Below are 53,388 nucleotides of genomic sequence, written 5' to 3' on the forward strand. Positions count from 1 at the left end.
TATTACACACCCCCGGGGTTTGGGCCCCCGGGGGGGGGGGGCACGACACCGGTGATGAGGTAAAGGGCGCGCCTCACACTCCGCTGTCGTCCCTGCGAACGCAGGGACCCATACTCCGAGAATTCAATGAGGTGCGCGGAACGGGCCGCGCGCCTGTTTCGGGCATCACGCGGTATGGGTCCCGGCTCAAGGCCGGGACGACACCGGGTGTGGGGCTGGCTGATCGGCCTACAGCATGCTCGGCAGCACGCGATCCGGCGGCTTGTGGTTGTCGAGGAAGGTCTTGATGTTGATGATGACCTTCTCGCCCATCTCGACGCGGCCCTCGATCGTGGCCGAGCCCATATGCGGCAGCAGGGTCACCTTGCCGGCCTTGGCGAGCCGGACCAGCCGGGGATTGACCGCGGGCTCGTGCTCGAACACGTCGAGACCGGCGCCGGCGATGTCGCCGGCCTCGATCTGCCGCGTCAGCGTCTCCTCGTCGATCACCTCGCCGCGCGCGGTGTTGACGATGTAGGCGTCCTTGCGGATGAGTTTCAGCCGGCGCGCCGACAGCAGATGGAACGTCGCCGGCGTGTGCGGACAATTCACCGAGATGATGTCCATCCGCGCCAGCATCTGGTCGAGGCTCTCCCAATAGGTGGCGCCGAGCTCGTCGGCGATGACAGGGGCGACCGGGCGGCGATTGTGATAGTGGATCTGCAGGCCGAAGGCGCGGGCGCGGCGCGCCACCGCCTGGCCGATGCGGCCCATGCCGATGATGCCGAGACGCTTGCCGCCGATGCGGTGGCCGAGCATCCAGGTCGGCGACCAGCCCGCCCAGTTCTTGCCCTCGGTGAGGACAGAGGCGCCCTCGATCAGCCGCCGCGGCACGGCGAGGATCAGCGCCATGGTCATGTCGGCGGTGTCCTCGGTGAGGACCTTCGGCGTGTTGGTGACGGTGATGCCGCGCGCGACCGCCGCGGCGACGTCGATATTGTCGACGCCGTTGCCGAAGTTCGCGATCATGCGCAGCTTGCAGTCGGGCTGATTGAGGATGTCGGCCGTGATGTGGTCAGTGACCGTCGGAACCAGCACCTCGGCGGTGCGCACCGCATCTGCGAGCTGCTCCTGGCTCAACGGCTCGTCGTCGAGATTGAGCCTGGCGTCGAACAGCTCGCGCATGCGGGTCTCGACCGAGTCCGGCAGCTTGCGTGTCACCACGACGAGGGGCTTTTTCCTAGCTGACATGTGCTGCTCTCATGAGATCCTTCAGACCTCATTAACCGGGTTCGCCGAAACTACCGTCGTCGTCTGAGAAGGGGCGTTTCCCTGCACTGGTCGTGTCGGATCTCGCAGGTGGGCCGATCCGTCCCTGACAGGGTTTCGCGAGCGATTCTCAGGCGCTTCCTGGCCGCTTGTGTTCGGTCCTGTCTAGCAGAAGGCCGGGCCAAGACAAGAAGCCAACGGCAGGTCAGGACCTGTGCTGCTGCAAGCCCTCTCTGTGCACGAAGGGGGGCAGCCTGGCGGTTCGATGGGGATCGGGCGAAGGACCGTACGGCGAAGCCGACGGCGGTCCTTGCGAGGGAGAGTGAGTTGAGTTCGATGGCGTTGGGGCGTTTGGGTGTGGTCGTGGTGCTCGCGGCCGGTCTGTTCGACGGTGCGGTCGGCTGCGGGGCTTTGGCAAAGGATTCGGCTCTTCCGACCAGCGGCCTGCCGGTGCCGCGCTATGTCAGCCTCAAATCAGATCATGTGAACGTCCGCGCCGGTCCGACCAAGGACAACGACGTGGCCTGGGTCTATACGCGTTCGGGTCTGCCGGTCGAAATCACCGCCGAATATGAGAACTGGCGGCGGGTGCGGGATTCCGAGGGCTCCGAAGGCTGGGTCTACCACTCGCTGCTGTCCGGACGCCGCACCGCTGTCGTCACCATGAAGAACAAGGACGATCTCGCGCCGATCTTTGAGAGCGCGGACTCCACGAGTGCGGTCACGGCGCGGCTGCAGGCCGGCGTCGTCGCGCAGGTCAAGAGATGCGGGAACGGCTGGTGCAAGGTTCTCGGCACCGGGTTCGAAGGCTGGATCCAGCAGCAGCGGCTGTGGGGCGTCTACGCCGACGAGCAGGTCAATTGATACGATTCGAAAGGGCCGGCCGGGGCCGCCCTTCGCCCGACATCATGTCGACATGAAAATGCCCGCGAGCAACGCGGGCATGATGCCGATGTGCGATGTCGAAGGCCTGCTCAGCGCTTCTTGCGCAGCCGGACCACCATGTCGATCCGGGCGATCTCGTAACCTTCCGGGGCCTCCGGGAGCTTCGACAGCGCCAGATGCTGATCCGGAATGTCGACCAGCTCGTGGTTGTTCTCGAGATAGAAGTGGTGGTGGGCGGTGACGTTGGTATCGAAATAGGTCTTGGTGCCGTCCACGCTGACCTGACGCAGCAGGCCCGCATCGGTGAGCTGGTTGAGGGTATTGTAGACGGTCGCCAGCGACACCGGGACCTTGGCCAGCGTCGCTTCCTCGTACAGCATTTCGGCGGTCAGATGCCGCGCGCCCTTGCCGAACAGCAGCCAGCCCAAGGCCATGCGCTGCCGCGTCGGACGGAGGCCGGCGGTCTGCAGCATTTCGTTGACGTCGTGCCACGGGCAGCCATTGAGCGCAGGCTGCCGTCCCGTTCCCAGCCCATCCGGACCGGCGCGGTCGTGACCACTCATCGAAGCGTTGTTGCTGGCTTCCACTTCATGCACCAAAATATTCACACCACCAGTTTCGATATAGGAAGAAACCCGCTCAGATGCAAGCTTATCGCAACTAACGTATCTAGAACGCTCCTAAACTGCAAGCGCGGCCTGCTGCGGCTGCCGGTCCGGCCAGGGCGTCGATTTAGCTGGATACGCGCATTGACGCCGCAATCCCCTATGTTAGAGACGCGCGGACCCGATTTGACCTGCCATGGCGGGCGCGGCCGGCCATGATGGTCGTCCCGCCGTTCCGATCGCCCTGGGCTAGGGCGCTGGCCACCGACGGCATGGCCCGAAGGCGAGACGGCGCATGAACGGGTCGACGCGCGAAGGGCCACGTCGCGCGCCACATTTTCCACCGGGGATCGTTGAGAAAGGCTCATCAAGCATGTCGGACCGCCGCGGCAGTTATGAATATGAAGACCTGCTGGCCTGCGGCCGCGGGGAGCTGTTCGGTCCCGGCAACGCGCAGCTGCCGCTGCCGCCGATGCTGATGTTCGATCGCATCGTCGAGATCTCGGAAACCGGCGGCGAGTTCGGCAAGGGCGTCGTGCGCGCCGAGCTCGACGTCAAGCCGGACCTCTGGTTCTTCGCCTGCCATTTCAAGAATGATCCGGTCATGCCGGGCTGCCTCGGCCTCGATGCGATGTGGCAGATGGTCGGCTTCTTCCTCGGCTGGACCGGCGGCGCCGGCCGCGGCCGTGCGCTCGGCCTCGGCGACCTGAAATTCTCCGGCCAGGTTCTGCCGACCGCGCGCAAGGTTGTGTACAACGTCGATATCAAACGCGTGATGCGCTCAAAGCTGGTGCTCGGCATTGCCGACGGGTGGCTTTCGATGGATGGCGAGATTATCTATCGCGCCAAGGACCTGAAGGTCGGCCTGTTCAAGCAGGACTCCGCGCCGGCGTGAACCGGCTGGCCCCGAGCAGAGACAGTGCAGCAGGCGTGATCGCAACAGAACACACGAGCAAGGCGAGGCGAACATCATGAGGCGGGTCGTCATCACGGGCATGGGCATCGTCTCGTCGATCGGCAACAACACCCAGGAGGTGCTGGCGAGCCTGTACGAGGCGAAATCCGGCATTTCCCGTGCTGAGAAATACGCCGAGCTCGGTTTCCGGTCCCAGGTGCAGGGTGCGCCGACGCTGAACCCCGCTGACGTGGTCGACCGCCGCGCGATGCGCTTCCTCGGCGAGGGCGCGGCGTGGAATCACGTCGCGATGGAGCAGGCGATCCTCGATTCCGGGCTCGAGCCGTCGGACGTCTCCAATGTTCGCACCGGCATCATCATGGGCTCCGGTGGACCGTCGACGCGGACGCTGGTCGAGGCTGCCGACATCACCCGCACCAAGGGCCCCAAGCGGGTCGGACCTTTTGCGGTGCCGAAGGCGATGTCGTCGACGGCCTCCGCCACGCTCGCGACCTGGTTCAAGATCAAGGGCGTCAACTACTCGATCTCCTCGGCCTGTGCGACCTCCAATCATTGCATCGGCAACTCCTATGAGATGATCCAGTACGGCAAGCAGGACGTGATGTTCGCCGGCGGCTGCGAGGAGCTCGACTGGACGCTGTCGGTGCTGTTCGACGCGATGGGCGCGATGTCGTCCAAGCACAACGCCACGCCCGCGACCGCGTCGCGGCCCTACGATGTGACGCGTGACGGCTTCGTGATCGCCGGCGGCGCCGGCGTCCTGGTTCTCGAGGAGCTCGAGCGCGCCAAGGCACGCGGCGCCAAGATCTACGGCGAGATCGTCGGCTATGGCGCCACCTCGGACGGCTATGACATGGTCGCGCCGTCGGGCGAGGGCGCCGAGCGCTGCATGCAGATGGCGCTGTCGACGGTGAAGACGAAGATCGACTACATCAATCCGCATGCGACCTCGACGCCGGCCGGTGATCCGCCGGAGATCGAGGCGATCCGGAAAGTGTTCGGCCGTGGCGAGAAGTGTCCGCCGATCGCGGCGACCAAGGCGCTCACGGGACATTCGCTCGGCGCCACCGGCGTCCAGGAGGCGATCTATTCGCTGCTGATGATGAAGAACGGTTTCATCTGCGAGAGCGCCAACATCACCGAGCTCGATCCTGCCTTTGCGGACATGCCGATCGTGCGCAAGCGCGTCGACAACGCGAAGCTCGGCACCGTGCTGTCGAACTCGTTCGGCTTCGGCGGCACCAACGCGACGCTGGTCTTCAAGCACCTCGACGCCTAAGATTTCCAACAGCACGGGTTTCCTCGGCACGCGGCCGGACAACAGCGAAAGGCTTTTCGCACCGATGTCCGGCTATCGGCGTTTTTGGAGCCTGACGATCATCCTGGCTGGGTCGGTCCCGGCATGACGAAGGAGAGTAAGCATGCAGGGTCTGATGGCAGGCAAGCGCGGCCTGGTCATGGGCATCGCCAATGACCATTCGATCGCCTGGGGCATCGCCAAGACGCTGGCTGCGCACGGGGCCGAGATGGCCTTCACCTATCAGGGTGATGCGCTCGGCAAGCGCGTGCGCCCGCTCGCCGACGAGCTCGGCGTCAAGCACGTGCTGTCCTGCGACGTCGAGGACATCGCCAGCGTCGACAGCGTGTTCACGGCGCTGCGCGAGGCCTGGGGTGGCCTCGACTTCATCGTCCATGCCGTGGCCTTCTCCGACAAGAACGAGCTCAAGGGCCGCTACGCCGACACCTCGCGCGAGAACTTTTCGCGCACGATGCTGATCTCGTGCTTCTCCTTCACGGAGATCGCCAAGCGCGCCGCCGAGCTGATGCCCGAGAGCGGCGGCAGCATGATCACGCTGACCTTCGACGGCTCCAACCGCGTGATGCCGAACTACAACGTGATGGGCGTCGCCAAGGCCGCGCTCGAAGCCTCGGTGCGCTATCTCGCCGCCGACTACGGCCGCCGCGCTATCCGCGTCAACGCGATCTCCGCCGGCCCGGTGCGCACGCTGGCCGGCTCCGGGATCGGCGACGCCCGCTTCATGTTCGCATTCCAGCAGAAGCATTCGCCGCTCGGCCGCGGCGTGACGCTGGAGGAGCTCGGCGGCTCCGCGCTCTATCTGCTGTCGGAGCTGTCGGGCGGCGTCACCGGCGAGATCCACTACGTGGATTCCGGCTACAACGTCATCTCGATGCCGCGGCCCGAGGATCTCAAGGCCGAATAGGGCGCCGAAGGTCTCGCCAGACGAGGACATTCCGGCTTCGCGCGGACGATCCTCGCGATCCACCCAATTTGTCCCAATTGAAGCCGATCTTCCGGCGCGGTAGTCAGAGAGGCTGGCGCAACTCTGGGGGCTCTTCGGTGACGGCGCGAAGGCATGCGTCGGTCACGATGGTCGAGGCAGCCGGTCGCGTCGGCAGCAGGACAATCGTGGGGGCGATCGGCGATGCTGCGGTCAGGGATCCGGGTCATCGTTCTCCGAGCGATGATCGGCATGGCATGTGGGGCGGGGTGCTCCGCCACGGCGCGCGCGCAGTCCAGCGTCTGGGATTCCACGATCTCCAACACGAACTGGTATGTGCCAGCGGCTCAGCTGCTGGCCTACATGGCGCCGAAGACGGGCTTCGCCAATCCGATCCCCATCGGTGACCAGACGCTGTGGACCTTGGGCACGGCGACCAACGGCTCTTTCACCGGGACCAGCGTCGCTCAGCTCAGGATCGGCGCGGCGGTGCTGACCGACAGCTCGACCATTCAGGGCTTCGTCACCACCAGCGGCCAGATCACGATGCTGTTCACGCCGACGGGGGGCGGCACGGCGACCGTCGGGCTGGGCTACATGCGCACGCTCAACGGCGTGACCAGCATGGAAATGCAGATGATCACCGGCGGCAGCCTGCTGGTGACGCACTGGGCCTACATGCTGCCCTACGACCCCGCGACGTTCACGCCGCCGCCATCGGCGCCGGTGCCTGCCAATTCGGTGCCGCAATGGGCATGGACAGAGGGCACGCCGTGGCGAATCGTCAGCCCGGCCTTGTTCGGCACGGCGGCGCCCGGGCGCTTCGTCATCACCAGCTACCAGAACGGCTATTTCTGGGGCGCCGGCATCGCGCCGCGTGGCAGCACTGCCGGCGGCTTCACGCTGCTGGGCTCGGTCACGCCGGAGGGCAGCGTCTTGTTCAACACGCTGTCGCGCGGCAGTCTGACCAGCCTGTACGGCGCGGTGAGCGGCAATGCGTCGGGCGCGCAGATGGTGACCTCGACATACGACCTCACGGGAGCCATGACCGGAGATCTGGCGACGATGTCGCTGGTAAAGCCCTACGGCGAGACGTTGCGGTCGGCCGGCGGCCGGGTCGGCCTGGAAGCCGCAGATGTGCTGTACCGGCTGTCGACGACGCCGGCGGGCTGGAGCGGATCGATGGCGTCGGGGTTTGCCGCGCTCGACAATCTCAGTGGTCCATCGCTCGCCAGTGCCGTGAAGCAGACGTTGCCCGTGCTGACCGGCGCGGCCTCGCAGGCGACCTATGTCGCGCAGCGCGACGTCCGGCAGACGATGACCAGCCGGCTCGATGACGTCAGCGGCCTCGGCGGCGCGGCCGGCCGCAATGTCTGGATGCAGCCGCTCGGCGGCGCCGCACGGCAGGCGGGACGTGACGGTGTCCCGGGCTACAACGCCTCCGGCGGCGGCCTCGCCTTCGGCGCCGATGCCGCGCTCTCGCCGCGCGCACTCATTGGCGGCATGTTCGCCTATTCACGGCAGACGATCACCGGGAGCGACGACGCGGTGCCGAACCGTCTTGGCCTGTCGTCCTATCAGCTCGGACTGTACGGCGCCTACGCGATCAGCCGCGACCTGATGCTGGACTATCAGCTCGACGGCGGATGGAGCGACAACGGCGAGAGCCGATCGTTGAGCTTCATCGACATGTCCGCCGGTGGAAGCTACCGCTCCACCACCGGTCATGCCGGCGCAGGTCTCAAGACGCGCATTCCGCTGACGGATGATTTCGCGCTGGTCCCGTCACTGCGGCTGGACTACGGCACCGTGCGCAGCAACTCCTACCGCGAGAGCGGCGCCGGCGGCTTCAGTCTCAACGTCGATCCGCAGAGCTATCAGGAGCTGACGACGACGGCTGGGCTGAAAGCTGTCTATGCGCTCTCCAGACAGGTTCGCCTGAGCAGCGATATCGCCGTCGGCTACAATGCTTTGAACCAGCCGCTGCAGATCGGCGCGGCCTTCTCCGGCGGCGGAGATGGCTTCACCACCAACGGCCTGGCCCTTTCGCCCTGGATCTATTCGGCCGGTCTCGGGTTGATCGCCGCCGGCAGCGACCGGTTCGATGTCAGCATCCGCTATGGCGTCAACGCGACATCGTCCGGCCTCATCCAGCATTCCGGACATGCGGTGCTGAAGGTCAGGCTGTGAGTGCCCCCGGCCTACTCGTTGGAAAAATAGTCCGGCAGCGTCTGATCGAGCCGGAATCGCAGCATGGATCGTGCCATATCGCGCAGCACGGTGTTGTTGGCGGCATCCTCGGGCTTGGCCGGAAAGGCGGAGTTGTCGACGTCGCCAGCATGTGAGGGTGGGCCCATTCCCGAGGTCAGCCGCGACATGAAGCTCTTCGAGCTCGGCGGAGGCGGAAGCTTCTCGAAGGTCGTGCCATCGAACAATCCAGCGCCGAGCATGACAAACACATGGGTGTAGCGCACCAGCCCTGCGATACGGCTGACGACTCCGATGCCGGAGACCGTGTCGTAGGTCGATGGTTCGCGACCGGATGCGCGTACGATCACGAGATAGCGGGCGCACCCCGCGGAGCCGGCGACCTTCTTGACGATGGCCGGTAAAACAGCATTCGCTTCCGCAGCCGAGGTCGACTGATACAGCGGATCGAACGCGCCCGCTGGGACAGCGATGCGACGAACTTTGTCGCCGCCCAACGCTTTGGCCCGGGCGTAGATCAGGTCATCGAAGCCCCAGGAGACGGGCACTCGCTTGAAGCTGCCGCCAAGTTGCACGATCCCATTGTCCTGCACCGTGAAGACGTCGCCGACAGCGGCGATCAGACCGGTGCCGCAAGGGCCACTTTCCCGCGTCGCCGTCGGTCTTGCGGGTTTGGCATTGGCAGCGGCCGTCTTGGGCGCGGCTTTGACGGTTGGCGCTGCTGTTGACGGTACGGATTGCGCCAGCACGTGGCTCGGTGTGAAGGCCAGTGCGAGCAGCAGCGGCGCGAGCCGGCGCCAGGCTGGCGTCGCGAACGCGCGAGAATTCGAGCAGGTCATGGGAGTTTTCATGTCGGTTCCCTGCGCCGCTGTCAGCGCTCTTCCACCTTGAAATACGCCGGCATGTCACGGTCGAGCTGCTCGGTGACGAGCCGCCGGATGGCGTCGCGCAGCCTTGCATTGTTGGCGGCATCCGCGGCGACGGTGGGATACAGCGAGTCGTCGGCGTCATGCATGCCCGGGATCTTGACCAGGCCCTCGCCCAGGCTTTCGACGACGCGTTGGACGGTGAAGTTGGGGTTGCGCAGCGTTTCGAAGGTCTCGCCGTCGAGCAGCTTGATGTCGAGATAGGCAAAAATGAACGTGTGGGTGAAGATGGCGCTCATCTGCAGGATGCCAAATCCGGTGACGTTCTGATTGGTGTTGCCGACGCGGCTGGTCTGCCGCTGGATCACCAGATAGCGGCGGCATCCGGCCGACGCCACGATCTGCTTGACGACCCCGGTCAGCGTCTCGCTCTCCTCGCGCAGGAAGAACAGCTTCGGCTTCTCGAAATTGTCGAACAGCTGCTTGTCGTAGGTGATGCGGCGAACGCCCGCGCCGCCGGCGGCCTTGACGCGCGCATAGATCAGATCGTCGAGCCCCCAGTTCACTGGCATCTCGGCGAACTCGTTGTTGAAGACGGTCAGGCCGATCTTCTGGACGGTGAACAGATCGTGCGTCGCGGTGATCACGCCCATGTCGCAGGGCCCGCTGTCGACAGCGGCGGCCGGCTTCGCTGCCGCCTTCTTGGCGGCGGGCTTCGCCGCGGCCTTCTTGGCGACGGCCGGCGGCTTTGCAGCTGGCGCAGGTGCTGACGGCGCCTGCGCCCATGACGGTTTTAAGAGCGACGGTTGGACGAGCGCGAGAACCAGGGCGGCGACGGCGAGGCGGCGGATCAGCATGGGCAATACGGACATCGGTGCGGTTCGAGAACGGCGAGGGCCGTCGGGAACCCGAAATTAGTTGGCACAGCAATGCACACGCAATCATTTCTCGCGCGGACGCGAGATGCGTCGCCGCTGCACGTCAGGCGTTCAGCTGGCTGTGGGCTGTCGTTGGCGCTTCCAGCGATAATATTTCATCATCCGGCCATGGAGTGGGTCGGCTTGTGTCTTCTCCACGACAAAGCCTTCGCGCTCATACCAGCGCCATGCCTTCCCGTTGCCTTCGGCGCAGCGCAGCCAGACCTCGTCGGGCAGCAGCTCACGGGTGAAGGCGAGCAGGCGCCGGCCGAGCGAGCGGCCCTGATGGGACGGCGCGATCATCAGCTGGTCGAGATAGAGCTCGTCGAGATTGATCGCGAGCATCGCGGCGAGCTGACCGCCGTCGTCGGCGACGTAGAGGCTCCAGCCATTCTCGACTTCGCGCGGCACACGCTCCTTCAAGAACGTGAGCAGCCGGTCGCTCGGGCTCTCCAGCCCGGTCGAGCACCAGCTCTCCATCCAGAGCTTGGCGATGGCGTCATATTCGTCCGGGCGAGCGGGGCGGATGATCGGCTGGTCCATGGCGAGTGACCTCCGGCGAAATGTGAGAGTGACGTAAGCCCTCTCATCCGTCATTGCGAGGCGCGCAAGCGACGAACCAATCCAGAATTCCCGAGAAGCCCTGGATGGCTTCGCTGGCGCTCGCAATGACGCGGATGCGCTGACGACTGCCAACGAAAAAGGGCGGCCCGAAAGCCGCCCTCCGTATCTCATTCGACGTTCAGCGCGGCCTACTCGCCGGCAGCTTCGCGCGGTGCGTCGCCGCCGTCAGTCTTCTGCTTGGCTTCGAGGTCCTCGCCGGTGGTCTGGTCGACGGCCTTCATCGACAGCCGGGTCTTGCCGCGGTCGTCGAAGCCGAGCAGCTTGACCTTGACCTTGTCGCCTTCCTTGACGACGTCGGTGGTCTTCTGCACGCGCTTGTCGGCGAGCTGCGAGATGTGCACGAGGCCGTCGCGGGTGCCGAAGAAGTTCACGAAGGCACCGAACTCCATCACCTTGACGACGGTGCCGTCATAGATCTGGCCGACCTCCGGATCGGAGGCGATCGACTTGATCCACTTGATCGCGGCCTTCATCGCTTCGCCGTCGCTGGAGGCGACCTTCACGGTGCCGTCGTCCTCGATGTTGACCTTGGCGCCGGTCTTCTCGACGATCTCGCGGATCACCTTGCCGCCGGTCCCGATCACTTCGCGGATCTTGTCGGTCGGGATCTTGAAGGTCTCGATGCGCGGCGCGTATTCGCCGAGCTCGGCGCGCGCGTTGGTCAGCGCCTTGGACATCTCACCCAGGATGTGGATGCGGCCATCGCGCGCCTGGCCGAGGGCCACGCGCATGATCTCCTCGGTGATGCCCTCGATCTTGATGTCCATCTGCAGCGAGGTGATGCCGCTCTCGGTGCCCGCGACCTTGAAGTCCATGTCGCCGAGATGGTCCTCGTCGCCGAGGATGTCCGAGAGAACGGCGAAGCGCTTGTCCTCGAGGATCAGGCCCATCGCGATGCCCGCGGTCGGCCGCTTCAGCGGCACGCCGGCATCCATCAGCGCCAGCGACGAGCCGCACACGGTGGCCATCGACGACGAGCCGTTCGACTCCGTCACCTCCGACACCACGCGGGTGGTGTAGGGGAACTCGTGGTGCGGCGGCAGGACCGGGTGGATGGCGCGCCAGGCGAGCTTGCCGTGGCCGATCTCGCGGCGCTTCGTGCCGCCGAGGCGGCCGGTCTCACCGACCGAGTAGGGAGGGAAGTTGTAGTGCAGCAGGAACGTCTCTTTGTACGTTCCCGACAGCGCGTCGATGTACTGCTCGTCCTCGCCGGTGCCGAGCGTGGTCACGACCAGCGCCTGGGTCTCACCGCGGGTGAACAGCGCCGAACCGTGGGCGCGCGGTAGCACGCCGACTTCGCAGACGATGTTGCGCACGGTCTTGGCGTCGCGGCCGTCGATGCGCTTGCCGGTGTCCAGGATGTTCCAGCGAACGATCTTGGCTTCCAGCTCCTTGAACACGCCGGAGACGCGCAGCTTGTCGTATTTCGGCTCCTGCCCTTCCGGGAAGAAGTGCGCCATCACCTTTTCCTTGACGGCGCCGACGGCGGCGTAGCGCTCCTGCTTCAAGGGTATCGCATAGGCCTTGCGCAGGTCTTGCTCGGCGATGCCCAGCATTTCCTTCTCGATCGCGCTGTTGTCGATGACGGCGACGTCGCGCGGCTCCTTGGCGGCCTTCTCGGCGAGCTCGATGATCGCGTTGATCACCGGCTGGAAGTGACGGTGACCGAACATCACCGCGCCGAGCATGATGTCCTCGTTGAGCTCCTTGGCCTCCGATTCCACCATCAGCACCGCGTCGGAGGTGCCGGCGACGACCAGGTCGAGCTGGGTGTCGGCCATCTCGTCGAGGGTCGGATTGAGGATGTATTCGTCATTGGCGAAGCCGACGCGGGCCGCGCCGATCGGGCCCTTGAACGGCACGCCCGACAGCGTCAGTGCGGCCGACGCGCCGACCAGCGCCACGATGTCCGGATCGTTCTCCATGTCGTGCGACAGCACGGTCACGATGACCTGGGTCTCGTTGCGCCAGGCGTCGACGAACAGCGGGCGGATCGGGCGGTCGATCAGGCGGGAGACCAGCGTCTCCTTCTCGGTCGGACGGCCCTCGCGCTTGAAATAGCCGCCGGGGATGCGGCCTGCGGCATAGGTCTTTTCCTGGTAGTCGACGGTCAGCGGCAGGAAGTCGACGCCTTCGCGCGGCGCCTTGGCGGCGACCACGGTGGCGAGCACGACGGTCTCGCCATAGGTGGCGACGACGGCGCCATCGGCCTGGCGGGCGATCTTGCCGGTTTCAAGCTTGAGGGGACGTCCACCCCAGTCGATCTCGACGGAATGCTTGGTAAACATGGGTATCTTCTTTCATGAGATGAGCGAAGGCAGACCCCCCAGAAACAAAAAAACCATGCGCAAGATTGCAGGGCGCTGGATTGCGATCAGCGCCCTGCGATCCTGCCATGGTTTTCTTATTTCGGATGGCGTCCATCCTTCTCGTCGTACGGGCACCTTGCCCGTCACGCCCAGCGGCCGGATTGCTGCTGAGACGTACTGCACAGTCTGGGCAGGATCGTTCGAAGAGCGTATCCGCTTCTTTCCAGATCCGGCCAGACCGCATGAACCCGGACTTAGCGAACGCCGCAGGAGGGCGGCGTTCTCGGGATCATGCCACGACGCGCACGAAATCCGCGCGCGTTCAGTCCAAGTCGAAGCTCAACGGCGAATGTTGTGCTTCTCGAGCAGCGCCTTGTAGCGCGCCTCGTCGTTCTTCTTCAGATAGTCCAGCAGCGAACGGCGGGTCGACACCAGCTTCAGGAGGCCGCGGCGGGAGTGATTGTCCTTGCCGTGGGTCTTGAAATGGCTGGTCAGGTTGGTGATGCGTTCCGACAGGATCGCAACCTGCACCTCGGGAGAACCGGTGTCACCGGCCTTGGTGGCATTCGCCTTGATGATTTCCGCCTTGCGCTCTGCGGTCACCGACATCGTCAGTCTCTTTCGTTGCGACCGGAGCTGGCAGTCAGTCCGGTCAGGTTGAACACGCGCTTGGGGATGAGTTCGCCATTGCCAATTTCGGCAAGCGCCAGAAGGCGGCCTGCGACCGTGACATAGACTGTGCCGCTACTATTGGGCGCATCCCGTCCGCGCAACAAGACGGCCTGGCCCCTGTGGAGCCTTGCCGCATCAGCCCGAGTGACGGCCAGTGCCGGGATGTCGTCCAGCGCGGTCTCAACGGGCAGGAGTGCGTCGGCGAGGCTTCCCTCGCCGGACGCGGCTCTATTGCACAAAGCCTCCAACTGTTCCAGCGGAATCATGTCGTTCTCGGTAAACGGACCCACAAGGGTCCGCCGAAGCGCGCTGATATGGCCGTAACAGCCGAGCAGGCGGCCCATGTCGCGGGCCAGCGCCCGGACATAGGTTCCCTTGCCGCATTCGGCCTCGAACACCGAATGGTCGGGGTCGGGCTGGTCGACGAGGGTCAGTTCGTGGATCTCGACCGGGCGCGGCTGCAGTTCCACGACCTCGCCGTCGCGGGCGAGGTCATAGGCGCGCTCGCCCTGGATCTTGATCGCGGAATAGCGCGGCGGCGTCTGCTCGATCCGGCCGGTAAATTGCGGCAGCAGCGCGCGGATCGCCTCCGCGTCCGGACGCTGCGTGCTGGTCTCGGTGACCCGTCCTTCGGTGTCGTCGGTATCGCGCTCCTCGCCCCACGTCACGGTGAACCGGTAACGCTTGCGGCCGTCCATCACGAATGGAACGGTCTTGGTGGCTTCGCCGAGCGCGATCGGCAGGCCGCCGGAGGCAAGCGGATCCAGCGTTCCGGCGTGGCCGGCGCGCTTGGCCTGGAACAGGCGCTTCAGGATCGCCACCGCCTGCGTCGACGTCATGCCGATCGGCTTGTCGAGCACCACCCAGCCGTGGACGTCGCGGCGGTCGCGGCGCGGCTGGTTGCCCTGCTTCTGCTTGTTGCGGGGGTCGTTGTTGTCGCGTGGCCCGCGCCCGTCGGAAACATGGGTGGTCTTGACAACGGTCGTTGCGGCGCTCGGCGCTTCGACAGTGCCGGTTTCGGGGGGGATGGTCATCAGCTCTCTTCCGAATCCGAATTGAGGTCTCTCTGCACCGCAGGTGTTCGCAGTAATTTCTCGATCCGTTCCGCTTCGTCGAATCGTTCGTCGACGCGGAAGCGGATGTCAGGTGCAAATTTCAGGTTAACGCGCCGCGCGAGCTCGCCGCGCAGGAACTTCTTGTTGCGCTCGAGCGCCGCAAGCACGACGTCAGTGTCACGTCCGCCGAGCGGCATGATGTAGATGGTCGCGAGCTTCAGGTCGGGGGACATGCGGACTTCGGGCACCGTAATGATGTGTCCCTCCAGGTCCGGATCATGCGCGTGACCCTGGCTGAGAATGTCGGCGACAGCGTGACGCACGGTCTCGGCGACGCGCAGCTGACGTTGCGAGCCGCCGGAAGCGGCGCTTCCCCTCTGGTGATGGCGAGGCATTTTTCAAAATCCAATGGATCATCACCCGGCGCGAGCACGGGCGAGGGATCATTCTGAATGAGTTCGACGACGCTTCGATTCGTTCAAGCGATGCAGCGATTCCGTGCCGGGACGGAACCGCTGCTCACTCGAATGCAGCGCTCTGTAGGATTCGGACTTACAGCGAGCGCTGGATGGTCTCCACGCGATAACACTCGATAACGTCGCCGACACGCATGTCGCCGTAGCTCTCGAAGGCCATGCCGCATTCCTGGCCGGCCTGCACTTCCTTCACTTCGTCCTTGAAGCGCTTCAGGGTCGACAGCTTGCCCTCGTGAACCACGACGTTGTCGCGGATCAGGCGGACATTGGCGCCGCGTTCCACGGTGCCGTCGGTGACGCGGCAGCCGGCGACCTTGCCGACCTTGGAGATGTTGAACACTTCCAGGATCTGCGCATTGCCGAGCATGGTTTCGCGCAGCGTCGGAGCAAGGAGGCCGCTCATCGCCTTCTTCACGTCATCCACGAGGTCGTAGATGATGTTGTAGTAGCGGATCTCGATGCCGTTGCGCTTGGCGAGCGCAGCCGCTTCCTTGTTGGCTCGCACCGAGAAGCCGATGATCGCGGCGTTGAAGCCTTCCGCGAGCGTGACGTCAGACTCGCTGATGCCGCCGACGCCGGCATGCAGGATGCGGGCGGCGACCTCGTCGGTGCCGAGCTTCTCCAGCGAGCCGAGAATGGCTTCCAGCGAGCCCTGCACGTCGGCCTTGATGACCAGCGGGAATTCCTTGCGACCCGCGGTCTTCAATTGCGACATCATCTGCTCGAGCGAGCCGCGCATGCCGGAGATCGAGGCTGCCGCGTTCTCGCGCTTCTGGTGCGCGCGGTAGCTGGTGACCTGGCGGGCACGGGCTTCGTTCTCGACCACGGCGAGACGATCGCCGGCTTCCGGCGGACCGTTGAAGCCGAGCACCTCGACCGGCACCGACGGACCGGCCTCCTGCAGGGTCTCGCCCTGGTCGGAGATCAGCGCGCGGACACGGCCCATCTCGGCACCGGCGACGATGATGTCGCCGACCCGCAATGTGCCGCGCTGGACCAGCACGGTGGCGACCGGGCCGCGGCCGCGATCGAGCTTGGCTTCGATCACGGTGCCCTCGGCCGGACGATCCGAATTGGTCTTGAGGTCGAGGATGTCGGCCTGCAGCGCGATCATCTCGAGCAGACGATCGAGATTGGTCTTGTTCTTGGCCGAGACCTCGACGTCGACGACCTCACCGCCGAGCGATTCCACCTGCACCTCGTGCTGGAGCAGCTCGGTGCGAACGCGCTCGGGACGGGCGTCGGGCTTGTCGATCTTGTTGATCGCCACGATCATCGGCACCTTCGCCGCCTTGGCGTGGTTGATGGCCTCGATCGTCTGCGGCATCACGCCGTCATCGGCCGCGACCACCAGCACCACGATGTCGGTGACCTTGGCGCCGCGGGCGCGCATCGCGGTGAACGCGGCGTGGCCGGGCGTGTCGATGAAGGTGATCTTCTTGCCGGAGTCCGGCGCGGTCACCTGATAGGCGCCGATATGCTGGGTGATGCCGCCGGCTTCGCCGGAGACCACGTTGGCGTGGCGCAGCGCGTCGAGCAGCGAGGTCTTGCCGTGGTCGACATGGCCCATCACGGTCACGACCGGCGAGCGGGTCTCGGTGTCGGTCGAATCGTCGACGACGTCGAACAGGCCTTCCTCGACGTCCGAGGCGGCGACGCGCTTGACGGTGTGGCCGAGCTCCTCGGCGATCAGTTGCGCGGTGTCGGCGTCGATCACGTCGGTGATCTTGTGCATCGCGCCCTGCCGCATCAGCAGGCGGATGACGTCGACCGCGCGCTCCGACATGCGGTTCGCCAGTTCCTGGATGGTGATGGCTTCCGGAATCGTCACCTCGCGGATGAGCTTTTCCTTCTGCTCATTGGCGGCATGGCCCTTCAGGCGCTGGGTGCGGCGGCGGAACGAGGCGATCGAGCGCTCGCGCACGTCGTCGGCGGTGAGCGCGGTGACGACGGTCAGGCGGCCGCGCTGCTTCTGCGGGCCTGGCTTGGCCGTGGTCTTCGGCGGCGGGGCCGGACGCGCGGCGCCACCGGGGCCACGGCGGATCTGGCGCGGACCCTCATCCTCGTCGGGGCCTGCCGCGACACCAGGTGCGCGGCCGAGCGGACCACCACCGGCGGGGCGGGCGCCAGCAGGGCGTGCCGCGCCTGAGGGCGCGCCGCCGGGACGCGCGCTGGTGCCGATCTGCTGCGGACGGCTGCCCGGCGCGCCTTGCGGACGGCCTGGCGCCTGAGACGGCCGGGCCGGCGCGCTCACCGTGGGCTGCGGAGCGGCGGCTGCCGGACGCGGCGCCTCGCCTTCGCCGAAGCGCTTCTTGGCCTCGAGCTCGGCCTTGCGCTTGGCCTCTTCTTCGTGGCGGTGACGCTCTTCCTCGGCCTTGCGGCGCGCCTCGGCAGCCTCGCGCTCGGCGCGTTCGGCGGCTTCGCGCTCGGCGCGGCGGCGGGCTTCTTCCTCGGCCTGGCGGCGCTCCTCGATGTCGCGGACGCGTGCGTCGGCGAGCGCGCTGGCGCGGGCCGAACGCTCATCCTCGGTCAGGGTGCGGAGCACGACGCCGGAGCCGCCGCGCTGCGACGAGCCGGACCGTTGCCCGGACGGGCGATTGCTCGGCGGCGGCGGCGGAGGAGGCGCCTTGGCGACGGTCGGCTCCGGCGCGTGCGGCGCATCGGGCGCCCCATCGCCGACGCGGCGCTTGGTGCCCCGCTTCTCGACCACCACCTGCTTGCTCCGGCCATGTGGGAAGCTCTGGCGTACCGTGCCAGTCTCGACGCGCGGCTTCAGCGTCAAGGTCTTGGTCGGGACACTCAGTTTCTTGTCGCCCGGAGTATTGTTGTCGGCCATTCAGTCGTCCTAATCTCGTTACCAGCGTGCGGGTCTGCCGCACCGTCCCATTCGTGCAATCGTCGCGTATTCGTAGCTATGTCTTCGAAGTCGAAGCAGATTTCGTGGCCGCGGTTCCGGCAATCTTGTCAGCGTCGGCCGACCGGTATCGGACCAGAGTCTGGCTGCGCGACAGGAATGTCCTGCTCGCCGGGCCTGCGAGCACGGCAGCATGTATCACATTTGAGCGCCCAAGTGCCAAATCCAATTCTGCCGAAGTGAGACAGCAGATGATCGGAAATGGCGGGGCTTGTCCTTGGTCCCCGTCATTCGGCCGCAGCAGGGCGTCGAGTTTGCGAATTCCGTCGGCCGCGCCGTCCGCGGCATGGAGGAGGGCGGCCAGGCCGGCCCGGGATTGCCGCTGCGACAGCGCCGCTTCCACCTTGGAAAAGCCTGACACGACCTGGCCGGCCTTGGCGGCGATCCCCAGCGCTTCGATCGCGCTGCGGGCCAGCAAGGCCTCCAGATCCTCGGCAAATGTCGGTTGGACGCGGACGTTGGTCTTGAAACCACGGCTGAAATGGTGACGCCGCACCGCTTCTGCAACCGCCGGCCGCGAGGCGGTGATCCACAATCCCCGTCCGGGCAGCTTGCGCTTGATGTCGGGCACAACATCGCCCGACGGGCCGACCACGAACCGGATCAGCTCGCCGATCGGCCGCACTTCGCGGCTGACCGCGCACATCCGCATGGTCGCGGACTTTTCAGTCCGCGGTCCATTGTCGAGCTCGGGGTCGGCCAAAGCGAGCATGCGGTGGTGCGGTGCCTCATCTCAAGCGATCGGAGTGATCGTGGGGGTCATTAAATCGTCCATGGTCAGGCTCCGGATCAAGCCGGCTGTCCTTCAGACTCGTCCTCGGCCTCGGACTCCGCGGCGCTCTTGGCCAGGTCTTCTTCGCTGATCCAGCCGGCCTTGACGCGGGCCTGCATGACCATGGCTTCGGCGTCGTCGCGCGAGACGTCGAGGCCATCGAGAATGCCGGCGAACTTGGTGGCTTCCCCGCCCTCCTTGCGCTCGGTCCAGCCGACCAGGTCGTCGGTGGCGCAGCCAGCGAGGTCATCGACGGTCTTGATGTCGTTCTCGCCGAACTTGACCAGCATCTTGGTGGTGACGCCGGGCACGTCCTTCACCGCGTCCTCGACGCCGAGCTCCTTGCGCTTGGCCTCGAGCTCAGCCTCCTGCTGCTCCAGGAATTCCTGGGCGCGGGTCTGCAGCTCGGTCGCGGTCTCCTCGTCGAAGCCCTCGATGCCGGCGAGATCCTTGAGATCAACCAAAGCAAGCTCCTCCACCGAGGTGAACCCTTCCGACGCCAGCAGCTGGCCGACGACCTCGTCGACGTTGAGCGATTCCATGAAGACGCGGGTGGAGTTCTCGAAGTCGGCCTGGCGGCGCTCCGATTCCTCCTGCTCGGTCAGGATGTCGATGTCCCACCCGGTCAGCTGCGAGGCGAGGCGGACGTTCTGGCCGCGGCGGCCGATCGCCAGCGACAGCTGGTTGTTGGTGTCGGGCACGACGACCTCGATGCGCTCGCGGTCCTCGTCGATGACGACCTTGGCGACTTCGGCCGGCGCCAGCGCGTTGACCACGAAGGTCGCGATGTCGGGCGACCACGGGATGATGTCGATCTTCTCGCCCTGCAGCTCGTTCACCACCGCCTGCACGCGCGAGCCGCGCATGCCGACGCAGGCGCCGACCGGGTCGACCGAGGAGTCGCGGGAGACGACGCCGATCTTGGCGCGCGAGCCGGGGTCGCGGGCGACCGCCTTGATCTCGACGATGCCGTCGTAGATTTCCGGCACTTCCTGCGCGAACAGCTTGGCCATGAATTGCGGATGGGTGCGCGACAGGAAGATCTGCGGGCCGCGGGTCTCGCGGCGGACGTCGAACACATAGGCGCGGACGCGGTCGCCGTTGCGGAACACCTCGCGCGGCAGCATCTCGTCACGGCGGATGATCGCCTCGCCGCGGCCGAGGTCGAGAATCACGCTGCCATATTCGACGCGCTTGACGACGCCGTTGACGATGTCGCCGATGCGGTCCTTGAATTCCTGGTACTGCCGGTCGCGCTCGGCCTCGCGCACCTTCTGCACGATGACCTGCTTGGCCGACTGCGCGGCGATGCGGCCATATTCCAGCGGCGGCAGCGTGTCGGCGATGGTGTCGCCGATCTGCGCACCGGGATTGGCGCGGCGCGCGTCATCGAGCGAGATCTGGTTGGAGGGGTTTTCCACCTTCTCGACCACCAGCATGTGGCGCGACAGCCTGAGCTCGCCCTTGCGCGGGTCGATCTCGGCATGGACGTCGGTCTCGCTGCCATAGCGGGCGCGGGCGGCCTTGGCGATCGCATCTTCCATGGCGGCGATCACGATGCCGCGGTCGATCGACTTCTCGCGCGCGACGGCGTCGGCGATCTGCAGCAGTTCCAACCGATTGGCGCTGACGGCCATGGCTCAAGTCTCCTCTAATCAGGATCGATCTCGCCCCTGCGCGCGCGATCGGCGGCGAGGCGATGCTTCTTGGTATTGGTCGGCAGCGGCTTCTTGGCCAGCTTGTCGTCTTTTGCTTTCGGCGGCTTCGGCTTGGGTTTCGCCTGGGCCGCCGGCTTGGCGTGCGGCGCCAGCGGCGGGACGATGCCGAGCTCGCGCTTCTTCTCGCGCTCGGCCGCCTTGCCGCGGCGCATGGATTCGGCGATCAGCTCGTCCGTCAGCACCATCTTGGCGTCGCCGATGTCGGCCATCGGCAGCACGACATCCGGCTCCTGGTCCTTGGCCACGTCGTCGCGGGCGATGCGCACGCCGTCGCCCTCGACGCCCTTGATGATGCCGCGGAAGCGTTTGCGGTTCTGATGCGCCACCGCCATCTCGATCTTCACGAGATGCCCGACATGACGTTCGAAATCGGAGCGACGAACCAGCGGCCGGTCGATGCCCGGCGACGAGATTTCGAGCCGGTAGGCGCGCTCGATCGGGTCGGCGATGTCGAGCACCGGCGACAGCGCCCGCGACACCGCCTCGCAATCCTCGATCTGCATCGTGCCGTCGGGACGTTCGGCCATCACCTGGACCGTGCAGCCGGACTCGCCGGAGATGCGAATTCGCACCAGCCGGTAACCCATTCCCTGCAGCACGGGGTCGGCGACCGCCGCGACGCGCGCTGCCACGCCCGGCTCGACGACGAGACGGGGCTCGGTCAGAAGGTCGGTGTCAGCGGCTGCGAGGGTCGGTTCCGTCATCGAGGCGTCGATCGCGTATCTAGCTTGTTTCGGCCATTCGGCCGGGCCAATCGCGCTCACCGGATCGATCGCGCCGGTGGCAGAGCGATCCAGGTAACAAAAAAGAGCGGGTCCGGAAGGGCCCACCCTCACTACGCGATCGTATATGAGATGATGTTTGATGGCGCTCATATAGCCGCTTTGGCGACCGACGGCAAGGGTCGTCTGGGTCCAAACCGGGCCTGGAACCTGGAATTTGCGACGCCCCCGGCGCCCCATCGTCGCTGCGTCCTCGCCTCGGACCAGCCGACCCGGCAGATCGACAACCGTTCGTTCACCAAGTTCATCTAAAATTCGAATGTGTTTGCGTGCCCCTGCTCGATCGCCGTCGGCGCTCCGCAGCAGGCGCGTGGTGTGGCGTTGCGTTCCGAGTCGACAACATGACCCCAGCTACCGCGCTCATCCCCGGGCTCGACGGGATTGTCAGGCATCGCGATGCCGAGCGCTGCCTCGAGGCCACGCGCCGCATTGCCGATCTCTTCTTCGAAGACGTCAACAGGCTGCGCCCCGAGCACATCAATCTGTTCGATGGATTGCTGATCGATCTGCTTCCGTTTGCCGACGTGTCGACGCGCGTCGATCTGGCCGAGCGCCTGTCGCACCTCGTGAAGGCGCCGCGCGTCGTCATCGGGCAGCTTGCCCGCGATGACGAGGTCGCAGTGGCAGGCCCGCTGCTGCGGCGCTCATCCGCGCTCGATGATGCCGCCCTGATCGATGTCGCGCTGAGCAAGGGTCAGGGACATCTGCTGGCGATGGCCGAGCGGCCGGTGCTGTCGGTCGACATGACCGACGTGCTGGTGCGGCGGGGTGATCGAGATGTGGTTCGACGGACCGCGGCCAATGCGGGCGCGGCATTTTCCGAACGCGGCTATTCCGACCTCGTCAACCGCGCCGGCTTCGACGGCGTGCTGACGCTTGCGGTCGGCAAGCGCAATGATCTGTCGGATGAGCATCTGAAGCAGCTGCTTGCCGGTTCGCTCGACGTGGTCAGGCGGCGGCTGTTCGATGTGGTGCGGCCGGAGAAGCGGGCCAGGATCAGGCAGGCCATGGCCGAGCTGGCCGACGTCGCGGGCACGACCGTCAGCAAGCGCAACTTCGTGCCGGCGCAGCGGGCCATTCTCTCGCTCTACGAAGCAGGCGCGCTCGACGAAGCGGCGCTGCTCGGCTTCGCGTCCGAGCACAAATATGAGGAGGTCGTTGCAGCGCTCGCCGCCATGACCGGCCTGAAGATCGCGACACTGGACCGGCTGGTGTCGGGCGATCGTCACGATCCGCTGCTGATCCTCGGGCGCACGATCGGCCTCGACTGGCGCACCGTGCAGGCGCTCATCCTGCTTCGTCTGGGGCCGAAGCGCGTCCCGGCGCAGCGCGACATCGAGGCGCTCCGCGTCAACTACGCGCGCCTGCTGTCGTCGACGGCCGAGCGCGTCGTCGCGTTCTGGAAGACGCGGCACTGACGCTTCGCCATCAGCGCCGCCGGAAGATCAGGTAGTTGGCGACGCGGCCTTCGCGCGTTGCCTTCCGGCCATAGCGGGTCATCGTGTAGTCCGCCCAGGGCAGCCGCCAGTCGTCGGCTCGCTCCGCCGTCCACACGAAGTCGGGCGAGCGCAGCAGATGCCACAGGGTCCAGGCGCAATAATCGGCGATGTCGCTGACGAAGCGGAATTCGCCGCCCGGCTTCAGCGCCCGCGCCATCGCGGCGATGGTCGCCTCCTGCACGAAGCGCCGCTTCCAGTGCCGCCGCTTCGGCCAGGGATCGGGATGGATCAGGTCGATGCGCTGCAGCGACTGCGGCGGCAGCCAGGCGAGCAGCTCGGCCGCATCGCCGGCCAGCAGCCTGATGTTGCCGATGTTGTCGGCTTCGATGGCGGCCAGGATCTTGGCCATGCCGTTGACATAGGGCTCGCAGCCGATGAAGCCCGTGGTCGGATGGGCCTTCGCTTCCGCGGCGAGATGCTCGCCGCCGCCGAATCCGATCTCGAGCCGCAGCGCCTCGGACGGCGGATCGTACAGCGTCGGCAGCACGGCATCGGCCGGCGAGGCGAGATCGAGCGCGAGATGCGGCAGCAGGTTGTCGACCAGATCGGCCTGGTGCGCCCGCAGCTTGTGGCCCTTGCGCCGGCCGAAGAACGAGCCGTGACGATGCGGCGCGTCGCCATCCGTGAGATCGTCGTCGATGGGCATCATCACAGGGCTCACCGCAGCGTCTGATAGAGACGGTGGAGGAGCCGCGCGCGCGGCTCGATCGAGGAGATGTACATCTGCTCGTAATGCGTATGCGCGCCCTTGCCGTCGACCCCGAGGCCATCGAGCGTTGCGGTGAATGGCGCGGTGAAATTGCCGTCGGAGCCGCCGCCCGTGTAGGTATCGGCCAGCTCGAAGCCAAGCTCCTCGGCAAGTGATTTCGCGTGCTCGAACAAGGCTGCGCCGGCGTTGCCCTTGACGTAAGGCGGCCGGTTCACCTCGCCCTTGACCTCGACCGTGACGCCGTCACTGCGCGATTTGAGGCCGAGAATCCTGGGCACGATCTCGTCGGCATCCGCTGGCGTCGGCAGCCGGGCATCGACCTCGGCGTAGGCTTCCTCCGCGATCACGTTCGGACGCGTGCCGCCGCGCACCACGCCGACATTCACCGTGATGCCGCGCGCAGGATCGTTCAGCGCCTCGAGCGCGTGGATGACATTGGCGAGTTCGCGGATCGCACTGCGGCCGTCCTGCGGTCGCGCACCGGCATGGGCAGGCACGCCGCGGATCGACACGTCGAAGCGCGCAACGCCCTTGCGGCCGGTGACGATCTTGCCGCCGTCACGCGCCGGCTCGGTCACGAGAACATATTTGGCTTTGCGGCCTTCCTCCTCGATCAGCGCGCGCGACGTGGGACTGCCGATCTCCTCGTCGGAGACGAACAAATGAGTGATGCCGAGCGGCGAGCGTTCGCCTGCTGCACACAGCTGACGGAACGCATGATAGGCGAGATAGGCGCCGCCCTTCATGTCGTAGATGCCGGGGCCGTAGGCGACGTCGCCGTCGATCGAGAAGGGCAGGCGCTGGATGAAACCGATCGGATGCACCGTGTCGAGATGGCTGAGAACCAGAATGCCCGGCTCGTCCTGGCCCCAGGACGAGCGCACCGCCAGATGGTCACCGCAGCCGTCGCGGCCTGCGATCCGTTCGACCGCGGCGTCGAGTCCGCGATAGCCGTCGGCAACCAATGAGGCCAGTCTGTTGACCTGGTCAGGCGCCTCGGTCGGCGTTTCAATCTCGACCCACTGGCGGATGCCATCGAGGATTGTGCGGCTATCGAACGGATTGCTGTTGGCGGTCATGGGCTTTGCGAGCAGTTCTCTATGGTTACCAAATGGTGGTCGGCGGAGGGCGCGTTGGATGCCGGTCTTGGCCGGGATGCGGCGATGCGCTGCCCAGATCCGCGCGCCACATGCGCATAAAAAGATTTAGAGCGCGACAGCCTTTCCCGAAGGGGAGCCATCGCGCTCTATTGGTCGTGATCGAACTTGTCTATCGGATCATTGGCACTGCGGAATGTGACGCGTCGTCTGCGACACCCGCAAGGCTTGCTCCGCCGATGGCCCCCCGTAGGCGCTGACATTCATATGAGAGACGTCATATGAGGAAGGACGGCCGCGATAGGAATGTCAGCGCCAGCGCATCAGCGTGGCTCAGCTCTAGCCCTCTTCCGGCGCTTCGCGATCAGCAATCTGCTCGACCAGGTCGACGATGCTGCGACGAAGCTTGGAGTCGTGGATCCGCGTGAACGCGCGGGTCAACGCCAGCCCTTCGGAGGTTGCCAGAAAATCAGACACATAGGCCGGAGAGGCGCCCTCGCCGAACGATTCACCATTGATCCCGCCGCTGGGAACCCCTTCGAACAGGAAGGAAACAGGGACCTGCAGGACTTCCGAGATCTGCTGGATCCGGCTGGCGCCGACTCGATTGGTGCCTTTTTCGTACTTCTGTATCTGCTGGAACGTGAGTCCGAGAGCCTCACCAAGTTTTTCCTGGCTCATGCCCAACATGATACGGCGCATCCGCACCCGGCTGCCGACATGCTTGTCAACAGGGTTGGGCGCTTTCGTCGACATCTCTCAACTCCTTAGAATCAGGGCCTCGGAACGAGGCGGTCGCAGTATGCCTCAGGCGCTCACACCGTCAATTTCTGCTCGCATGTCGTACTAACGATGGACGGTCGAGCAGCGAACTGAGCGGATCATGCTGCCGCGCGAGAATGCGAATTGCAGCAGCTATCTGTCAACACTTGGGGTTTTGCTTGTCAAAAAAAATCTTACGGACCCGGAAAGAATTCAGATCTTGCTGCCGTCAGGGAAGCTTTTGAGCAACACGTCTGCGAACGACCGTGCTCAGGGCGATCACTAACAGGATTGCGGCCGGAATGTCGCCAAATCTCGCATAGATCGTGGGCTGCAGCGCAACAGGCAGCGTGGAATCCAGCACGCCTTCCGTGCCGAGAGATAGTTGCGCGACGATGCGGCCGACCGGATCGATCACGGCGGAGATGCCTGTGTTCGCAGATCGAACTAATGGAAGGCCTTGCTCGATCGCACGCCACTGGGCCTGTTGCAGATGCTGATGAGGACCGGTCGAGATGCCGAACCAGCCATCATTGGTCAGGTTGACGATCCAGCCCGGTCGTTCCTCGCCAGGCACGCTATCGGTTGGAAAGATCGCTTCGTAGCAGATCAAAGGCAGAACACGCGGTGCGTGTGGCACGTCCAGGTTGCGTCGCGCCGTGCCTGGGATGAAGCCGCCCTGCACCCGGGTCAGCTGTTCCAGCCCGATCCGCTCGAGCCAATCCTGAAACGGCAGGAACTCGCCGAACGGCACCAGATGGAGCTTGTCGTAGACCGACAGCACCGTGCCGTCGTGATCGATCACATAGATCGAATTGTAGGCCCGGGTGATCGGCGTGTTCCGCGGCCCGTCCGGGGCGCGCACCGAACCGGTGATCAGGACCGTGCCCGGCGACAGCAGATCTGCGATCTGGCCCATCACCTTGGGCTCGCGGGTCAGGAAGAACGGAAATGCCGATTCCGGCCAGATCAGCACGTTGGTGTCGCGGACGCCGGTGGCCTTGGGCCCCGAGGCGCGGTCGGACAGCGCAAGATAGCGCCGCATCACCTCGGCCTTGGCGCCATAGTTGAATTTGACGTCCTGCTGCAGGTTCGGCTGCATGATCCGCAGCTTGAGATCGGCGACGAAGGCGGTCGGATGCAGGCCGAGCCGGATCACGCCGAACACGCCCATGACGACCAGAAGGGCCGCGCCCAAGGCCGGAACCCGCCAGGCGTCGCGCCAGGTCTTGCCGTCGATCAGCACCGCGGGGCTGGCGAAGATCGCGATGGTCAGCAAGGTCATGCCCCAGATGCCGATCAGCGAGGCCGACTGCGCCAAAGCGAGCGGCTGGGACAGGGCGTAGCCGAACGTGTTCCAGGGAAAGCCGGTCAGCGCATGGCCGCGCAGCCATTCGCTCGCGGTCAGGCAGGCCGCCAGCGCCAGGATGCGGCTGGAATCGCGGGTCCAGATCAGCCGCGCCAGGGCGAAGCCGAGCGCCGGGAACAGTGCCAGATAGGCCGGCAGGCCCAGCACAGCAAACGGCATCAGCCAGGCGAAGGTCTGGGCGTCGACCAGGAAGGCGTTGCCGATCCAGTACAGGCCGGGGACGAAATAGCCCATGCCGAAGCAGAAGCCGGTGAAGGCCGCGGCCGGGATGCCGCGCCGCCGTCCGGCCGCCGCGCCGTCGATCAGCCAGACCAGGACCGGAAAGGTGAGGGCGAGCACCGGCCAGGCATTGAACGGGGCCATCGCCAGCGCGGAGAGGGCACCTGCGGCGAGCGCGATCCCGGCCCGCTTCCAGCCCCAGGCCAGGACGACGCCAAGGGCGAGGCTGCGGATCGTCGATGGGCGCATCACTGTGAACTGGCTCCGTCGCCTTGCGGCCGGCCGCTGTCGTCACTGCCGGGGATGGGACCGGTTTCCGGAGACGGTGGCGGCTCGACTGGGCTGCCCGTGTCCGGCGGGGCCATTTCCGGTGCGGCCTCGCGGCGCCGGCTCTCGCGCGGTGGGCGGGGTGTGGGGCGCTCCTTGCGCGGCGCGATGCGCAGCCGCTTGACCCGGCGCGGGTCGGCGTCGAGCACCTCGACCTCGAAATTGCCGGGGCCTGAGATCAGCTCGCCGCGCACCGGCAGCCGGCCGACATGGTTGACGAGATAGCCGCCCAAGGTCTCGACGCCCTCGCCGGCCTCGCCGGTCACGAAATCCTCGCCGATCACCCGGCGCACATCGTCGAGGCTGGCGCGGGCGTCGGCGATGAAGGCGTTGTCGGCCTGGCGCATGATCGCCGGCGGCTCGTCGCTGTCATGCTCGTCGTCGATCTCGCCGACGATCTGCTCGACGATGTCCTCGATCGAGACCAGTCCGTCGGTGCCGCCATATTCGTCGACGACCAGCGCGAGATGGATACGCGAGGCCTGCATCTGCGCCAGCAGGTCGATCGCGCGCATCGACGGCGGCACGTAGAGCAGCTTGCGGATGATGTTGGCCTCAAACAGCGGCATCGACAGGTCGACGGCCTTGAGATCAAGCCCGGCGGGCAGCGGCTTCTTGCGTCGGGCCTTCACGTCGTCGGACACGCGCGCCTGCGCTGTCGTGAAGGCGAGCAGGTCGCGGATGTGGACCATGCCCTCGGGATCGTCGAGCGTATCGTTGTAGACGACGAGCCGTGAATGCGACGCGCTCTCGAACAGGCTCATCAGCTCGCCGAGCGTGATGTCGCGCCGGACCGCGACGATATCGGCGCGATGCACCATGACGTCGGCGATCCGCCGCTCATGCAGGTCGAGGATGTTGCGCAGGAGGGTGCGCTCGACGGCCGAGAAGCCGATGTCGTCGGGCGTCGATGCATCGAGCACGACCTGCAGATCGTCGCGCACCGATCCGCCGCCCTTCCAGCCGAACAGATTGCGCAGCGCCCGCAGCAGCCAGCTCTCGCTCGGCGACCGGCCGACTTCGGATGGCGGCACCACGGCCGGCAGGTTGCGCGTGTTGCGCGGATTGTCGTGGATGGGCTCGGAATCGGCCATGGTCAATTGATCCGTTCCCGGTCGGCATAGGGATCGGGGATGCCGAGATGGGCCAGGATCTCGGTCTCCAGCGCCTCCATCTCCTCGGCCTCGTCCTCGGTCTCATGATCGTAGCCGATCAGGTGCAGGAAGCCGTGCACGGTGAGGTGGCTGAGATGGTGGTCGAACGGCTTCTGCTCCTCGTCGGCCTCGCGCCGCATCGTCTCGTAGGCGATCGCGATGTCGCCGAGCATGCGCGGCGCGTCATCGTCGCCGCGCGGGCCGGTGGGTTGCAGCGCCGGAAACGACAGCACGTTGGTCGGCTTGTCGATGCCGCGCCAATTGCTGTTGAGGGTGCGGATGCCGGAATCGTCCGTCAGCATGACGGCGATCTCGGCATCGCCGACATCGGCGTCGACCATGTCGGCGGCCGCATTGATGGCGCGATGTATGACGTCTTCGGCGTCAGGCTGGTCCTGCCAGCACTCGGCTGCGACGATGACCTCGGTGGTTGGAATGGGACTTTGTGGCATCCTGGTCGAGTTCTGTGCGGGATAAGCGCGCTCACATCACGCGCCGATCGGCGAGCCTCCTGGGATCATCTCGGGGTCAGCGCGCCTTGGGGCCCTCATAGGCGGCGACGATGCGCGCCACCAATTCGTGACGAATGACGTCCTCGCCGGTGAACCGGACCTGTGCGATGCCTTCGACGCCGTCGAGCAGGCGCGCGGCCTCGGCGAGGCCCGACGTCTGGCCGTTCGGCAGGTCGACCTGCGACGGATCGCCGGTGATGATCATGCGGCTGTTCTCGCCGAGACGCGTCAGGAACATCTTCATCTGCATCGATGTCGTGTTCTGCGCCTCGTCGAGGATGATCGCGGCGTTGGTCAAGGTGCGGCCACGCATGAAGGCGAGCGGCGCGATCTCGATCTCGCCGGCCTGCAGCGCGCGCTCGACGACGCGGGCGTCCATCAGATCGTACAGCGCGTCGTAGATCGGGCGCAGATAGGGGTCGACCTTCTCGCGGAGATCGCCGGGCAGGAAGCCGAGCCGCTCGCCGGCTTCCACCGCGGGGCGCGACAGGATGATGCGATCGACTTCCTTGCGCTCGAACAGCTGCGCGGCCTGCGCAACCGCAAGCCAAGTCTTGCCGGTACCGGCGGGGCCGATGCCGAACACCAGCTCGTGGCGCTTCAGCGCGCGGATGTAGGAATCCTGCGCCGCCGTGCGGGCGCGCACCGGGCGCTTGCGCAAATTGATGCTTTCGAAGGCGTTCTTGCCGTTCTTGGCGTCGAACTCGAACAGCGAGCCTTGCGCGACCACGGCGCGGATCGCGCCTTCGACGTCGCCCTGCGCCAGATCCAGCCCTTTCAGCGCCTGGGCATAGAGCGTTTCCAGCACGCGCCGTGCCGCGTCGCAACCTTCGCGCGAGCCGCCGATGGTGATGTGGTTGCCGCGCGAGTCGACGACGACGCCGAGCCGGCGCTCGACCAGCGCCAGGTTCTGGCCGTACGGACCGACCAGGGCGGACGCGGCGCGGTTGTCGTCGAAATCGATGACGACCTGGGTCTCGGGGGGCATGGACATGTCGCGGTCGAACTTGCGGCTGGGAGCGAGCGAAGATGAATCCGATGCGCTCTTGGGCAAGTGCTCAGCCTCCGATGGACACAGGGGACGTGGTAGGGTGGGGCGTGGCGGGACGAGGCGTGCCGGCTTTGGCGGCCGGCTGCGCGGTCGTCACCAGCTCGCCGAGCAGGCTGTAACGTTCGAGGCTGTCGATCCGCACCGGCAGGACCTGGCCGATGATGTCCTCGGACGCCATGACGTGGGCTGGCTGCAGATAGGCGGTGCGTCCGACCAGCTGACCGGGCTTGCGCGCGGGGCGTTCGAACAGCACGTCGACAACCTGGCCGATCGCAGCCCTGTTGAAGGCCGCTTGCTGGCTGTCGATCAAGCTCTGGAGGCGCTCCAATCGCTCGTCCATCTCGGTCGCTGACACCATCTCCCGCATGTCCGCCGCCGGGGTGCCCGGGCGCGGCGAATATTTGAATGAGTAGGCTGCAGCGTAGCCGATTTGATCGATCAGCGCGAGGGTGGCGCGAAAATCTTCCTCGGTCTCGCCGGGGAACCCGACGATGAAATCCGAAGAGAATGCGATATCCTGGCGGGCGCCGCGGAAACGGTCGACAACTTTGCGGTAGTCGGCCGCGCGATGTTTGCGGTTCATGAGGCCGAGGATACGGTCCGAGCCGGATTGGACCGGAAGATGCACGAACGGCATCACCGCGCCGAGATCGCGGTGCGCCGCGATCAGGCTGTCATCGACGTCGTTGGGGTGGCTGGTCGAGTAGCGGATCCGCGCCACGCCAGGTATTTCGGCGATCCGATAGAGCAGCCGGCCGAGCGTCCAGGCGCCGCCATCGGGGCCCTCGCCGTGATAGGCGTTGACGTTCTGCCCGATCAGCGTGATCTCGCGGACGCCGCTGTCGGTCAGCTGCATCACGTCGTCGACGATCCGCGCCACCGGGCGGGACATCTCGGCGCCGCGGGTATACGGCACCACGCAGAAGGTGCAGAACTTGTCGCAGCCCTCCTGCACGGTCACGAAGGCCGAGATGCCGCGGGCGCGGATGGCCGCGCGGCTGGGCTTGGCGAGGTAGCCGAACTTGTCCTCCGCCGGAAATTCGGTGTCGATCGCCCGCGCGCCGCGGCTGGCCTGTGCCAGCAGCTCCGGCAGGTGATGGTAGCTCTGCGGTCCGACCACGACGTCGACGGTCGGCGCGCGGGCGATGATCTCGGCGCCCTCGGCCTGGGCCACGCAGCCCGCGACCGCGATCTGCATGGTGCGGCCCGCGCGCGCAGCCTCCTCCTTCGCCACCCGCAGCCGCCCGAGCTCCGAATAGACCTTTTCCGAGGCCTTCTCGCGGATGTGGCAGGTGTTGAGGATGACGAGGTCGGCGTCGCCGGCATCGGCGGTCTCGACGAAGCCCTCGGCGCCCAGCGTGTCCACCATGCGCTGCGCATCGTAGACATTCATCTGGCAGCCATAGGACTTGATGTGCAGCTTGCGCGGCGGCGTCATGAACCCTTGCATGCAGTCGGAGGCGCGCCAATCCCGGCGCGGGGCTCAGATATAGGCTAGACGGCCGAAAATCCAGCGAGCGGGGCGGCTTTGTCGCCAAGCCGGCTGAGAATGAGTGGCAATTGCCGCATATCGTCGAAAACGAGGGTCGCGCCGGCCGCCTTCAGCCGGTCCGCATGGCCTGGCCGGCCGTGACTGCCGCCGTGAAACCCGAGCACGGTCATGCCGGCGGCGACACCGCCCTGGATACCGGCAAGACTGTCTTCGACCACGACGCACGCCGCGGGACGGGCGTTCATCTGCGCCGCAGCGAACAGGAACAGATCCGGAGCCGGCTTGCCGTTCTCGACCTGGGAGGACGAGAAGATGTGGGGAGCAAGGCGGTCATAGAGACGGGTGGCGCCGAGGCTCACGCGCATGCGCTGATGCGAGCCTGACGACGCCACGCAGACCGGCAGGTCGAGCGTGTCGAGCACCTCCGCAATGCCCGCGATCGGTTGCAGCTCTTGTTCAAAGGTCCGGAACAGCCGTTCCTGCAGCCTGGCGTTGAAATCCTCGGGCAGGCTGCGGCCGAGCTCGGCCTCGATCTCCTGCGTTGCCTGTTTCGAGGAGCGGCCGAGAAACCGGTCGAACACCTGGTCGGCGGTGATCGGATAGCCGCACAGGCTGAGGACGTCGGCATGGGCCTGACAGGAGATCACCTCGCTGTCGACCAGCACGCCGTCGCAATCGAAAATGACGAGATCCAACTTCGAAGCCGGCGTTGCGTCAGCCATTCGTCTCTTCGTCGAGCGGCACGCAATACAGCTCGAGCCGGTGGTCGACGAGCTTGTAGCCGAGCTTGCGGGCGATTTCCGCCTGAAGCTTCTCGATCTCCTCGGAGGTGAACTCAATCACCTTGCCGTCACGCAGATTGATCAGGTGATCGTGATGGCTGTCGCGCATCTGCTCGTAGCGGGCGCGGCCCTCGCGGAAATCGTGACGCTCGATGATCCCGGCGTCTTCGAACAGCTTCACGGTCCGGTAGACCGTGGAGATCGAGATCTTGTCGTCGACCGCAACACAGCGCCGATACAGCTCTTCGACGTCGGGATGGTCGCAGGCCTCGGCGAGCACGCGGGCAATGACCCGGCGCTGCTCGGTCATCCGCATGCCGGTGGCGGCGCAACGGGCTTCGATGCCGGTGGAACTGAGCGCTGGCGTTGTTTTCAAGGAGGTCATCGTCTCTCGCCTCAAGGATGCGCTTTCTGCCACCAAGTGCAGGTTACGACAAGTCCCGCCGCATCAGAAGCGCATTCAACTGTTCTCCGCCGGGTTGGAGATAGTAGCGTTCCCGGCGGCCCACGGTCGCAAATCCGGCGCGTTCATAGAGACGCCGGGCCGGCTGGTTGTTTTCCTCGACCTCGAGAAAAACCGTTCGGACCCCGCGGCCTGCCAGATGCCCCAGATGCGTCAGCAAGAGATCACGAGAGAGGCCGCGACCGCGCTGATTTGGGTCAAGAGCGACAGATAAAATTTCCGCCTCGTCAGCGCCAATGCGCGAGACGATGAAGCCAATGAGTTTGCGACCGAGTTGCAAACGATGGATCAGCGTGTTGCGCTCGGACAGCATGGCTTCAAACTCGCCCTCACCCCAGCCGCGGTGGAACGAGGCGGCATGGATCTGCGCGAGCCTGTTGGCATCGCGCAACGAGGCGGCCCCGATCGAGGGTTTGGGGCGGCCGAGCCAGCGGAAGAACATGTTCATTATGAAGCGACCGTGCGTGCCGGCTCGGGCACCGCCTTCGCGGGCGGCTTGACGTCGGGGGCGCGCAGGTAGAACGGCCGCGCCGGTGCATGCGCGGGATCCGCCGCTGCCCCGAGCCAGGCGACCCACGCGATGTCGGGGCCGGCCTGCGCATCGATCTCCACCGGAGCCGCCTCGGCAGAAGGCCAGCGTTCTGCCAGCAGGGCGGCCGCGTTGCCGACGAGATGAGGCGCACCGAAGCGTGCGGCGGCGAGCACCTCGTCGATCGCGGCCACCCGAGGCGCCACCAGCTCCTCGCCGCTGCCGCTCACGACTTGATAGTAGACATGATCATGCCGGGCATCGATCGCGGATATCACCGGGTTCGCGCGGTCTTCGCTGACGATCGGCGCCGCATAGGCGGAGAGCGTCGTGACGCCGACCACCGGCTTGTGCGCCGCCAAAGCGATGCCGCGCGCGGCAGAGAGCCCGACGCGCAGGCCCGTGAAACTACCGGGACCGGTCGTCACCGCGATCCGGTCGAGCTCGCGGAAGCCGACACCTGACTGCTGCATCACGCGCGCGATCAACGGCATCAGTGCCTCGGCGTGGCCGCGCATCATCGGCAGCGTTTCGTGAGCGTGCATCGTGGCCGAATCGGTGTCCAGAACGGCAGCGGCGCAATGGTCGAGGGCAGTATCGATCGCGAGTATCAACATCCGGTCAGGTTCGCATTTAGGAGAGCGCCAAATACCAATTATGGTACCTTGATAAAGTCGGTGACCGCCTTCTTACATCCTCATCGGGAAAAACGCATCAAGGCGCAACTACTGACACGCTAAGTTACTGAATTGGAAGCCATTTAAGCAAATCTTTCCGCGCCTGTGGGAGTTATCCGCGCGATACTTTCGGGGGACATGTGCGCCGGCCGTCGGCGATCGCCACCTCCCGTCTCGAGAAGAGGACTCTCCTTGTCGTTCTGGCGCGGTCATTCCGCATCACGCGATGCAACGGCCCAGGTTGAGGCGATCAATCGCTCGCAGGCGGTGATCGAGTTCGGCGCCGACGGCACGATCATCATCGCGAACAAGAATTTCCTCGACGCGATGGGTTATGCGCTGGCTGATATCCAGGGCAGGCACCCCTCGATGTTCGTGGCGCCCGATGTGCGTGACAGCGCCGACTATCGCGCATTCTGGGCGGCGCTGGCCCGCGGCGAATTCCAGATGGGCGAGTTCGAGCGCGCCGGCTAAGGCGGACGCCAGGTCTGGATTCAGGCGACCTACAATCCGATCAAGGACCTCAACGGCAAGCCGTACAAGATCGTGAAATTCGCCGCTGACGTCACCTCGCAGGTCATCACCCGCATGAAGGGGGACAAGGTCCGCGGCATGATGGAGCACGTCGTCGCCGGCGCCGAGCAGCTCAATGCCTCAGTGCAGCAGATTGCGGATGCGATGGCCAAGTCGAAGGACACCGCGACGGCAGCGGTCACGCGTGTCGAGGACGCCGACCAGCAGGCCAAGCGGCTGTCCTCGGCGGCCGGGTGCCATGAGCAGCATCGTCGAGCTGATCGGCAACATCACCGGCCAGATCAACCTCCTCGCGCTCAATGCGACGATCGAGTCGGCGCGAGCGGGCGAGGCCGGGCGTGGTTTTGCGGTCGTCGCCAGCGAGGTGAAGAACCTGGCCAATCAGGCCAAGCAGGCCACCGACAGGATCGGCAGCGAGATCGGCAATCTCAACGGCATCTCGTCCGACGTGGTCGGCGCGCTCGATGCCATCAAGAACGCGATTCAGAGCGTCCATGACTACGTGTCATCGACGGCGCAAGCGGTTGGCGAGCAGAGCGCCGTCACCAGCGAGATGTCGTCGAGCATGCGTCAGGCGGCGGCCGAGGCCGCCAGCATCGGCAAGGCGGCGTGACAAAGAGCGAATAGCGAATGGGGAGGAGCGAATAGCAAGGAAGCGGATCCCTATTCGCTACTCCCTACTCGCTACTCGCCGTTTTCATCACATCGGCCGGACTTCGACCACCTCGGGCACGAAGTGCTTCAGCAGGTTCTGGATGCCGTGCTGCAGGGTCGCGGTCGATGACGGGCAGCCGGAGCAGGCGCCCTTCATGTTGAGATAGACGATGCCGTCCTTGAAACCGCGGAAGGTGATGTCGCCGCCGTCATTGGCGACGGCCGGGCGGACGCGGCTCTCGATCAAATCCTTGATCATGCCGACCGTCTCGGTATCGGCCTCGTCGAAGAACTCGTCGTCCTCGTCGGCGGATTCGTCATTGGCGGCGCTGCCGTCGGTGAGCAGCGGCGCGCCCGACATGTAGTGCTCCATGATCGCGCCGAGGATCGAGGGCTTCAAATGCTGCCACTCGCCGTCGCTCTTGGTCACGGTGATGAAGTCGGCGCCGTAGAACACGCCTGCGACGCCATCGACTGCGAACAGGCGCTCGGCGAGCGGGGAACGGGCGGCGGCGTCGCGGCTGGAAAATTCCATCGTCCCGGTCGGCAGCACGACGCGGCCCGGGATGAACTTCAGCGTGGCGGGATTGGGGGTGGCTTCAGTCTGGATGAACATGGTTTTCTCCGGCAGTGCCGGTTCAAGGCCGGCCTGTGGTGGTGTCATAGCAGATGGCGAGAGGACGCGCACGATCAAGAGGCTTTGAAGCCGTATTTCGTCCTTAAGCCTATGAAAGCGCGTCGATATCGGCATCCTTGAGGTCGCCGGGGACGATCACCAGCGGGATCGGGAAGGCGCCGATGGTCTTGGTGACATGGGTCACCAGCGGCCCCGGCCCTTCGGCGCCGGAATGGGCGGCGAGCACCAGCAGCGCGATGTCGCTGTCATGCTCGATCGTCGCCAGGATCTGCACCGTCGGCTCACCCTCGCGGATGACCCGTTCCGGCGTGGTGACGCCGATCGCCGCCAGCAGCGTGGCGCCCTGGTCGAGCGCGGCGTTCGCCTCGTCCTGCGCCTCCGCGCGCATCAGGTCGGCGACCCCCAGCCATTGCTGGTTCTGGTCCTCGGTCTCGATGATGTGCAGCATCACGATGCGGCCGCCGGCGCGCATCGCCCAGCGCCCGGCATAGCGGATGGCGCGGTCCCATTCGGCGCTGTCGTCGACCACGACCAGGCATTTCGGCGCATGGCCGGTCTGGTAGCTCTGCCGCTGCACCGCCATCCTCGCTCCCGCCTGCTGCGAGTCGATCCGGGCTGGATGCTGCCACAGCCCACCTCCGTTGGGGAGAGGGGCCGCCGGTTCCATTTGCGGTCGGGGCTCCGGCTCGCTTGGCCGGTCCCGGTCAGCGCTTGCGGATGAAGCCGACAATGTCCTTGGCGGTCTTCATGGTCTCGGCGGCAATCGCCTGGGCGCGCTCGCCGCCGTCGATCAGCACGGAATCCACATAGCCGGGGTCGGCGGTCAGGCGCTTCATCTCGGCGGCGATCGGACCGAGCTTGGTGACGCAGAGCTCGACCAGCGCATTCTTGAAGCTGGAGAACTGGCCGCCGCCGAAATCCCTGAGCACGTCGGCCTTGCTGCGGTCCGACAGCGCCGCATAGATCCCGACCAGATTGTCGGCTTCGGGACGGGTGTCCAGACCCTTCTCCTCGGTCGGCAGCGGCTCCGGATCGGTCTTGGCCTTGCGGACCTTCTGCGCGATGGTGTCGGCATCGTCGGTCAGGTTGATGCGCGAATAGTCCGACGCATCCGACTTCGACATCTTCTTGGTGCCGTCGCGCAGCGACATCACCCGGGTCGCGGGACCGGTGATGAACGGCTCGGGCAAGGGGAAGAACAGGCCATCGCCGAAGCCCTGGGCCCGGATCGCGTCGCCGAAATCATTGTTGAACTTCTGCGCGATGTCGCGCGAGAGCTCGAGATGCTGCTTCTGGTCCTCGCCGACCGGAACATGGGTGGCGCGGTAGAGCAGGATGTCGGCCGCCATCAGCACCGGATAATCGTACAGCCCCACCGACGCGTTCTCGCGGTCTTTGCCGGCCTTTTCCTTGAACTGCGTCATGCGGTTCAGCCAGCCGATGCGCGCGACGCAGTTGAAGATCCAGGCCAGCTCGGCATGGCCGGAGACCTGGCTCTGGTTGAACACGATGTGCTTGTTCGGATCGATGCCGGCGGCGATGAAGGCCGCGGTGACCTCACGGGTGTTGCGCGCGAGCTCGGCCGGGCCGCCCCAGACGTCGATCGGCATCGTGATCGCGTGCATGTCGACGACGCAATAGATGCAGTTGTGGGTCTCCTGCATCTTCACGAAGTTGACGATCGCGCCGAGATAGTTGCCGAGATGCAGGTTGCCGGTCGGCTGGACGCCCGAGAAAACCCGTTCCACGAAGGCCATGGTCACTGTTCCGGATGATGGATTTGCTGCGTCGTTTGGCACGGGCGCCTCAAAGGTGCAAGTCGCCGGCGGGCCGTTGCTGGATGGCTCGGAGCGCCTGGCGCCAGTCGATGACGCGGAAGGCCAGCAGAAGCGCCGTGTACAGGATCACGGCGCCACCGATCAGGGCCGCGAGCAGAACGGCCGCGCCGACATGGCCGCCGCGCCATGAGACGCCCGCCTGGGTCGCCACGGTCCAGAGCACCGCGCCCATGGCGGCGGCCGCGAGTGCGATGCGCGGCAGCCGTTGCCGCGATGCAGGGGAGATCGCAAAGCCGAAGCTGGCGGTGCCGCGTCGGATCAGGACCGCAGCATTGGCCCAGCTGCCGAGCGCCAATCCCGCCGCGATGCCGCTCGCTCCAAACGGCTGGCCGAGCAGGAACGCCAGCGCGATCGCGACGCCACATCCGATCAGGGTGGCGCGCAGCGGCGTCTGCGTGTCCTCGCGCGCAAAGAAAGCCGGCTGCAGGGCTTTGGCCAGCACTTGCGCGGGCAGCGCCGCGGCAAGCCAGGTCAGCACCCGCGCCGTTGCTGCGGCATCATCGGTGGTGAAGGCGCCGTGTTCGAACAGCAAACGAATGACCGGTTCGCTCAGGATCATCAGTCCGAGTGTCGCGGGCAGAGCAAGCCCGATGGCGAGCTCGAGGCCATGCGATTGCACCTCCGCCAGCGCCTGCTTGTTGCCGGCGTGCAGCGCGCGGGTCAGCTCGGGCACCAGCACCGTGCCCATCGCAACGCCGACGAGGCCGAGCGGCAGCTCGATCAGGCGGTTGGCGAAATACAGCCATGATACCGCCGATGGCGTGGTCGAGGCGATGATCGCGCCGCCGACGGCGAGCAGCTGCGGGCCGGCGCTGGCGACCATGCCGGGCAGCGCCTTGGCGAAGAAGCCGCGCATCTCAGTGTCGAGCACGACCCGCACCGGTGACGCGATGCCGCCGCCGCGCTGCGCGAGCATCGCGAGCTGCAGCAGCCCGGCGATGCCGATCGTGGCGGCGAGCAGCAGCGCGGCGTGCGACGGGTCCGACTGTTGCGCCAGCAGCACGATCGTCATGATGATCAGCGCCGCGTTGAAGAGCAGCGGGGCAAACGCCGCCAGCGCGAAGCGTCCTTGTGCACTCGATATTGCGAGCAGCACGGTCGAGGGACCGGCGAAGGCCAGATAAGGCAGCATCAGCCTGGCATCGTTCACCGCGAGAGTGAGCGTCTCTTCACCAGCGAAGCCGGGCGCCAGCACCGTCATCGCCAGCGGCATCAGCAGCGCCAGGGCGATCGTGGCGGTGAGAAGGCCGGCGCTGACGGTGCCGAGCACGCGCCCGGCAAAAGCCGCCGCCTTCGTCGGGCCTGCCTTCTGGTATATTCGCAGCCACGCCGGCACGAGGGCCGCATTGAGCGCGCCTTCCGTCAGCAGCCGTCTGACCACGTTGACGAGCTGAAACGCCGCGAGAAACGCGTCGGTGACCGGTCCGGCGCCCAGCAGCGCGGCGATCAGCGCGTCCCTGCCGAAGCCGAGCAGGCGCGAGCTCAGTGTTCCTGAGAGCACGGTCACGAAGGATCGGATCATGAGGCCTTCTATAGCAGCGCCGCTTGTGATAGGCCGCAGCGTTTGCAAACGCCGTAAACGGGGCCAGTGGATGACTGACGCGAAATACGATGTTCTCGGCATCGGCAACGCGATTTTCGACGTGTTGGTGCAGGCCGATGAAGCCTTTCTCGCCAGGCACGGCATGACCAAGGGCAGCATGGCGCTGATCGACGAGGCTCGCGCGGCCGCGATCTATGCGGACATGGGCCCGGCCACCGAGATGTCGGGCGGTTCAGGGGCCAACACCATTGTCGGCGTCGCCAGCCTTGGCGCGCGTGCCGCTTATGTGGGCAAAGTCAAGGTCGACCAGATCGGGAAGATGTACGCGCACGACATCCGTGCGGCCGGTGTTGCCTTCGACACCGCGCCTGCCGCCGACGGTCCGGCCACCGGCTGTTGCTACATTCTGGTGACGCCGGACGGCGAGCGCACCATGAACACCTATCTCGGTGCGGCCCAGAACCTCACCGTCGCCGATATCGATCCCGCCCAGATTGCAGCCGCGCGCATCGTCTATCTCGAAGGCTATCTGTGGGACCCGAAGGATGCCAAGGACGCGTTCGTGAAGGCCGCGACGATCGCGCATGATGCCGGCCGCGAGGTCGCGCTGACGCTGTCGGATTCCTTCTGCGTCGATCGCTATCGCGAGGAGTTTCTGGACCTCATGCGCGGCGGCACGGTCGATATCGTGTTCGCCAACGAGGCCGAACTGCATTCGATGTACCAGACATCAGACTTCGACAGCGCGCTGAAGCAGCTGCGCGAGGATGCCACGCTCGGCGTGGTCACCCGCAGCGACAAGGGCTGTGTCGTGGTGTCGAATGACGGCGTCATCGCCGTGCCGGCGCATCCGATTACGACCCTTGTCGATACCACCGGCGCCGGTGACCTGTTCGCCGCCGGCTTCCTGTTCGGGCTGGTGCGCAAGACCGGCTACGAAATCGCCGGCCGCCTCGGCGGCCTCGCCGCCGCCGAGGTGATCCAGCACATCGGCGCAAGGCCGCAGGTGTCGCTGAAGGATCTGGCGGCGCAGAGCGGGCTGAAGGTCTAACTCAAAGGACAGTGTGGGACGGAGACCGGCGCCGCTTACTCGGTCCCTCTGACCTCCTGACCTCGCCCCGCTTGCGGGGAGAGGTCGGATTGCATCGAAGATGCAATCCGGGTGAGGGGGGCTTTCCGCACGGTCGGTGCGCGCGGCTGCCCCTCACCCCGACCCTCTCCCCGTAAGAACGGGGAGAGGGAGGGCACTGGCCGCGCCGCGCGCGTAACTCATTAGTTCAGGCGTAACAGCTCCTCGGGGGCGCGCGATGTTGCGATCATCCGCGTCGCCCCGTTTACCTCATCACGCCGCCTTCTGCCCGCCCGCGGCGCCCAACCCGGCATAAACCCCGCGCTCGAATCCGGCGAAGGTTTCCAGGCACAGCCGGTCGGCGAACGGCAGCAGCTGCATCAGGATGACGCCGGTGACGTCGCGCGCGGGGTCGATCCAGTAGTAGGTGTTGGCGAGGCCGGCCCAGGCGAGGCTGCCGGCGCTGCGGCCTTCGGCGGTCTGCGCCGTCGTGATCATGAAGCTCAGGCCCCATTTCTTGACGATGTCGGGATAGAGGTCGACGTCGTTGGTCACGCCGGGTACGGCGGCGGCCATCTTGGTCATTTCGAGCTCGCCGATGTGATTGTCGCGCATCGCCGCGACGGTCTCGGGCTTGAGCACCTGGTTGCCGTTGCCGCGGCCGTTGTTGAGGATCATCCGCGTGAAGCGGATGTAGTCGCCGGCCGTGCCGTAGAGCCCGCCGCCGCCCATATGGAATTCCGGCTCCTGCTCGATCTCGAACGGGATCGGCGCCAGGCTGCCGTCCTCGCCGCGCGCATGCATGCCGACCAGGCGCGCGCGCTGCGCGGCGCCGAGCTTGAAGCCGGTGTCGTCCATGCCGAGTGGCGCGAACAGATTGTCACGCAAGTAGGTGTCGAGCGTCTGGCCGCTCGCAGCCTCCACCGCCTTGCCGACGAAATCGATGTTGATGCCATATTCCCAGCGCGTGCCGGGATCGGAGGCGAGCGGTAGTTTCAGCGCGTCGTTCTTGCAGGTGATGATGCCGGGCGTGCCGGCCTTCTGCACATAGGCCGCCATGTCGCCGTTCCACATGTCGTAGCAGAAGCCGGCGGTATGCGTCATGAGGTGGCGCAGCGTGATCGCGGTCTTCGCCGGCCGCAGGATCGGCTCGCCCTTGGCATCGAAGCCGTCGAGCACCTGGGGCGCGGCGAGATCCGGCAGCACCGCGCCGATCGGCGCATCCAGCGACAGCCGGCCCTGTTCGACCAGCTGCATGCCGGCGGCGCAGGTGATTGCCTTGGTCATCGACGCGATCCAGAACACGCTGTCTGATGTCATCGGATCGGCGCGCCCGAGGTCGCGCTTGCCGAACGCGCCCTCGTAGATCACCCCGTTGCTGTCCGCCGCGACCGCGACGACGCCGGGGATCTCGCCGGCATCCGCCTTCTGCCGCAGCACGCTGTCGATCTCTGCCTTGCTCTGCATGGGTCTCCTCCGTTTCCGTTCTTGTTGACGGTACGTGATTGTTCCCCGGTCCGGTGCGGGCAGCAAGAACCGGCGCAGCAAAGCTGATCGCGATCTCGTGATGATGCGCCGCGAATGATACCGGCGGGGACAACGGCGCCGGAGAAGTCACAGCGCTTCAAATTCTTTAGAGAATCATGATTAGTTCCATCGAGCCGTGAGTCCGTCACATGGGCGCCATGTTCCCACCACGGGCTTCCGACTGTTGTGAGTTGCAACCATTTTTGCATTAAAGGGTTCAAGAACCGGCTTTTTCGAGCCGAAGGTATGGCTTTGGCGGCAACGTCCGCTGATGGGGGCGATATGATTTCGAAGTGGAGCGAGTGGAAGCGGTATCCGCGGCCGGGTCGCGGTGACAATATCGAGGCACCGATCACCCCGGGAATCTACGAGGTGCGCATTGCCGCCACAGGCGCGCTGTATTCGTTCGGCGCGGTCGACAATGTGGCGCAGGCGCTGGCGCTGCTGCCCGTCGGGCAGAAATCCTGGTTCGGCCGCCGCGATCCCGCCGCTTTGCCGGATCTCGAATACCGGACCTGCGCGACCTCGACCAAGGCTGACGCCAAGGCCGCAGCCGAGCGCATGATCGGCCGCCGCGAGACCTATATGAGCGGCGCGGCCTGATCAGGCGCTGGCCCGCCGGCACCGCATTTGGTGCTGTTGAGGCACGCTTGGCCCGGTCGAATGTACCGTTCACGCGGCGCACATGCGGTGCGCGGATGCCGGGCCATGGCTATATTCGGAGCGATAGACCGCTCCGAGGAGACGCCCGATGACCCCGACCGCCGCCGCCCGCTCGACGACATCAGCCACTTCCAGCCTGCGCGACCGCCTGAAGGACGCCGCGCTGCTGCGCGAGCAGTGCTACATCGATGGCGCCTGGGTCGGCACGCCGGAATTCGCGGTCAACAATCCCGCCACCGGCGCGGAGCTCGCCAAGGTGGCGCAGCTCGGCGCTGAAGAGGCGACGCAGGCCGTCGAGGCGGCGTCGCGCGCCTTCCCCGTCTGGGCCAAGCTGACTGCCAAGCAGCGCTCCAATACCTTGCGCAAATGGTTCGAGCTGATCATTGCGAACCGCGAGGACCTCGCGCTGATCCTGACCTCCGAGCAGGGCAAGCCGCTGACGGAAGCGCTCGGCGAGGTCGATATCGGCGCCGCCTATATCGAGTTCTTCGCCGAAGAGGCGCGTCGCGTCTATGGCGAGACCATTCCGACGCAGAAGCCCGATGCGCGCCTCCTGGCGCTGAAGCAGCCGATCGGCGTGTGCGGCGCGATCACGCCGTGGAATTTCCCGAACTCGATGATCACCCGCAAGGTCTCGCCGGCACTCGCCGCCGGCTGCACCGTGGTGCTGAAGCCGGCTAACGAGACGCCGCTGTCGGCGCTGGCGCTGGCGGTGCTCGCAGAGCGCGCCGGTATTCCCAAAGGCGTGCTCAACATCATCACCGGCGACGCGCCCCCGATCGGCAAGGTGCTGTGCGAGCATCCTTCCGTTCGCTTCGTCGGCTTCACCGGCTCGACCGAGGTCGGCAAGATTCTCTATCGCCAGTCGGCCGGCACCGTGAAGAAGCTCGGTCTCGAGCTCGGCGGCAACGCGCCGTTCGTGGTGTTCGACGATGCCGACGTCGATGCGGCGGTCGAAGGCGCCATCGTCTCGAAGTACCGCAACATGGGTCAGACCTGCGTCTGCGCCAACCGGCTCTATGCGCAGGACGACATCTATGATGCCTTCGTGCAAAAGCTCGCCGCCAAGGTTGCGGCCATGACGGTCGGCGAGGGCACCGAGGCCGGTGTCGTGCAGGGCCCGCTGATCAACGAGGATGCCGTCGAGAAGGTCGAGCGCCACATTGCCGATGCGGTGAAGGGCGGCGCTAAGATCGTCACCGGCGGCAAGCGCCATGCGCTCGGCCGCACCTTCTTCGAGCCGACCGTGCTCAGGGACGTCAAGGCCGACGCGCTGGTCGCGCAGGAGGAGACGTTCGGGCCGCTGGCGCCGGTCATCCGTTTCAAGGACGAGGCCGACGTGATCGCGATGTGCAACGCCTCGCCGTTCGGTCTCGCCTCCTACTTCTACGCCCGCGATCTCGGACGCGTCTGGCGTGTGGCGGAAGCGCTGGAATCCGGCATGGTTGGCGTCAACACCGGCCTGATCACGACAGAGGTCGCGCCGTTCGGCGGCGTCAAGGAGAGCGGTCTCGGCCGCGAAGGATCGCATCACGGCATCGAGGAATATCTCGAGATCAAATACGTGATGATGGCCGGCGTCTGAGCTTCGGGCGCCGGAGCTCAGGCCGGCTTCAAGCCGTCTTCAAGCCGTCTTGGGCAGCTTGTCGACCGGCACCGTGTAGGACTTGTTGCCGACCTGGTAGATGACCTTTCCGGTCTTGCCGTCGTCGGTCGAGATCTGCGTCTGCTCGAACATGATGACGTTCTTGTAGACGATCCCGGTGCCGGTGCGCGTGATGCCGTTGGTCATGACGCTGACCTGCGCCTCCTTGCCGTTGACGGACAGGACACGGAAGCTCGCGCTCATGCCGTTCTCGCCGGAATAGCCAGCCCAGCTCCCGGTCAGATTGCTCTCATTGGCCGGAGGAGCCTGCTTCTCGAGCATCGCGGTGGCCTTGCCGCCGCCGGCCGAGAACAGCAGCACGGCGTTCTTGCCGTTCTTGGTGCCGAGCGTGACGGCGCCGAAGTCGATGGTCGAACCGTTGACCTGGCCGATGCCGCGCTCGGTGCGTCCATTGTGGGTGTATTCCACCGTCGCCGCGGCGCCTCGGATGTTGACGACCTTGAAGCTCACCGCCTGGCCACTGGCCGTCCAGCTGCCTTTCCATTCGCCGAGCAAATTGCTCTGGTGATAGACCCGCTCCATCGCGGGTGAGATCTGGTTGGTGCTTCGGACGACCGCCATGTGCGCGTGCTTCCCAGGAGCTCGATCGCTCGTTGTCCCCGTGTGTCTGATCGTTTCAGAGTGTTGCTAACGAGGCGTAGGTCGACAGCGTTAACGAAAGGTGAACCCGGCTGCTCCGAGCCCCGGGTCGCCGCGCGACGGATCGTCTCAGCACCGCCGCGGCGCACCGTGGCCGTGTCCAGGCGGATGCGATGGCGAGACACCGCCGGGGGATACGGGCCGCGCGGCTTGCCGAGCCGCGCGTGATCGCCGACCATGCCGCCGGAATCACCCGCCCTCGATGTGCGAGCTCGACCATGACTGCAGCACTCACCCGCACCGCCGTCGGCCGGCTTCCCGAAGCGGATGCGCGCCGCCTCGATGCGGACGGCTATCTGCTGCTGCGCGGCGCGATCCCGGCGGCGTGGCTCGCGCCGCTGCGGGAGGCGTTCGAGGCGGGCACCGTGCCGTCGGAGCAATGGCCGGTGCCGCGCGGTCGCGACTGGCGTCATGCCATGGTCGACCTTGACCCGACCGTGCAGCGCGTCTGCCGGCTTCCGGTCATGCTCGCCGCCGTGCATCACATCCTCAGGGCGCCATTCTTCCTCGGCCAGGTCGAAGGCCGCGAGCCGCTTGCCGATGGCGGCCAGCAGCCGCTGCATCGCGACGGCGTCGACCGGCTCTGCACCGATGCGGTCTCGGCGCTGGCCTTCCTCGATCCGTTCGGCCCCGACAACGGCGCCACGCAGGTCGCGCCGGGCACGCATCACCGCGAGACCGATGATGCTGCGGCCGCGTCATCCGCCTTCGTCACCGCAGGCGAGGCCGGCGACATCCTGCTGTTCGACGTCAATCTCCTGCACGGCGCCACCCGCAACCGCAGCGGCGCCCGCCGCCGCTCGCTGCTGATCACCTACGCGCTGTCGACGCAGCAGGACGACTGGCGCCGCACGCGCGCCTTGCGCGCGGTGCGGATGGATCAGGACGAGGTGTTCGGGGCGGAGTGAAAGGGCCTGAGCTCGTCGTTCATGGTGCTCGCGTGATCATCGAGGCCAGATCGTTCATCCTCTATGGGTTGACGCATTCAGAGCGATTGGGGATTAGTGTTGAACGCTTTTTGGCTCAGTACGGCATCTGCGAATATCGCCTATCGCGATAGGCCGGGTAGCGGTCCGGCCGTGGTCTACATTCACGGTCTCGGTTGTGCATCGTCAGCCGAGTATGCGGGTATTGCAGCCTCGCCTGTTCTTGCGGGAAGGCGAGCGATCCTGGTCGATTTGCTGGGCTCAGGATTGAGTGATCGGCCCGAAAGCTTCAGCTATTCCATCGAAGATCACGCGCGCTCGGTTGCCGACCTGCTCTGCGACCTTGTCGCCGGTTCGGTCGTTCTCTTTGGTCATAGCATGGGCGGTACGATCGCCATCGTGCTTGCCGAAATTCTAGGTACGAAGGTGGAGCGCCTCATCCTCAGTGAGCCCAACCTCGATCCCGGCGGCGGACTCTTCAGCAGAAGAGTCGCCGCTATGTCTGAGCCTGACTACGTGGCGCGGGGCCATTTTGAGTTGGTTGAGGCATCGAAAGCCGAAGGCAATGCTGTATGGGCGACGTCGCTCGCGGAAAGCGCTGCCTTTGCCGTGCACCGCGAGGCAGTCTCGCTGATCAAGGGCAGCCCGCGGACGTGGCGCAGCGTTCTTTATGGCTTGAAGAGGCCGAGAACGGTCATCGTCGGTGAGCGCTCCCTGCCTCACCTCGATATCAGCGATCTATCGCGCCACGGCATTTCACTCACCGTCGTTGCTGATGCCGGACACTCACTCGCGATCGAAAATCCGGATGGGTTGGCAACTGCCTTGCATCGCGCGCTGACTTGAGGACCCGCGCGGGAATTCAAAGATAGGGCAGGAGCAATAGCCAAGCGTGTGATTCATGCGAGATGCTGTGAATCGCGATCTCGCGCTCCGGCGCGAGCCTCCCAGGGAGAAACGACGATGAAGCTGTACGACAATGCAACCGCACCGAGCCCACGCCGCGTGCGCATCTTTCTCGCCGAGAAGCGTCTTACCCTTCCCGCGGTCCAGGTCGATCTGCGCGGCGGCGAGCAGTTCACGCCGGCATTCCGCGCCATGAATCCCGATTGCACGGTTCCTGTGCTTGCGCTCGACAGCGGCGCTGCGATCACCGACGTCGTTGCGATCTGCCGCTACATCGAAGAGCTGTATCCTGATCCTAACCTGATGGGGACGGACGCGGAGCACCGCGCTCTCATCGAATGCTGGGTACGTCGGATCGAGTGGGACGGCATCTACGCCATCGCGGAGGCATTCCGGAACAGCGCGCCGGGGTTGGAGCGCCGGGCGCTGCCGGGACCGCTGTCTCTCGACCAGATTCCGGCGCTTGCCGAGCGGGGACGCCGGCGCGTGCAGCACTTCTACACGTGGCTCGATACGCGTCTCGCCGATCACCGCTTCGTCTGCGGACCCGAGTTCACGATCGCGGACATCAGTGCGTTGGTGACGGTCGATTTCTCGGCGCGGGCCAAGCTCGATCCGCCAGCTCATCTGCGCCAGATCGCACGATGGTACGGCGAGGTGTCGAGCCGTGCCAGCGCGAAGGCCTGATGTGATCGGGGATCGATTGGGGTGCTCTCACCCCGCCAGCCTGGCCAGCCCCTCCCAGTCGAAATTGATGCCATGGCCCGGCCGCATCGGGGCTACCGCCATTCCGTTCTCCAGCACCAGCGGATGCGCGATATAGCGGTCGAGGCCGAAGCCGTGGGCTTCGAGGAAGGAGCGGTTGGGGCAGGCGGCGAGCAGGTGCACCGTGATGTCATGCGCGCCGTGGCTGGTCACGGGCAGGTTGAACGCCTCCGCCAACCGCGCGATCTTCATGAACGCGGTGACGCCGCCGCAATTGGTCACGTCGGGCTCGGGATAGGACACCGCGCCCGCAGCGATGTAGTTCTTGAAGTCCCACAGCGAGCGCAGATTCTCGCCGGCCGCGATCGGCACGCCGCCGGCGCTGAGAATGCGCGCGTGTCCCGCGATATCGTCGGGAATGGTCGGCTCCTCCAGCCAGGTGAGGTCGAACGGCTGGAGCGCGCGGGCGGCGCGGATCGCCTCCTCGACCGTCCACTTCATGTTGGCATCGGCCATCAGCGGAAAGCCGTCGCCGAGATGTTGCCGCATCGCGCGCACGCGTGCGACGTCGGAGCCGAGATCGGGCCGCCCGACCTTCATCTTGATGGCGCGAAAGCCCTTGGCGAGATTGTCGTCGGTCTGCTTCAGCAGCGCGTCGACGGAGAGATCGAGGTCGATGCCGCCGGCATAGCAGGGCACATGCGCGTCGAAACCGCCGAGCAGGCGGAACAGGGGCAGGCCAGCGCGCCGCGCTTTGAGATCCCACAGCGCGATGTCGAGCGCCGACAGCGCCAGCACGACCGGGCCGCCGCGTCCGCCATAGTGCAGGCCCCACCACACAAGGTGCCAGATCGCCTCGGTGTCGTCGGCCTCCTGGCCTCCAACCAGCTCGGAGATCTCGCGCCCGACGATGTCGGCGACCGCATATCCGTTGCGGCCGACCGTATAGGTGTAGCCGATGCCCTCGGCGCCATCGGCATCGCGCACCCGGCAGGTGATCAGCTCGAACGCCGTCATCTCGCCATGGGTGCTGTCGGACAAGGTCACACTGAGTGGAATGCGATACAGCCCGGTCTCGATCGATGCGATCACGGCCATCGGCGCGGTTCCTTCCCTGGATTTTTGGCGAAGGTTATGCTCGTGGTGGGGCGAGGGCAATTGCGAACGGCGCATGGCGGACGCGGGCCGGGCCTCGATATCGATCAGCGTGATCCATGGATGTGGTGAGTGTGCATGACGAGCGATCGCGACATCCTGGCTCTGGGTGACCTCGATGGCTCCGATGTCATGGGCATGCTGGCGCGCGCGCAGCAGCTTGCCGCCTGCTGGCAGGCGCGCGAGATGCCGCAGACGCTTGCAGGCCGGCGCATCGCGCTCGTGGTCGATGACGGCGGCTGGCGCAATACCACCGCCTTCGATCTCGGCGTGCGATCGATGGGCGGGCTGTGCGTGCACGCGCCGATCCGTCTCAACGCGACGGAGGCGGTGGAGGATCTCGCCGCCTATCTCGACAACTGGTTCGATGCGGTGGTCTGCCGCACGCCGGAGCTCGAGATGCTCTATGCCTTGTCGCATTGGGCGCAGGCGCCGGTGATCAACGCACGCACGCGGCAGAACCATCCCTGCGAGACGCTCGGCGACCTCGCCTTCCTGTGGCATCGCCGCGGCGCGATCGAGGGATTGAAGATCGCCGTGGTGGCGCCCGCCGCGAACATCCTGGGCTCGTGGATCGAGGCCGCGCAGGTGCTTCCGATCGAAATCGTCCAGGTCTATCCGGCACGATGGCATGCGCCGGGAGATTCGCCGCGTTTTCGCGTCGCGACCGATCTCGGCGAATTGCAGGACGCCGACGTGATCATCACCGATTGCTGGCTGGGAGATGACGATGCCGGCGACCTGCAGGACTATCAGATCACCGCGGCGCTGCTGGATGGCCTGCGGCCGGACCTGGACTTCCTGCCCTGTCCGCCGGTGACGCGCGGGCATGAGGTCTCTGCCGATGCCATGCTGCATCGCGCCTGCCGGGTGGTGCAGGCCAAGGCATTCCTGCTGCATGCCCAGAATGCCGCGCTCGAATGGGTGTTCGGCGGGCCCTGAGGCCGAGGCTGAAGCGCCTTGCGTGCCGCTGCTGCCACGATCGGAGGCGCTGGCGTTTACGGCGCGACCGGCCGCGCCTATGCTCGGACATGTCCCCGATCCATTCAGTCCTGCTCGACCTCGACGGCACCCTGATCGACTCGCGCCCCGGCATTGCCGCGAGCACGCTGGCCGCCTTGCGCTCGCTCGGACATGCGCCTGACGACACGCTCGACGTCACCGCTGTCATCGGCCCGCCGCTGCAGGACATGCTGCGCGTGCTGCTGCAGGCCTATGGCGACGACCGTGTCGACGACGCCGTCTTGGCCTATCGTCAGCACTATGGCGACATCGGCCTGTTCGGCTGCGCGCTCTATCCCGGCATTCGCGAGGCGCTGCAGGAGCTGCAAGGTGCCGGCCTGCGCATCTATCTCGCGACGTCGAAACGTGAGGTGTTCGCGCGGCGCATCCTGGAGCATTTGGATCTGGCCTCGTTGTTCGCAGCCATTCACGGCTCGGTGCCGTCGGGTGCGCTCGACCACAAGCCCGAGCTGCTGGCGCATATTCTCACCCAGCGGAATATCGCCGCGCGGGACAGCCTCATGGTCGGCGACCGCCGCCACGACGTCGCCGGCGCCCACGCCGTCCGGATGAAGAGTCTCGGTGTGCTCTGGGGCTATGGCAGCCGCGACGAGCTCGAAACCGCGGGCGCAGACCGTCTCGTGGAAAATCCCGCCGATCTCGCGCGCGCGGTGCTGTCGATGTTGCAGCGTGAGTCCGGTTAGAAGCAATTGCCGGACGCATGACGACGTCGGGGCATGTCGCCAATCTTGCACCGGAACCGGAAAGCCGCGAAGATCGTGGCCAGCTCAGTGATCATCCGGGAATACCAGCCACATGCAGTTCGACGACGTCATCCTCGGCCGCCGCAGCATCCGCGGTTACAAGCCGGATCCCGTGCCGCGGGCGCTGATCGAGGAGATCCTCACCCTGGCGATGCGCGCGCCGTCGTCGATGAACACCCAGCCGTGGAATTTCTACGTCATCACCGGCGAACCGCTCGATCGCATCCGTGCCGGCAACACCGAGCGCATGATCGCCGGCGTGCCGCAGTCGCGCGAATTCCGCATCGGCCAGCCGTTCGATGGTGCGCACCGCGAGCGCCAGATCGGCGTCGCCAAGCAGTTGTTCTCCGCCATGGGCATCGCGCGCGACGACAAGGAGAAGCGTCAGGACTGGGTGCTGCGCGGCTTCCGCCAGTTCGATGCCCCGGTCTGCATCATCGTCACCTATGACCGCGTGCTCGCCGGCAGCGACGATACGCCGTTCGACTGCGGCGCCGTCACCAATGCGCTCGTCAACGCCGCCTGGTCGCGCGGCCTCGGCGCCGTGATCAACAGCCAGGGCATCATGCAGTCACCGGTCGTGCGCGAGCACGCCGGCATCGCCGACGACCAGGTCATCATGAAGAGCATCGCGCTGGGCTGGCCGGATCATGATTTCCCGGCGAATGCTGTGGTGTCGGAGCGCAAGTCGGTGAAGGAAGCGACGGTGTTCGTGGGTTTCGAGGATTAGTCGTCGCTTCGTCTCTCGATCATGGCGCGCCCGCGGCGCGGCAATCAAGCTGCGCCGTTCAGCAGCACCCAAAGCCGCGCGATCCGGCCGTCGACGATCTCTGCCACATCGGCGCCGGTCACCGCGACAGGGCCGCCGTTCGGCCCCGCCTGCCAAGCAAGATGAGCCAGGCCATGGTGACCCACCGCGGGTCCTGAGGGCACGAAGGTGAAATCGGGCCCGAACTGCTCAAGCAGTTCGCCGGCGACGCGCGAGATTTCGGCCCGGCCCTGGATGACGTTGGTCGGCTCGAACATGACGGGGGCTTCCACGAACAACTCGGCGATCGCATCTGCGCGCTTTGCCGGATCGCGCTCATTGAAAACGCGGTTGAGGTTCGATCGAAGAAGATCGTCGTAATCGGCTGATAAGTGCGACATGGCTTGTTCCCTTTGTTTGCCTTTGTCCCAGCGCGCAACGATGGTCGAGCGCAGGGCTGTAGTCACTGTGGAGATCCAACGGCTCGCTCGGTGTGACGTGCCAGCTGTGCTGCTGGCCTCACACCTGTCGCCTCAGACCTGTGCCTGGCCGCGACGAACAACTCGGCGCCGTTGACGAAGTAGCCGCGCACGGACCACGGAGATGGTGAGTACGGCGCCACCGCGATCTCGTCCGCTGAGACATCGTAGCTGCGCCTTTGCCCACCCTGCTGCGCGTGCGCGCCATCGTTTTGATCCATGCTTCCACCGGCAGCGTCAGCGCTGCTGCTCCAACGGCAGCGGAGCCGCGGCCTTGCGGGTCTGGATAGCGATGTTGCTGCGGACCTCGCGCACGATCGACAAGCTCAACAGCCGTTCGACCAGGAATTGCCGATAATGCTCCAGATCAGCAGTGACGACCTCGAGCAGGTAGTCCGAATCTCCTGACACCAGATGACAGGCGAGGACCTCGGGCATGGCACAGACGGCCTCTTCGAAGGCCAAAGCATGCTCATTTGCGTGTTCTTCGATCTTGATGGCGAGGAATGCCGAGAACCCAAGTCCGACGCCGTCACGGTTCAGGACGGCGCGATAGCCTTGGATGATGCCTTCCTGCTCCAGACGCTTCACACGACGCAGGCAAGGGGATGGCGACAAGCCGACCCGCTCGGCAAGCTCGACATTGCTGAGCCGCGCATCGGCCTGCAACTCCCTGATGATGCGCTGGTCGATCGCGTCGAGCCTGACTTTTGGCATATCTCTGACAATGGCAGCTTCAGAAGAGGGGTTTGTTGCGTAGGAGGCCAGGATGATAGCACAGTTTGCAAGGACATGCGCGCGGGGGCCGGGTCAGAATTGAGACCGTCAAAAAACCCGGAGATCCCGAACATGGCCGATATCGCCACCCTCCCCGCACTTGTCGCCGCCGTCGAACTATACTTCGATACGATGTTCGATTCCGACATCGGCCGTTTCGACCGCGTGTTTGCGCCGACCGCGCAACTGCATGGCTTGCGCGATCAGAAATTGCGGGTCCTGACCGCAGCCGAGTATCGTCATCTTCTGGCGGACAATCCCTCTCCGAAGTCGAAAGGCGCGCCACGCCGCCAGGAGATTCTGCTGATCGACGTCGCGTCACCGTCGCAAGCGGTCGTAAAGGTGAGAGTCCGGATCGATCTGATCCTCTATACCGACTATCTCTGCTTCCACCTGATCGATGGGCAATGGATGGTGACGGCCAAGTCATTTCACATCGAGCTGTAGCTGTAGGGTGGGCCAAGCGGCCGCCGACAGGCGGCGGCGTGCCCACCATCGATCAGCGCGTTGATCAGCGAGATGGTGGGCACGGCGCCACCACGAGTGTGCGCCGAGGCCGCCAGCATGGCTGCTCCTTTGCGCACCTTACGACGTATGCGCGTCGGGCAACTGCGCCGCTGCATTTTGCGCTTGCTAATTTTCCGAATTCATGATCTTATTCGCGCATCCCGTCCTCATGCAGAGGGGCGTACGCGTCGTCACGATACGTTGAGGCGGGGAGCGGTGGACGCGGGCCTGTCAGGTGCTCAAGCGCTGGACGATTGGCAGCTCGCGGACGGTCAAGCCGTGTGGTCCTGGCGCCCCGATGCTGGCGCCAAGCCTCGGTGACATGACGTGTCATCAGGTGACGGGGGCAAGAAAGCCGGTTCCCGGGGAGAGCACGGAGCAGCCGTTAAACCCATCGCGCAGGGAGGGCCGGGATGTCTCGGCTGAACCTGTGGTACCTGCCGCCTGCATTTTTTTTCCGCAGGCGGGCCATGGGAGCAGCCAGCTCCCGGCCTTCCCTGCGCCCTCGGCTATTCAAGGGCGTGAACGATCCGCAAAGCTCGGGTAAATCAGGCCGCGAGATCGCTGAGGCGCGCCCGATCTTCAGGCGCTCAGCGAAGATCGCAATTCCCATGGTTGGTGATGAGAATGCAAATTCGGCGAACTCGCTCGGTGCTCACCTCGCCCCGCTTGCGGGGAGAGGTCGGATTGCATCGAAGATGCAATCCAGGTGAGGGGGTACAGGTATCTCCGCAGTCACTCCCGATGCGGCTGCCCCTCACCCCAACCCTCTCCCCGTGAAGAACGGGGAGAGGGAGCGC

The 53,388-nt window shown here is 65.7% G+C and carries 50 protein-coding genes and 1 pseudogene; 17 read left to right on the top strand and 34 right to left on the bottom strand.

The window, feature by feature from the left end:
* Window positions 1-228: 228 nt before the first annotated feature.
* On the bottom strand, window positions 229-1,230 hold the full coding sequence (locus QQL87_RS13280; protein ID WP_284418599.1) for a 2-hydroxyacid dehydrogenase: 1,002 nt from the start codon (window positions 1,228-1,230) through the stop codon (window positions 229-231).
* Window positions 1,231-1,584: 354 nt separating this feature from the next.
* On the opposite strand from QQL87_RS13280, the gene QQL87_RS13285 reads away from it, so the two are divergent.
* A complete protein-coding gene (locus tag QQL87_RS13285; protein ID WP_284418648.1) occupies window positions 1,585-2,112 on the top strand; it encodes an SH3 domain-containing protein in 528 nt (175 codons plus the stop codon).
* A gap of 110 nt (window positions 2,113-2,222) precedes the next feature.
* Here QQL87_RS13285 and irrA read toward each other — a convergent pair whose 3' ends face one another.
* Window positions 2,223-2,696 carry an iron response transcriptional regulator IrrA gene (irrA, locus tag QQL87_RS13290; RefSeq protein ID WP_035638612.1) on the bottom strand — a complete coding sequence of 158 codons (474 nt, stop codon included), beginning with the start codon at window positions 2,694-2,696 and terminating at the stop codon, window positions 2,223-2,225.
* A 415-nt stretch (window positions 2,697-3,111) separates the two neighbouring features.
* On the opposite strand from irrA, the gene fabA reads away from it, so the two are divergent.
* The 4 genes from fabA to QQL87_RS13310 all read left to right on the top strand — a co-directional run bounded on the left by fabA (window position 3,112) and on the right by QQL87_RS13310 (window position 8,084).
* Window positions 3,112-3,633 (top strand): 3-hydroxyacyl-[acyl-carrier-protein] dehydratase FabA, encoded by a 522-nt coding sequence (gene fabA / locus QQL87_RS13295; RefSeq protein ID WP_284418600.1) that lies wholly within the window; start codon window positions 3,112-3,114, stop codon window positions 3,631-3,633.
* Between the two features lie 76 nt (window positions 3,634-3,709).
* Window positions 3,710-4,933: a beta-ketoacyl-ACP synthase I gene (fabB, locus tag QQL87_RS13300; RefSeq protein WP_284418601.1), complete on the top strand. Its 1,224-nt coding sequence runs from the start codon at window positions 3,710-3,712 to the stop codon at window positions 4,931-4,933.
* Between the two features lie 142 nt (window positions 4,934-5,075).
* The gene (fabI, locus tag QQL87_RS13305; RefSeq protein ID WP_284418602.1) at window positions 5,076-5,876 is read left to right on the top strand and encodes an enoyl-ACP reductase FabI; all 801 of its coding nucleotides are present in this window, start codon (window positions 5,076-5,078) and stop codon (window positions 5,874-5,876) included.
* Window positions 5,877-6,137: 261 nt separating this feature from the next.
* Window positions 6,138-8,084, top strand: coding sequence for an autotransporter family protein (locus tag QQL87_RS13310; protein ID WP_284418650.1), 1,947 nt, complete (start codon window positions 6,138-6,140; stop codon window positions 8,082-8,084).
* A gap of 11 nt (window positions 8,085-8,095) precedes the next feature.
* Here QQL87_RS13310 and QQL87_RS13315 read toward each other — a convergent pair whose 3' ends face one another.
* The 11 genes from QQL87_RS13315 to rimP form a co-directional block, all read right to left on the bottom strand.
* A complete protein-coding gene (locus tag QQL87_RS13315; RefSeq protein WP_284418603.1) occupies window positions 8,096-8,953 on the bottom strand; it encodes a hypothetical protein in 858 nt (285 codons plus the stop codon).
* A 20-nt stretch (window positions 8,954-8,973) separates the two neighbouring features.
* Window positions 8,974-9,840 (bottom strand): hypothetical protein, encoded by an 867-nt coding sequence (locus QQL87_RS13320; protein ID WP_284418604.1) that lies wholly within the window; start codon window positions 9,838-9,840, stop codon window positions 8,974-8,976.
* Window positions 9,841-9,957: 117 nt separating this feature from the next.
* Window positions 9,958-10,428 carry a GNAT family N-acetyltransferase gene (locus tag QQL87_RS13325; RefSeq protein ID WP_284418605.1) on the bottom strand — a complete coding sequence of 157 codons (471 nt, stop codon included), beginning with the start codon at window positions 10,426-10,428 and terminating at the stop codon, window positions 9,958-9,960.
* A gap of 209 nt (window positions 10,429-10,637) precedes the next feature.
* A complete protein-coding gene (gene pnp / locus QQL87_RS13330; protein ID WP_284418606.1) occupies window positions 10,638-12,797 on the bottom strand; it encodes a polyribonucleotide nucleotidyltransferase in 2,160 nt (719 codons plus the stop codon).
* A 360-nt stretch (window positions 12,798-13,157) separates the two neighbouring features.
* Entirely contained in the window at window positions 13,158-13,427 is a 270-nt protein-coding gene (gene rpsO / locus QQL87_RS13335) for a 30S ribosomal protein S15 (protein WP_284418607.1), read from the bottom strand.
* 2 nt (window positions 13,428-13,429) lie between these two features.
* Window positions 13,430-14,524: a tRNA pseudouridine(55) synthase TruB gene (gene truB / locus QQL87_RS13340; protein WP_284418608.1), complete on the bottom strand. Its 1,095-nt coding sequence runs from the start codon at window positions 14,522-14,524 to the stop codon at window positions 13,430-13,432.
* Window positions 14,524-14,940: a 30S ribosome-binding factor RbfA gene (gene rbfA, locus QQL87_RS13345; protein ID WP_284418609.1), complete on the bottom strand. Its 417-nt coding sequence runs from the start codon at window positions 14,938-14,940 to the stop codon at window positions 14,524-14,526. The genes truB and rbfA overlap by 1 nt, the downstream gene beginning before the upstream one ends.
* A 157-nt stretch (window positions 14,941-15,097) precedes the next feature.
* The gene (infB, locus tag QQL87_RS13350) at window positions 15,098-17,857 is read right to left on the bottom strand and encodes a translation initiation factor IF-2 (protein ID WP_284418610.1); all 2,760 of its coding nucleotides are present in this window, start codon (window positions 17,855-17,857) and stop codon (window positions 15,098-15,100) included.
* A gap of 76 nt (window positions 17,858-17,933) precedes the next feature.
* Window positions 17,934-18,647 (bottom strand): RNA-binding protein, encoded by a 714-nt coding sequence (locus tag QQL87_RS13355; protein WP_284418611.1) that lies wholly within the window; start codon window positions 18,645-18,647, stop codon window positions 17,934-17,936.
* A 77-nt stretch (window positions 18,648-18,724) separates the two neighbouring features.
* A complete protein-coding gene (gene nusA, locus QQL87_RS13360; RefSeq protein WP_284418612.1) occupies window positions 18,725-20,344 on the bottom strand; it encodes a transcription termination factor NusA in 1,620 nt (539 codons plus the stop codon).
* A gap of 14 nt (window positions 20,345-20,358) precedes the next feature.
* On the bottom strand, window positions 20,359-21,129 hold the full coding sequence (gene rimP, locus QQL87_RS13365; RefSeq protein ID WP_284418651.1) for a ribosome maturation factor RimP: 771 nt from the start codon (window positions 21,127-21,129) through the stop codon (window positions 20,359-20,361).
* Between the two features lie 419 nt (window positions 21,130-21,548).
* Between rimP and QQL87_RS13370 the strand changes: the two genes are divergently transcribed.
* Entirely contained in the window at window positions 21,549-22,625 is a 1,077-nt protein-coding gene (locus QQL87_RS13370; protein WP_284418613.1) for a DUF2336 domain-containing protein, read from the top strand.
* A gap of 10 nt (window positions 22,626-22,635) precedes the next feature.
* On the opposite strand, the gene trmB is transcribed toward QQL87_RS13370, so the two are convergent.
* The 12 genes from trmB to tsaB all read right to left on the bottom strand — a co-directional run bounded on the left by trmB (window position 22,636) and on the right by tsaB (window position 33,789).
* Window positions 22,636-23,355: a tRNA (guanosine(46)-N7)-methyltransferase TrmB gene (gene trmB, locus QQL87_RS13375; RefSeq protein WP_284418614.1), complete on the bottom strand. Its 720-nt coding sequence runs from the start codon at window positions 23,353-23,355 to the stop codon at window positions 22,636-22,638.
* Between the two features lie 8 nt (window positions 23,356-23,363).
* Window positions 23,364-24,494 (bottom strand): M20 family metallopeptidase, encoded by a 1,131-nt coding sequence (locus QQL87_RS13380; RefSeq protein ID WP_284418615.1) that lies wholly within the window; start codon window positions 24,492-24,494, stop codon window positions 23,364-23,366.
* Between the two features lie 357 nt (window positions 24,495-24,851).
* Complete coding sequence (locus tag QQL87_RS13385) at window positions 24,852-25,268, bottom strand: helix-turn-helix domain-containing protein (protein WP_284418616.1); 417 nt, start codon at window positions 25,266-25,268, stop codon at window positions 24,852-24,854.
* Between the two features lie 235 nt (window positions 25,269-25,503).
* Window positions 25,504-27,111 carry an apolipoprotein N-acyltransferase gene (gene lnt / locus QQL87_RS13390; protein WP_284418617.1) on the bottom strand — a complete coding sequence of 536 codons (1,608 nt, stop codon included), beginning with the start codon at window positions 27,109-27,111 and terminating at the stop codon, window positions 25,504-25,506.
* Window positions 27,111-28,283 carry a hemolysin family protein gene (locus tag QQL87_RS13395; protein ID WP_284418618.1) on the bottom strand — a complete coding sequence of 391 codons (1,173 nt, stop codon included), beginning with the start codon at window positions 28,281-28,283 and terminating at the stop codon, window positions 27,111-27,113. The genes lnt and QQL87_RS13395 overlap by 1 nt, the downstream gene beginning before the upstream one ends.
* Before the next feature lie 2 nt (window positions 28,284-28,285).
* A complete protein-coding gene (ybeY, locus tag QQL87_RS13400; protein WP_284418619.1) occupies window positions 28,286-28,795 on the bottom strand; it encodes an rRNA maturation RNase YbeY in 510 nt (169 codons plus the stop codon).
* Window positions 28,796-28,871: 76 nt separating this feature from the next.
* A complete protein-coding gene (locus tag QQL87_RS13405) occupies window positions 28,872-29,909 on the bottom strand; it encodes a PhoH family protein (RefSeq protein ID WP_284418620.1) in 1,038 nt (345 codons plus the stop codon).
* 4 nt (window positions 29,910-29,913) lie between these two features.
* The gene (miaB, locus tag QQL87_RS13410) at window positions 29,914-31,344 is read right to left on the bottom strand and encodes a tRNA (N6-isopentenyl adenosine(37)-C2)-methylthiotransferase MiaB (RefSeq protein ID WP_284418621.1); all 1,431 of its coding nucleotides are present in this window, start codon (window positions 31,342-31,344) and stop codon (window positions 29,914-29,916) included.
* Window positions 31,345-31,400: 56 nt separating this feature from the next.
* Window positions 31,401-32,120 (bottom strand): HAD family hydrolase, encoded by a 720-nt coding sequence (locus QQL87_RS13415; RefSeq protein WP_284418622.1) that lies wholly within the window; start codon window positions 32,118-32,120, stop codon window positions 31,401-31,403.
* Window positions 32,113-32,565 (bottom strand): Fur family transcriptional regulator, encoded by a 453-nt coding sequence (locus QQL87_RS13420; protein WP_284418623.1) that lies wholly within the window; start codon window positions 32,563-32,565, stop codon window positions 32,113-32,115. Before QQL87_RS13420 ends, QQL87_RS13415 begins: the two co-directional genes overlap by 8 nt.
* 43 nt (window positions 32,566-32,608) lie before the next feature.
* Window positions 32,609-33,091: a ribosomal protein S18-alanine N-acetyltransferase gene (rimI, locus tag QQL87_RS13425; RefSeq protein WP_284418624.1), complete on the bottom strand. Its 483-nt coding sequence runs from the start codon at window positions 33,089-33,091 to the stop codon at window positions 32,609-32,611.
* Window positions 33,091-33,789: a tRNA (adenosine(37)-N6)-threonylcarbamoyltransferase complex dimerization subunit type 1 TsaB gene (gene tsaB, locus QQL87_RS13430; protein ID WP_284418625.1), complete on the bottom strand. Its 699-nt coding sequence runs from the start codon at window positions 33,787-33,789 to the stop codon at window positions 33,091-33,093. The genes rimI and tsaB overlap by 1 nt, the downstream gene beginning before the upstream one ends.
* Window positions 33,790-34,086: 297 nt before the next feature.
* Between tsaB and QQL87_RS13435 the strand changes: the two are divergent.
* Window positions 34,087-34,996, top strand: a pseudogene (locus QQL87_RS13435) (methyl-accepting chemotaxis protein); the annotation flags it as partial.
* A gap of 87 nt (window positions 34,997-35,083) precedes the next feature.
* Here the strand turns inward: QQL87_RS13435 and QQL87_RS13440 are convergent.
* From QQL87_RS13440 to murJ, 4 genes are all read right to left on the bottom strand, one after another.
* Complete coding sequence (locus tag QQL87_RS13440; protein WP_284418626.1) at window positions 35,084-35,653, bottom strand: NifU family protein; 570 nt, start codon at window positions 35,651-35,653, stop codon at window positions 35,084-35,086.
* A gap of 109 nt (window positions 35,654-35,762) precedes the next feature.
* Window positions 35,763-36,257, bottom strand: coding sequence for a universal stress protein (locus tag QQL87_RS13445; RefSeq protein WP_284418627.1), 495 nt, complete (start codon window positions 36,255-36,257; stop codon window positions 35,763-35,765).
* Between the two features lie 121 nt (window positions 36,258-36,378).
* Window positions 36,379-37,431, bottom strand: coding sequence for a tryptophan--tRNA ligase (gene trpS / locus QQL87_RS13450; RefSeq protein WP_284418628.1), 1,053 nt, complete (start codon window positions 37,429-37,431; stop codon window positions 36,379-36,381).
* Between the two features lie 49 nt (window positions 37,432-37,480).
* Window positions 37,481-39,034 carry a murein biosynthesis integral membrane protein MurJ gene (murJ, locus tag QQL87_RS13455; RefSeq protein WP_284418629.1) on the bottom strand — a complete coding sequence of 518 codons (1,554 nt, stop codon included), beginning with the start codon at window positions 39,032-39,034 and terminating at the stop codon, window positions 37,481-37,483.
* A 70-nt stretch (window positions 39,035-39,104) separates the two neighbouring features.
* On the opposite strand from murJ, the gene QQL87_RS13460 reads away from it, so the two are divergent.
* A complete protein-coding gene (locus tag QQL87_RS13460; protein ID WP_284418631.1) occupies window positions 39,105-40,106 on the top strand; it encodes an adenosine kinase in 1,002 nt (333 codons plus the stop codon).
* A 291-nt stretch (window positions 40,107-40,397) separates the two neighbouring features.
* Here QQL87_RS13460 and QQL87_RS13465 read toward each other — a convergent pair whose 3' ends face one another.
* A complete protein-coding gene (locus QQL87_RS13465) occupies window positions 40,398-41,591 on the bottom strand; it encodes a serine hydrolase domain-containing protein (protein WP_284418632.1) in 1,194 nt (397 codons plus the stop codon).
* 342 nt (window positions 41,592-41,933) lie between these two features.
* On the opposite strand from QQL87_RS13465, the gene QQL87_RS13470 reads away from it, so the two are divergent.
* Both QQL87_RS13470 and QQL87_RS13475 read left to right on the top strand, forming a co-directional pair.
* Window positions 41,934-42,254: a hypothetical protein gene (locus tag QQL87_RS13470; RefSeq protein ID WP_008964807.1), complete on the top strand. Its 321-nt coding sequence runs from the start codon at window positions 41,934-41,936 to the stop codon at window positions 42,252-42,254.
* A 148-nt stretch (window positions 42,255-42,402) separates the two neighbouring features.
* Window positions 42,403-43,899: an NAD-dependent succinate-semialdehyde dehydrogenase gene (locus QQL87_RS13475; protein ID WP_284418633.1), complete on the top strand. Its 1,497-nt coding sequence runs from the start codon at window positions 42,403-42,405 to the stop codon at window positions 43,897-43,899.
* Between the two features lie 39 nt (window positions 43,900-43,938).
* Here the strand turns inward: QQL87_RS13475 and QQL87_RS13480 are convergent, their stop codons facing one another.
* Window positions 43,939-44,541: a hypothetical protein gene (locus tag QQL87_RS13480; protein WP_284418634.1), complete on the bottom strand. Its 603-nt coding sequence runs from the start codon at window positions 44,539-44,541 to the stop codon at window positions 43,939-43,941.
* Window positions 44,542-44,837: 296 nt separating this feature from the next.
* Here QQL87_RS13480 and QQL87_RS13485 point away from each other — a divergent pair, with 296 nt between their 5' ends.
* From QQL87_RS13485 to QQL87_RS13495, 3 genes are all read left to right on the top strand, one after another.
* Window positions 44,838-45,527 carry a phytanoyl-CoA dioxygenase family protein gene (locus QQL87_RS13485; RefSeq protein WP_284418635.1) on the top strand — a complete coding sequence of 230 codons (690 nt, stop codon included), beginning with the start codon at window positions 44,838-44,840 and terminating at the stop codon, window positions 45,525-45,527.
* Between the two features lie 99 nt (window positions 45,528-45,626).
* Window positions 45,627-46,391, top strand: a complete 765-nt coding sequence (locus QQL87_RS13490) for an alpha/beta fold hydrolase (protein ID WP_284418636.1) — start codon at window positions 45,627-45,629, stop codon at window positions 46,389-46,391.
* 117 nt (window positions 46,392-46,508) lie between these two features.
* The gene (locus QQL87_RS13495; protein ID WP_284418637.1) at window positions 46,509-47,138 is read left to right on the top strand and encodes a glutathione S-transferase family protein; all 630 of its coding nucleotides are present in this window, start codon (window positions 46,509-46,511) and stop codon (window positions 47,136-47,138) included.
* 27 nt (window positions 47,139-47,165) lie between these two features.
* Here the strand turns inward: QQL87_RS13495 and QQL87_RS13500 are convergent, their stop codons facing one another.
* Window positions 47,166-48,254: a mandelate racemase/muconate lactonizing enzyme family protein gene (locus QQL87_RS13500; protein WP_284418638.1), complete on the bottom strand. Its 1,089-nt coding sequence runs from the start codon at window positions 48,252-48,254 to the stop codon at window positions 47,166-47,168.
* A 135-nt stretch (window positions 48,255-48,389) separates the two neighbouring features.
* On the opposite strand from QQL87_RS13500, the gene QQL87_RS13505 reads away from it, so the two are divergent.
* The 3 genes from QQL87_RS13505 to QQL87_RS13515 all read left to right on the top strand — a co-directional run bounded on the left by QQL87_RS13505 (window position 48,390) and on the right by QQL87_RS13515 (window position 50,807).
* Complete coding sequence (locus tag QQL87_RS13505) at window positions 48,390-49,253, top strand: ornithine carbamoyltransferase (protein ID WP_349817271.1); 864 nt, start codon at window positions 48,390-48,392, stop codon at window positions 49,251-49,253.
* A gap of 89 nt (window positions 49,254-49,342) precedes the next feature.
* Window positions 49,343-50,017 carry an HAD hydrolase-like protein gene (locus tag QQL87_RS13510; protein ID WP_284418639.1) on the top strand — a complete coding sequence of 225 codons (675 nt, stop codon included), beginning with the start codon at window positions 49,343-49,345 and terminating at the stop codon, window positions 50,015-50,017.
* A 112-nt stretch (window positions 50,018-50,129) separates the two neighbouring features.
* Window positions 50,130-50,807 carry a nitroreductase gene (locus QQL87_RS13515; protein ID WP_284418640.1) on the top strand — a complete coding sequence of 226 codons (678 nt, stop codon included), beginning with the start codon at window positions 50,130-50,132 and terminating at the stop codon, window positions 50,805-50,807.
* Window positions 50,808-50,851: 44 nt separating this feature from the next.
* Here QQL87_RS13515 and QQL87_RS13520 read toward each other — a convergent pair whose 3' ends face one another.
* Both QQL87_RS13520 and QQL87_RS13525 read right to left on the bottom strand, forming a co-directional pair.
* Window positions 50,852-51,292, bottom strand: a complete 441-nt coding sequence (locus QQL87_RS13520; protein ID WP_502871164.1) for a nuclear transport factor 2 family protein — start codon at window positions 51,290-51,292, stop codon at window positions 50,852-50,854.
* A gap of 249 nt (window positions 51,293-51,541) precedes the next feature.
* Window positions 51,542-52,021 (bottom strand): Lrp/AsnC family transcriptional regulator, encoded by a 480-nt coding sequence (locus QQL87_RS13525; RefSeq protein WP_284418641.1) that lies wholly within the window; start codon window positions 52,019-52,021, stop codon window positions 51,542-51,544.
* Between the two features lie 132 nt (window positions 52,022-52,153).
* Between QQL87_RS13525 and QQL87_RS13530 the strand changes: the two genes are divergently transcribed.
* Window positions 52,154-52,528, top strand: coding sequence for a nuclear transport factor 2 family protein (locus QQL87_RS13530; RefSeq protein ID WP_284418642.1), 375 nt, complete (start codon window positions 52,154-52,156; stop codon window positions 52,526-52,528).
* Window positions 52,529-53,388 lie beyond the last annotated feature (860 nt).

The organism is Bradyrhizobium sp. SSBR45G, from assembly GCF_030159255.1.
In the GTDB taxonomy this organism is placed as follows: Bacteria; Pseudomonadota; Alphaproteobacteria; order Rhizobiales; family Xanthobacteraceae; genus Bradyrhizobium.

What these genes read in the sequence shown, in the direction of transcription:
- pnp (WP_284418606.1), bottom strand. Translation starts at nt 12,797, where the DNA reads ATGTTTACCAAGCATTCCGTCGAGATCGACTGGGGTGGACGTCCCCTC.
- QQL87_RS13370 (WP_284418613.1), top strand. Translation starts at nt 21,549, where the DNA reads ATGACCCCAGCTACCGCGCTCATCCCCGGGCTCGACGGGATTGTCAGG.
- tsaB (WP_284418625.1), bottom strand. Translation starts at nt 33,789, where the DNA reads ATGTTGATACTCGCGATCGATACTGCCCTCGACCATTGCGCCGCTGCC.
- QQL87_RS13385 (WP_284418616.1), bottom strand. Translation starts at nt 25,268, where the DNA reads ATGTCGACGAAAGCGCCCAACCCTGTTGACAAGCATGTCGGCAGCCGG.
- ybeY (WP_284418619.1), bottom strand. Translation starts at nt 28,795, where the DNA reads ATGCCACAAAGTCCCATTCCAACCACCGAGGTCATCGTCGCAGCCGAG.
- QQL87_RS13465 (WP_284418632.1), bottom strand. Translation starts at nt 41,591, where the DNA reads ATGCAGAGCAAGGCAGAGATCGACAGCGTGCTGCGGCAGAAGGCGGAT.
- rpsO (WP_284418607.1), bottom strand. Translation starts at nt 13,427, where the DNA reads ATGTCGGTGACCGCAGAGCGCAAGGCGGAAATCATCAAGGCGAATGCC.
- QQL87_RS13505 (WP_349817271.1), top strand. Translation starts at nt 48,390, where the DNA reads ATGACGAGCGATCGCGACATCCTGGCTCTGGGTGACCTCGATGGCTCC.
- QQL87_RS13500 (WP_284418638.1), bottom strand. Translation starts at nt 48,254, where the DNA reads ATGGCCGTGATCGCATCGATCGAGACCGGGCTGTATCGCATTCCACTC.
- QQL87_RS13495 (WP_284418637.1), top strand. Translation starts at nt 46,509, where the DNA reads ATGAAGCTGTACGACAATGCAACCGCACCGAGCCCACGCCGCGTGCGC.
- QQL87_RS13510 (WP_284418639.1), top strand. Translation starts at nt 49,343, where the DNA reads ATGTCCCCGATCCATTCAGTCCTGCTCGACCTCGACGGCACCCTGATC.
- trmB (WP_284418614.1), bottom strand. Translation starts at nt 23,355, where the DNA reads ATGATGCCCATCGACGACGATCTCACGGATGGCGACGCGCCGCATCGT.
- irrA (WP_035638612.1), bottom strand. Translation starts at nt 2,696, where the DNA reads ATGAGTGGTCACGACCGCGCCGGTCCGGATGGGCTGGGAACGGGACGG.
- QQL87_RS13515 (WP_284418640.1), top strand. Translation starts at nt 50,130, where the DNA reads ATGCAGTTCGACGACGTCATCCTCGGCCGCCGCAGCATCCGCGGTTAC.
- nusA (WP_284418612.1), bottom strand. Translation starts at nt 20,344, where the DNA reads ATGGCCGTCAGCGCCAATCGGTTGGAACTGCTGCAGATCGCCGACGCC.
- QQL87_RS13285 (WP_284418648.1), top strand. Translation starts at nt 1,585, where the DNA reads ATGGCGTTGGGGCGTTTGGGTGTGGTCGTGGTGCTCGCGGCCGGTCTG.
- QQL87_RS13440 (WP_284418626.1), bottom strand. Translation starts at nt 35,653, where the DNA reads ATGTTCATCCAGACTGAAGCCACCCCCAATCCCGCCACGCTGAAGTTC.
- trpS (WP_284418628.1), bottom strand. Translation starts at nt 37,431, where the DNA reads ATGGCCTTCGTGGAACGGGTTTTCTCGGGCGTCCAGCCGACCGGCAAC.
- murJ (WP_284418629.1), bottom strand. Translation starts at nt 39,034, where the DNA reads ATGATCCGATCCTTCGTGACCGTGCTCTCAGGAACACTGAGCTCGCGC.
- QQL87_RS13460 (WP_284418631.1), top strand. Translation starts at nt 39,105, where the DNA reads ATGACTGACGCGAAATACGATGTTCTCGGCATCGGCAACGCGATTTTC.
- rimI (WP_284418624.1), bottom strand. Translation starts at nt 33,091, where the DNA reads ATGAACATGTTCTTCCGCTGGCTCGGCCGCCCCAAACCCTCGATCGGG.
- QQL87_RS13315 (WP_284418603.1), bottom strand. Translation starts at nt 8,953, where the DNA reads ATGAAAACTCCCATGACCTGCTCGAATTCTCGCGCGTTCGCGACGCCA.
- QQL87_RS13485 (WP_284418635.1), top strand. Translation starts at nt 44,838, where the DNA reads ATGACTGCAGCACTCACCCGCACCGCCGTCGGCCGGCTTCCCGAAGCG.
- QQL87_RS13470 (WP_008964807.1), top strand. Translation starts at nt 41,934, where the DNA reads ATGATTTCGAAGTGGAGCGAGTGGAAGCGGTATCCGCGGCCGGGTCGC.
- lnt (WP_284418617.1), bottom strand. Translation starts at nt 27,111, where the DNA reads ATGCGCCCATCGACGATCCGCAGCCTCGCCCTTGGCGTCGTCCTGGCC.
- QQL87_RS13525 (WP_284418641.1), bottom strand. Translation starts at nt 52,021, where the DNA reads ATGCCAAAAGTCAGGCTCGACGCGATCGACCAGCGCATCATCAGGGAG.
- QQL87_RS13325 (WP_284418605.1), bottom strand. Translation starts at nt 10,428, where the DNA reads ATGGACCAGCCGATCATCCGCCCCGCTCGCCCGGACGAATATGACGCC.
- QQL87_RS13380 (WP_284418615.1), bottom strand. Translation starts at nt 24,494, where the DNA reads ATGACCGCCAACAGCAATCCGTTCGATAGCCGCACAATCCTCGATGGC.
- QQL87_RS13310 (WP_284418650.1), top strand. Translation starts at nt 6,138, where the DNA reads ATGATCGGCATGGCATGTGGGGCGGGGTGCTCCGCCACGGCGCGCGCG.
- infB (WP_284418610.1), bottom strand. Translation starts at nt 17,857, where the DNA reads ATGGCCGACAACAATACTCCGGGCGACAAGAAACTGAGTGTCCCGACC.
- QQL87_RS13530 (WP_284418642.1), top strand. Translation starts at nt 52,154, where the DNA reads ATGGCCGATATCGCCACCCTCCCCGCACTTGTCGCCGCCGTCGAACTA.
- fabA (WP_284418600.1), top strand. Translation starts at nt 3,112, where the DNA reads ATGTCGGACCGCCGCGGCAGTTATGAATATGAAGACCTGCTGGCCTGC.
- QQL87_RS13415 (WP_284418622.1), bottom strand. Translation starts at nt 32,120, where the DNA reads ATGGCTGACGCAACGCCGGCTTCGAAGTTGGATCTCGTCATTTTCGAT.
- QQL87_RS13355 (WP_284418611.1), bottom strand. Translation starts at nt 18,647, where the DNA reads ATGCTCGCTTTGGCCGACCCCGAGCTCGACAATGGACCGCGGACTGAA.
- fabB (WP_284418601.1), top strand. Translation starts at nt 3,710, where the DNA reads ATGAGGCGGGTCGTCATCACGGGCATGGGCATCGTCTCGTCGATCGGC.
- fabI (WP_284418602.1), top strand. Translation starts at nt 5,076, where the DNA reads ATGCAGGGTCTGATGGCAGGCAAGCGCGGCCTGGTCATGGGCATCGCC.
- QQL87_RS13320 (WP_284418604.1), bottom strand. Translation starts at nt 9,840, where the DNA reads ATGTCCGTATTGCCCATGCTGATCCGCCGCCTCGCCGTCGCCGCCCTG.
- QQL87_RS13475 (WP_284418633.1), top strand. Translation starts at nt 42,403, where the DNA reads ATGACCCCGACCGCCGCCGCCCGCTCGACGACATCAGCCACTTCCAGC.
- QQL87_RS13395 (WP_284418618.1), bottom strand. Translation starts at nt 28,283, where the DNA reads ATGGCCGATTCCGAGCCCATCCACGACAATCCGCGCAACACGCGCAAC.
- rimP (WP_284418651.1), bottom strand. Translation starts at nt 21,129, where the DNA reads ATGACGGAACCGACCCTCGCAGCCGCTGACACCGACCTTCTGACCGAG.
- QQL87_RS13480 (WP_284418634.1), bottom strand. Translation starts at nt 44,541, where the DNA reads ATGGCGGTCGTCCGAAGCACCAACCAGATCTCACCCGCGATGGAGCGG.
- QQL87_RS13280 (WP_284418599.1), bottom strand. Translation starts at nt 1,230, where the DNA reads ATGTCAGCTAGGAAAAAGCCCCTCGTCGTGGTGACACGCAAGCTGCCG.
- rbfA (WP_284418609.1), bottom strand. Translation starts at nt 14,940, where the DNA reads ATGCCTCGCCATCACCAGAGGGGAAGCGCCGCTTCCGGCGGCTCGCAA.
- truB (WP_284418608.1), bottom strand. Translation starts at nt 14,524, where the DNA reads ATGACCATCCCCCCCGAAACCGGCACTGTCGAAGCGCCGAGCGCCGCA.
- miaB (WP_284418621.1), bottom strand. Translation starts at nt 31,344, where the DNA reads ATGACGCCGCCGCGCAAGCTGCACATCAAGTCCTATGGCTGCCAGATG.
- QQL87_RS13420 (WP_284418623.1), bottom strand. Translation starts at nt 32,565, where the DNA reads ATGACCTCCTTGAAAACAACGCCAGCGCTCAGTTCCACCGGCATCGAA.
- QQL87_RS13445 (WP_284418627.1), bottom strand. Translation starts at nt 36,257, where the DNA reads ATGGCGGTGCAGCGGCAGAGCTACCAGACCGGCCATGCGCCGAAATGC.